Here is a 54,714-nt window from a genome sequence, read left to right on the forward strand (position 1 = left end):
AAGAGTTCACAAGAAGGTTATGAATATACCGAACGATGTGCGGGTGCCCACAGGATATCTGGAAACATGGACATTTACAAGGCAATTCACGACCCACTCATGACCGCGGAGCAAGCCGGTGATTACCTCCAACTCGCCGAACAGACAGTCAGAGACATGGCCCACCGAGGCGAAATCCCGAAGGTGAAGATCGGGCGCGCGCTGCGATTCCGCAGAAGTGATCTCAACGAGTGGATCCAGAAGCGCGTCCAGCACGCCACCGCCTCGTAGGCATCCACCGCCGGGCGCCTGACGAACGCCCGCGATTTTCCCGCAGTTCGAACCTGAACCCGAACGAAACCATGCCTCTGCGATACCTCACCCCACGCGAGCGAGCGGCGCTCTCCGAGCGCCCCGACGAGGCCGCCCGGCTGATCGCCACCGGACAGATCCGCTGTGATCGATGCAGCTCGGCGGCGCAGACCACCTGTCACGCCGAGGGCGTCACCGACGCCGTCTGTTTCAGCTGCTCCCCGGCCTTCGCGCGAGGGAAGGCGGCCGAGACCCGGATCGCCGTGCGCCGAATGCTGGCGGGAGCGCTGGCCATGCTCGCGCTCACGATCGCGTGTTCTCCCATGCCCCCAGGCATCGAGCCCAGGCCGGCAGGCGGCGATGTGATCACGGTCCTGATCCGCAACTCGACCCCGCATCGGATGACGATCTACGCCTCCAATTCCCGAGCTCGTCTGGGGAGCGTCGAGGCGCTTTCGCAGGCCTGCATCCGCGTTCCCGCGACGGGGTCCGGCGTGGAGCTCTGGGCTCGGCCGCAGGCCTCCTCGATGAAGATCAGCGCCGGCGTTCTGCACTTCTCTCGGATTGCTGCGGCGTCCTGGACCATTCAGACGGCGAGGACGTCCCCGCTGAACGTGCTCGTGCCGGCGAATCCGTGCGGCTCCGAGCTCCCGCAGGATCGGGCCAAGGATCACTTCGACCTGCTCCATGGTCGCTCCCGGATTCCAGACGCAGCCCACGTATGACCACCGCTATCACGATAGGCGCGCCTCTGCCAAATGTCGCGCAAAAGACCTGTGATTTTTTGCGGCGGAAAAGGGCGGGTGAGCTGAGCGCACGAGACGCGGCGAGGCTGGCTGACATCCTCCGCGACGAGGCGGCACTCGAGCTCATGGCGGCATTCGAAGGCGTGAGTCACAAGCGCATGAAGGCCGCTGCGTTCCCGGGCGTGAGCCCCACCGGGATTTCCCGCGCGATGAACGGCGATCCGTCGAACCCACTCTCCCGGCTCGCCGCGGCCTTCCTGCTCATGAGGAGGCTTGGCATTGACCGCAAGCGCGCCCTCAAGCTGTGGCTCTGGTTGCGGGAGGTGATCGATCAGATCTGGCCCCCAGAGGAAGCGGAGGATGAGGAGGGTCCGCACGATCCGCGTGCGGCGTTGGAGGCGGTGCGGATCATCCACGCGTTCGCGCCCCGCGTGATTGGGACGCTGCGGCGGCTCGTGGCCGCGGAGGCGATCAGGTGATTGCCCGGAACCGAATGACCACCTCCACAGGAGCGAACTCCAATGGAGCACGTGTGGGCTTTTCTCGATCCGATAGCGGTACCGCTGATCTTCGCTCTCCTGGCGGCCATCATCGGTTGGAGCTGGGGCTACCAGGTGGGACGTATCGACCAACGGGCGGCCGACAAGGAGCGGGAGAGATGGGAGCACCAGGAAGGGATCAGCGACATCGAGCGGGCGAGGATGGCCCGGGGAGGGGCTTCATGGCCGCGTGGCTGATCGGGGGCCTCGTCGTCGCCTTCGCCGCCGGAGCGGTGTGGGCCGCCCGCTCGCTCTTCCTGCCGCCGCTAAGGCGGTCGGTGCGGCCGGGTTGGAGGCCCGTCCCGAGAGACTGACGCACCAAAAAGAAAGCCGACCGCGCTGCGAACACGGTCGGCGAACCCGGGGTGACGAGTCCCGGGGTGAAACCCGAACGACGAAGAATGTAATGCCGAGCAGAGGACGAATCAACATGCGGAGCCGGATCAGGCTGACCGTTGCCGCCCGCATCGTCGATGCGCGCGCCGCTGTGACCAACGCGGCGATGGCGATGGCGGAGAGCGGACACCTTCGGCGGGCAATGCTGTTCGCACGCGTTGCTATGATCCTCGACCGCCTCCGCGGCTACCGCGGCGTGTGGACCGCGCGGGAGTGGAGGCAAGCGCTCGCCTCCTACGCGGAGGTGGGCCGGTGACGCGGACGCGCCGAGTGATCGCGATCGGCTGAGCCGAATTCCGAATTCATTCATGCAGCGGAACTGAAAATGGCGAATAGCAGCACAGCGCTCGCGCGCACCGACAACGAGGATGTGACGGAGGAAGGGCGACAACAGCTTCAGCTGATCCGGCAGCAGGGGGCGTTAGCGGTCGAGAAGGCGAAGCTCACCCGCGGAATCGCCAAGCAGCTGGAGAACATGAGCTGGGGGTCCGGCTACTCGCTGGTGAAGGGAGAGGAGCTCCCGTCTGGCACCCGGTACGCCATCGCGCAGCTCTGCGCGATCACCGGCGCCAACCCCGCGCTCCATCTCTACATCCTTGGAGACCGGCCGTACCTCAATGCGGACTACTGGGCGGAGAAGATCGCCGGTCAGGAGCGCTTCATCCGGTACGAGCAGTTCAACCTTTCGCTGTCGCACATCGAAGAGCTTCGCCGACTGGCGGACGAAGCGGCTGCGGATGGCGACCAGGATGACGCCATTCGGCTGCGGAGAGAAGCGCGCGACCTTGCGCAACGCCGCAGCCACTTCGCCCCGCCGGAATGGGCCACACACGTCTACGAGACCGTCATCTACCGGTACAGCGAGGCGGCCCCACTGGCGGCGATCCGCCGGGGCGAGGCGAACGCCTCGGACTGGATCGAGGTCGTCCGTGAGTGCAACTGGGCGGGCAACAAGCCAAAGGGGAAAACCGCTCAGGGGAAGGAATACGACGCGGATCCGGTCGGGAACGCCGAACCCGCCAAGACCGCGCGCAGCCGTTCGCTCCGCCGCGCCGCTGTCAAGGCATTCGCGGTCACCCTCGCGCCGGTCGAGGCCGAGCTCCGGAAGCTGGAGAACGCGATCGAGGCCGACTTCGAGGTCCTGCACGATGACCAGCAACAGGCCCGGGCGGCTCTGCCTGCCGCTGGAGAACCGCAGGCTGCCCGCACCGGCTCCGGCGAGCCGGCGGCCGCCAGAGCAGAGGGAGCGGAGCCGCTGCCGACTCAGGAGCTGCAGCCCCGTCGCAAGCCGCAGCTCTCCCCCGAGGCCAGGGCGGAGCGGGACAAATACGTCGAGGGCTGTCGCGTCCTCGACATCGACCCGGCCTCGCCTCGCCTGCTTGAGAAGATCGGTGGACGGACTCCCGAAACCGTCGAAGACTTCCAGGCACTGAACGCCGCGCTGGCCGCGATCGCGGATGGAGGCGACCAGTGAAAGGCGTCGCACTCTCCGACTTGCATCTTGGCTTTCGCGGCGCTGGCCGAGTCGTCGATGGTCGGAACCAGCGCGAGGTGGACGTCGAGACCGCCTGGGCGGCCGCGGTGGAGAAGATCATCCTCGAGCGGCCGGACATCGTCACGATCGCGGGCGACGTTTTTCATTCGGTCCGCCCCTCCATGCACGCCGTGAAGGCGTGGCAGGACGGTATCCAGCGCATCGCGGAGGAGAGCCCCGCCGCCATCATTGTGATCGGCGGGAATCACGAGTCGCCGCGCACGGTCGAGACGCTCACACCCAACCTGGTCGCCGAGCGGGATGCCCGGATCATTACGGAGCCCTGCCGCCTCGACCTCACCGTGGGGCGGACCGGTGAGCGGGTCTCCGTCGCATGCCTTCCGTTTGTCGCGATGCAGGAGGAGCGCTCCTTCCTGGTCGAGCCGAACCCGGCTGCCGACATCAACATCCTCCTCATCCACGCAGCGGTGCGGTCCTCGCTCGCCCCGCACGCGCTCCCGCCGATGTACGGGGGAGCGGCGGCGTATGACGTCGCCGCCGCGGAGGGCTTCGACATCGTCGCGTGCGGGGACTTCCACGAGTTCCGGGTGCTCTCCGCCCACGAGCCGCAGTGGATGTGGATCGGCGACCCGGAGAGCGAATCCCTCGAGCAAATCTACGATCTTCGCCGCGAAGGTGCGTTCGCGTTCTACAGCGGGTCGATCGAGCGCACGAGCTCGAACATCTGGGATGAGCACCTCCCGAAGGGGTTCGTGGTTTTCGACACGGACCTTCAGTTGGCTCGATTCGTCGAGATCCCGACCCGCCGCATGCTGCAGTGCGATCTCGGCGACTTCGATCTTCCGCCTGGCGTCGGCGCGGAGGAAGTGAACCGCTGTCTCGCACAGATGGTCCAGGCGGGTCACCCCACGCTGGATCGAGACGCGTTGTTCCGCTTCCGGGTTGATGCTTTCCCTCGGTCCGAGCGTGACCTCATCGACTGGGCGGCCGTGCGCGAGCTCCGTGAGCGGCACGTCCACTTCCACCTCGACATCCGCTGGGCTGACCGCGACACGCGCGAGTTCATAGATCGCCGCGAGCGGCCGAATCGCTCCCTGGCGGACGAGGCTGCGGCGTGGTTCGCCGATGACGAGCCGCCGGTGCGCAGCGCCGCGTTCCGCTACCTCGGTTTTGATCTTCCGCAGGAGGTGCCTGCGTGAAGATCAAGCGCATCCATCTCCGGAATTTCCGGCAGCACGCCGACTCCGAGATCCACTTCGGCGACGGGATCACCGGCATTCTCGGCCAGAACGGATCCGGGAAGAGCACGGTGATCGAGGCGATCGCGTTCGCCCTGTACGGTGCTGAGGCGATTCGCGGCACCAAGGACACGATCCGCTGGGATCGCGCGCCCGCGCGTCGCGTGGCGGAGGTCACCCTCACGTTCGACCTCGAGGGGAAGACGTACACGGTCACCCGGACCGAGACGAACGCCCGTCTGGAGGTCGGTGCAGGCGTCATCATCGCCGATGGCACCAGCGCGGTGAACGGCTACATCCCGAAGCTGCTCGGTATGGGATGGAAGGAGTTCGCCTCCAGCCACCTGACCGCGCAGAAGGACCTGATGCGGCTCGCCACGATGGGGGCGACCGAGCGGCAGGCATTCTTCCGCGAGGTGATGGGCGTGAGCCGCGTGGACCAGGCGCTTGCAGCCGCCCGCCGAGAGAAGGCGGATCTCGCGCGAGAGCGCGATGGCCTCGCTGCCGGCCTCGGCGAGCGAGCCCCCCTCGCCGCTGATGTTTCGGAGGCCGAGATCGCGATCACACATGCGCAAAAGGCCCGGCAGTCGGCCGCAGAGGCGCTGGAGGCCGCTCGGGACGCTCTGGCCACGGCTGAGGAAGCGCTGCAGGTGCACCGCGAGCTGGAGGCAGCTGCAGCGCAGCGCAGGCGCGAGATCGAGGAAGCGGAGAAGGAGCTTGCCAGAACATCCGCGGAGATCGGAACGCTGTCCGCCCGTATCCAGGCGGCTACAGAAGCAGGCAACCGAGCCGAGACCCGAGCGGCGGAGCTCGATCGACTCGCCGATCTGCGGAAAGAGCGTGACGAGCTGCTGTCGCTTCGTGCGACGTCGGGCGAGCGGGCCTCGGTGACCGAAGAGATCCAGCGCGCGAAAGCCGATCTCGGGCGGCTTCGCGAGAAGGCGGTCGAACTGGAGGGGAAGGGTGCGGCATACGACGCTGCCGCACACGCAGCCGCGAAGGCGCAGCGCGAGCAGTTGATGGCCGAAGGCTCTGCGCTCGCGAACAAGCGTCGCGAGATCCGGGCTGCAGCGGAGGCCAACGCCCGGAACCTGGAGGCAGCGCGCAGCCGGGAGGAACGCAAGCTCAAGGCGATCCAGGACGCCGGTGAGGCGGGGTGCTGCCCCACCTGCTCCCGGGCCCTTGGTGAGCAGTTCGGCGCCGTCGTCTCCGCCATCCAGCAAGAGATCGCCTCGCTCACGGCTGCGCATTCCGAGGCCACCCGCACCGCACAGGAGACTGCCCGCCCCTCTGAGGCAGAGGCCGTGATCGCTCGCCAGATCGAGCAGCTCGACGCGGAGCTCCGGGAGCACGAGAGGCTCCGCGAGCAGTCCGCTTCCGCCGCCAGTGCTCTGAATCTGGCCTGCGCCCGGATCCGGGCGACGGAGGAGTCTCTCAGCCGTCTGAAGGCGCGGCTTGAGGCTCTACCGGCTGCGGAATTCGACGCCGACTTGCTGGCTGAGATCGAGGTGGAGATCTCGCGGCTGGAGAAGGTGGCGCAGGAGGTCGCAGCTGATCGCGCACTCGCGGCGCAGCGGCAGGAGTTGGAGAGCGAGCGCCACCAGTGGCTGGAGAAGAACGGGCAGGCGGCGCACCGGTTTGCGGAGGCGAACGATGCGCTGTCGGCGCTCGGCTACGATCCCGAGGCGCACGAAGCCGCCCGTCGCGCGCACCAGGAGGCCGAGGCGCAGCGTCAGGCCGCTGCGATCGAGTTGGCACACGCTGAGGGAGCCGTAGCCGCCGCAGAGGACCGTCACGTCCGGGCGGTGCGTGCCCTGGAGGCCTACGACGCCCGTGCTCGTCAGCTGACGGAGCTTGAGGAGCATCTACGTGTGGCAAGCACGGCGGCGGACCGCCTCGCGGACTTCCGGGTGGCCGTGGCGAGCGCCATCCGGCCGGAGATGGAGGAGCTCGTAACCGGCTTCGTGTCACTCCTCACCGATGGCCGGTACGAGGCAGTCACCATCTCGGAGGACTTCTCCTGCACCCTGCACCGCGACGGCGTGCCGGTCGAGGTGATCAGCGGCGGCGAGGAAGATGTGGTCGCGGTCGCGATGCGGCTGGCCACGTCTCAGATGATCGCTGAGCGCGCTGGTCACCCGCTGTCCCTCCTCATCCTCGACGAGGTCTTCGGATCGCTCGACGACGTGCGGCGCGCGAATGCGCTCGCGCTGTTCCGCCGGCTGCGAGGGATTTTCGAGCAAATCCTCCTTATTTCGCACATCCCCGAGTCTCAGCACCAGGTCGATCACGTGGTCACGGTCGAGTTCGACCCGGCCCGGGGATGCAGTGTCGTACGCGGCGGATCCACGGAGGAGGCGGAAGTCGAGCCACAGCTCGCAGAGGTCGCCTGAGCACACAACACCCGAACGCATCGGTCCCATGATCTTCTTCGATCTCGAAGGTACCGGCCTCGACACCGCCAACGACCGCATCGTCGAGTTCGCCTTTGTCGCCCCGCTGCACCTAGCGGAGCCCTGGACGGAGCGCGTGAACCCCGGTGTGCCGATCCCGCCCGAGGTGTCCGAGATCCACGGAATCACCGACGCAGACGTGGCGGACCTGCCCGGCTTCAATCACTACGCCCCGCGCATCCAGCGACTGATCGACCTGGTCCAGCCCCTTGTGCTCTGCGGCTACAACATCCGGCGGTACGACACCCTCCTCCTGGACGCGGAGCTCCGGCGCGCTGGCGAGCCGGGCCTGCCCCGGAAGGAAGATGGCTCGCTCGATGTGCTCGAGATCGACCTCTACCAGATCTGGTGTCGGTACGAGGGGCGGAACCTCGCCGGCGCCGCCAAGCGCTTCGCGGATCGGGACCTGGAGGGCGCGCACGCCGCCGACGCGGACACGGACGTCCTCGCCGACATCCTGGAGGGGATGTGCCGCGCCTTCAGTCTGCCACTCGACGCGAAGGTGCTCGCTGAGCTGTCCGTTCCGGAAGGTGAGGTCGATCGGGACGGGAAGTTCAGGCGGCGGGAGGATGGGGTCATCCTGCTGAACTTCGGCAAGAACCGTGGCCGGCCGGCGAAGGATGACCCGGACTTTCTCGAGTGGATGCTCGGGAAGGATTTCAGCGCAGAGTCTAAGGCTGTCGCCCGCCAACTCTTGGAGGAGGTCTACCAGGAGGAAGAAGCCCGGTACGCCGCATCCAGTGCGGGCTGGGGCGACGAGGACGATCTGCCGTTCTGAGTTTTTATGGTCGCCTCGTCCCTCCACCCCGCCTTCGAGCGCGCTCCCGCGCATCACCGCTGGAGCGGTCCCCTGCCTGAGCTTCGAGCGAAGCTGGAGGCGGAAGCGGCCAAGATCGCTCCCCGGTTTGCCTGGCGAGTCCTCGCCCACGGAGCGTGCGTGGCAATGCAGCGGCTGGACGATGTGCTGATCTGCCGGATCTCGCGCGACGTCGTCCCACCGCGAGGATCCGAGCGGAAGTGGGATCAGGAGCTCGCCACCTTCCGCCGGGAGCTGCGTCTCGACCGATGGGAGGAAGAGGATGCCCCGGAGGCGGTCGGTGTGGCGAGGCTGTTCCGCTGCCCCGTTGCCCTGCTCTGCGACCAGGGGTGCGGCCGGAAGATCTCGGAGATGGGCCAGCTCTTCGGCGGGAGCACCTGCGATCACTGTGCGCTGGCGTTGAAGCTCGGGAGGACGGCGTGAGCCTCACCGTTGACCTGGCCGCCGAGCGAGCCCGCGCAGCAGAAAGGCGTAAGGCATGTCGACTCCGCACACGGGCTCGGATAATCCTCGCTGAGCGGTGGAACGCCACCGAAAACGAGCTGCGGAATGCAATCGCGGAGGAATACCCGCGCATGGAGGCGAGCGAGGCCGCCGAGCTCCTGCGTGTCGCCCTTGAAATCCAGGAGAGGGAGAAGCCCCGGCGGGTGCCGGTGAGCGGCGTGGTTGACCTCCGGCCCCCCGAGGTTCCGGCGAAGATGCCGCCGCGCAAGAAGTACCGGCAGGAGTGGGATCAGCTGCTCAGCGAGCGGCTGCGGGATCGGGAGCCGGACCCGAAGCCTGAGTCCAAGCCCAAACCACCCAAGGAAAAACCAATGCCCGCACCGAAGGTGAGCAGGAGGAGAGTCGGAGACGAAGTCGACATGCGCGCAATTAATGCCGACCTGCGCGCCAGGATAACGGCGGCGATCGACGCGGAGGTACAGCGCAACCCGGATGCGAAGTCTACCGACATTCGCCGGGCCGTGCGGGAGGCAACCGGAATCGCACTCACCGCGCGGCAATCCGACTACCTACGAGCGAAGGCACGGGGTCAGGTCAAAGGGCTCGCCCCGCGCCGAACGGACGAACCGAAACAAGCAGGGGACGTCATGCCCGCTGCGACGGCGGCGAAGAAAACGGATCTGCCGGAGGTCGGCTCTGGCGACTACATCCGGCTGGAAGAGGTAGACGGCGGATGGCTCGTGCAGGTGTCCATTCGGTTCAAGGACGCGGGGAGCGCCCGCAAGGCGATAGCAGGGTTGCTGGCGTGAGCAATGCCGATCGCCGGTGCAGGATCGCGGCGGGCGAGGCGCACGAGCCCACGATGAGGTAGACGGCGAGCAGGAATTCACGAGAACAGGAGCCCCACGAGAGCTGAATGGCCGAGTTAGCGATCGATCACCCGAAGCATGGCCCTCGGATCCGCTCTTCGCGGATCCTGCGACCGGAGGAGCGCGACGCGCGAGAGGCCGTCGCGAACATCCGCAAGCAGCTGATGAAGCTGGATGCGCTGGACAAGGAGATGGTGGCGCGCCTGGAGGCTGCACTCGATGACTCCGAGGAGCTCGAGCGCCTCGCTGGTACTTACCTGTCGGACTCGGACCGGCTCCGACTCGGCTACTGGCCGGAAGGCAGAGCCTACCTTGTGCTCGAAGAGGCTGAGCTGATCGCCCGCTTCATCCGGGAGCGGTATCGGCCCGACCTGAATGGGTTCGCAATCGCGGTGATCTTCGAGAAGAAGCTCTCGCCCGTCCTTCGGCGCGGGCGCCTCGGCACGGCTGCCAAGCTACCGGGCAAGACCCGCTTCCTGACCGAGTTCGCCGCTCAGGGGGAAGGCGTGGCATTCGACGCGGTCATCACTCTCGGCTTCCTGGACTGGGTATGCCTGACGGACGCGGACCGTCAGCGACTGGTGCACCACGAACTCGAGCACCTCGCCCCGGACGGCGAAGGCGGGATCATGCTCGTCCCCCACGACTTCGAGGACTTCCGATCGATCTGGGAACTGTACGGGCCTGCGTCCGAGACGGGCGTCTTCAGCAGCGATTCGATCGGCAGGAAGGTGACCCTGACCGGGTCCCAGATGGACCTTATGGAAGAGGCGGTCTGATCGATGGTTGCTTCGGACCTGCTGGATCGCTGGCGAGAACTCGCCGAGACACTGGAGCCGTTTGCGGCGGCGGCGGCGGAGGCGTACCGCCGAGCAGCGCAGGAGCTTGAGGACGCTCTACGTGCCGCGGCCACCGAGCCCATTACTCCGCGCCAGGCGGAAGCCTAGGGCATCTGTGACGCGGAGACAGTGCGGCGCGCAGTTCGGGAGGGGCGGGCGACCAACGTCGGAACGCCCGGCAGAATCCTGGTTCCCCGCAACCAACTGCCTCGCGGGCGTGGCCGAAGGCGATCATCCTTTGAGGAGATCGCCAGGACGGCGGTCAGACCCTCGAACAGGAGATGACCATGGGAAGGCTGGAGGTCCTGTACCGCAAGAAGGGGCGTGGATACACCGTCAGCCTCGTGAGGCGCTCGGACCGACCCGGGCTGTGGCTCCGCTGGTGGGACGGCTCGCTGCGGGATGGCCGGGGCGACTACGTGTGGCGCTGCCTGGATCACGAAGACGAGCTCCAGGCACGGAGGGAGTGCGACCAATTGGCGGGGCTGAAGCTGGCCGGGCAGCTGGCCGCCGAGAAGAGCGACGAGATCTCGATCACTGCCCTGTTCTCCGCCTACGAGTCGGCAAAGACCTCCAGGAAGAAGCCTGATCAGGCCTACCGGGATCGGTACCGGATGAAGCTGTGGCAGCGGTTCCTTCGGGATCCGTCGCGGCCGGCGCTCTCGATCGATCCCGACACGGTCGAAGCCTACGCCGACTGGCGCCGGGAGCAGGGTGTGGGTGACACGACCATCGGGCACGAGATCGTGTTCCTCCGCGGGGTGCTCGATTGGGCGCTGACGAAGCGGACGCCAAGCGGGGAGCCACTACTCCGGTTTAATCCGATCGCGAAGGTCAAGCGGCTCCGCAGCCGGGATCCCCATGTGCCCGTCGCGTCGCCGAGGGATTTCGCCGCGGTGCTCCGCTACTCCGACCGCGTTGATCGCCAGAAGCTACTGCGACCGCTGCTCATCCTGGTCCACGAGCACGGCTGGCGTCTTTCTGCGTGGTGCCAGCTGCGAGCCTCGGATCTAGACCTCAAGCCCTTCGAGCCCGCCCCCGGCGTTGTGTGGCCTTACGGGCGGATTCGGAAGCGGAGCGAGACCGACAAGAAAGGCAAGGGCGCATGGGTGCCCCTGACCCCGCGCTCCAGGAAGGCCGCGGCGCTGCTGCTGCGCCGCTCAGCAGCGATCGGCGAGACCTACCTGTTCCGGGCGCCGCGGGCCAAAGGGCACTGGCAGGTCCAGCACGCCCTCGACCTGCTGCACCGAGCGGAGCGGCTCGCCACTGACGAGCTCCGTCGCGGTCACCTGATCGGTGAGGACGAAGAAATCCGCCTCGGCGGCTTCCACGCCCTGCGGCGGAAGTGGGGATCCGATCGCAAGGGTGAGCCACTGGTCGATGTGGCGGAGGCCGGTCAGTGGCATCCGGCGACGCTGCTTCAGCACTACCAGAAAGCCGATCCGGAGACCACGCTCCGGGTCACGCTGAGGGCCCGAAAGTAGGGAGAAACCAGAACCGAAACCAGAACCACGCGGATTAGGCGAAGTGCCATAGATGAAGGAATGAGAAGGAGTTCCCCCCGGAGGATTCGAACCTCCACTATGGGTTCCAAAGACCCGTGTGCTGCCATTACACCAGGGGGGAGCAGACCTTAAAGCTAACCCGCATCAGACAACAGGGTCAACCCGACTACCGCGGCTGCAACGCGGGTTCGGGGAGCGCCGTCAGAGTAGCCGCTAGCCACACCGTGAAGCCCTTCGCGTGCAGCTCGGGGGCGGCCGAGAGGGGCGGACTCCGGTGGTCGAATACCGCGAAGATCGAGGCTCCGCTCCCCGCCAGCAGCGCGATGCGCGCGCCCGACCGACGCAGGATCTCCAGCCCCTCCCTCAGCCGCGGCAAGCGCTCGCACACCACATCCTCGAAATCGTTGTGCGCCCGCGCCGCAACTCCCTCCCATCCGCCCAGTTCGGCGAGCCGCACGAGGGAGGCGCGCGGCCGATACGCACCCCCACGGAGCTGCGCGATCCGCTGGAAGGCGCCCGCGGTCGACATGGGCTCTCGCGGGTGCGCTACCAGCACCGAAGCGGCGGGCAGCGGCGGTAGCGCGAACAGCCGCTCCCCGCGACTCCAACCCAGCGCGAGGGGCGACCCGCAGAGGAAAAACGGCACATCGCTCCCCAGCTCTATGGCGATCTGCAGGAGCACTTCCTCGGCCAGCGGCCCCCCGAAGAGCCGGTTGAGGGCGCGCAGCGTGGCCGCGGCGTCTGAGCTTCCACCACCCAGACCCGCCGCGGCCGGAATTCTCTTGTGCAGCTCGATGGAAAGCCCCTCGTCCGGGCGACCCACTTCGTCTAGAAAGCGGCGCGCCGCCCGCACCACCAGGTTGTCCGTCGGCGGACCCGTCTCGATGCCGCCCTCCACTTGCAGGGTGATCCCCCGGCCGCCGCGGGCGATGGTCAGCTCGTCCGCCAGGTCGATGGCGCAGAAGAGGGTCTCGAGCGAATGATAGCCGGAGTCTTCCCGCGCCAGGATGTGCAGCCAGAGATTCACCTTGGCCGGGGCGTTGATCCGCACGACGCTCACGCGGTCCCCTCCGCTCGCGACGCCGCCGACGAGCTGTCCGTGGCCTGTTCCACGGTCTCCTCGCTCCTGCGCACCGTGCGCCAGCCCAGTCCCAGGCGCCACACGTAGTAGATCCCGATCAGGGTCACCGGTATGAAGCCGGCTATGTGGTAGCCAACGGCAAAGGAGACCGCCTTCTGCGGCGCCACCTCCCACAGTGCCAGGCCCACCCGAGCCGCCGCCTCGAAAGGCCCGAAGAACCCCGGCGAGGAAGGAATGGACACCGCGAGGGAGATGAGAGACTGGAGGAACACCGCTCCGGAAAAGGACACTTCACCGATCCCGAACGAGCGGAACGCCAGCAGATAGGACAGCGCGGTAGCCAGCCACTGACCCAGAGCCAGGACCACGGAAATGACCAGCAGCCGCACCTCCCGCAGTACCGTGAGGCCCTGGAGGAAGGCCTCCAGGCCGCGAACCACGGCCAGGCCGAGCGGTCGCGGCAGGATGCGGAGCATGACCGCTTCGATCAGGCGAACGACGCGCGCCGGAGCAACGACCAGCAACAGCAGCGCCACCGCCGCCAGGCTCATCGCGACGCCGACCACCCGCGCCGCGGCGCGCGGGTCGACTCCGGCGATCGTACTCGCCACGGGAAAAGAGGGCGCCGCCATCGCCGCGAAGAGCAGGCCGACCAGGATGAGCCCGTCCAGGATCCGCTCGACCAGAAGGGTCGCGAGCGACCCGGCGACGCTCACCGGCGTGAGCCGCGACAATGTGAGTGCTCGCGCGAATTCGCCCACCCGTGCCGGCAGGAGATTGTTGGCCGCGAATCCGATCATCACCGCGGCGTAGCGAGGCCGGAAGGGCAACCGCTGCTGGAGTGGACGCAGCAGGACTCCCCAGCGAACCGCCCGTATGGCGAATCCGACCAGGGTGAGTGAGACGGCCAGTGTGAGCAGTGGAAGATTGGCTCGGGAGAGCTCGTGGCGCACTTCGGCGAGGGACACATCGCGCAGCACCCAGAGCAGCAGCAGGACGCTCAGGGTGACGCCGATCAGGGTTTTGAGGTGGGACCTCATTCCTCCGGGGCGCCCCCCGCTGCCGCGACCTCCAGCAGATCGAAGAGCTCACGGAGACTTCCCGCCAGCTCCACCTCGGCGCCGGGCACCTCGCGCACGGCCCGCTCGATCTCGTCGCGCATGGCGAGCGCCTCCCGCAGCGCCCCTTGCCGATCCATTAACAGGGTTTCGATCGGTACGGGTTCCTGCAATGCCGCTGCGGTGGGGTGACTCATCTCGGCCTCGTGATCGGGCGTCAGGACGTGGGGGCCCTCGTCGTCGTAGAAGAGAGCCTCGATCTCGACCGGCTCTACCGGGGCTGCTTCCACCAGAGACACTGCGCGGCTTCCTCCGACATCCACGGGCTCCGACGCGCTCGGCTCTTCGGAGTGTTCGACCCGATCCCAGCGGGCGATAGCGGCACGAATGCGCTCGTCGTCGATCTCGCCCCAGCGCTCCGAGGCGCGCACGAGGAGCTTCAGGTCACGCACCGTGCGCAAGGAGAGCTCGCGGATCTCCTCGCTCCACGAGACCTGCGCCGCCTCCACCGAGCGCAACGCCTCTTCCAGGCGCTCCGCCAGTGCGCCAACGCTCTCGGCGCCGGCCATCTGCGCGCTGCCGCGCACGCCGCCCGCCAGACGGAGCAGCAGGGAGAGATGCGGTGATCCGCCCGCCGAGAGCTGCGCCTCCAACTGGTCCAGGTAGTCGGCCGCCTCCAACGCGAAGTATCGGTCGAGCTGGTCCGACATCTTCAGATCCCGCCCCGCGCGCGGCGCATCACCTCCGCCATTTCGCGCACCGCACGCTCCAATCCCACGAAGATCGCATGGCTCACGATGGAGTGGCCGATGTTGAGCTCCTCGACCTCCTGGATCGCGGCGATCGGCCCGACGTTGAGATAGGTAAGCCCGTGACCGGCGTGCACCGCGAGGCCCAGCGATCGACCGAGCGCGGCCGCGCGTGCGAGCCTCCGGAGCTGCTCGGCTCTCTTCTCCCCACCGGTGTTGGCGTACTCGCCCGTATGAAGCTCGATGGCCTCGACGCCCAGGTCGGCGGAAGCACGAATCGCGTCCTCCTCCGGATCGATGAAGAGGGACGTGCGGATCCCCGCCCCGCGCAGGCGTTCCACAGCCCGGCCGATGTCCCGCCTCGCCTGCTCGGTGGCGAGCATCAGCCCCCCTTCGGTGGTGACCTCCTCCCGTCGCTCGGGGACCAGCGTGGCCTGGTAAGGCCTCCAACCCACCGCCAGCTCCACGACATCCGAGACGGCGGCCAGCTCCAGGTTCAGGGGTGTGCGGATGGTTCGGACAAGGAGGTCGACATCGCGATCCTGGATGTGGCGACGGTCCTCACGCAGATGAACCGTGATGCCATCCGCCCCGCCCAGCTCGGCGAGCACGGCCGCTCGCGCCGGATCGGGCTCGTCCGTGCGGCGAGCCTGCCGCACGGTGGCGACGTGATCGATGTTGACGTAGAGTCTCACGCTTTCGCTCGGAGCAGTTGCGCCACGACCTGCGCGGCCTCCTCGTCGAGGCCGCGCTGGCCGGCGATTTCCAGCGTCGCAAGGGCGAGCACCGAATATAAGTGCGCGTCGGAAGGCGACAACTGCGAGAGATGCGCCCGCACGGTGCTCGCGTCTCCCCGCACGACCGGACCCGTCAGCGCGTCGACGGGCCCCAGTCGGGCCACATTATCCACTGCGCCGCTCGCCAGCGCGCACAGGGCGAAGCGCGCCTCCTCGCGCGGAATTCCCGCCTCGCTCATCCAGCGCTCGGACACGCTCAGGAGTGTCACCACGAAGTTGGACGCAGCCACCGCGGCAGCATGGTATAGAGCCTTCGCTCCCTGCGGAACGGCGAGAACCTTCCCGTCGAGGTGCTCGGCCAGTCGCTGCGCGGCGGCGACCGCCTCCGTGTCGCCCTCGACCGCGTACCAGGCGCCATGCAGTCGGGCGGCTGCCCCGGCGTCGGGGAGGGCGACGAGGGGGTGTAGCGACCCGACGTGACACCCGTGCTCCGCCAGTGGCCTGAGAACCTCGGCCCCCATCGCGCCGCTGAGGTGCAGACAGACGGTTCCAGCAGGGAGTGGTAGAGAGGCGAGCGACGCGGCGACCTCCCCCAGCGCGGAGTCTGGAACCGCGAGGATCAGGGTTGATGGAGGATTTGCGGCGAGTGCTTCGTAACTTGCGCGGTACGCGACGGAGGAGGCGAAGGAGCCGGACGGCTCGAGGAGCGGGTGCTCGGGGGTGGAAGGTGATCGACCGATGACGGTCAGCCGGCGGGCGGCGCCGACGCCCGCCAGGGCGAGACCCAGCGCGAGCCCGGCCCGTCCCGCTCCGAGGATGGCGAGGTGATCGAGGGCCTCACGCACCGTCGTGGATCTTCACCCCCGGGTGCTGGCGGAGGCGCCCGAGGACCGCTTCCGGGAGGCGAGCGCGCAGGCTGATCCCGTTCCCCTCGACCTCCCGGCCGAGAACCTCACCCTCCCGATAGATCTCCGCGAGCATGCCTCCGCTGGTAACCGGCAGCAGGATCTCCACCTCGCGATTGCGGCCGCGAACCCGGTCGCGCAGCAGGTCCCGCAGCGGTTCGACGCCTCCCTCTTCCATGCTGGTCACGAACACGGACGGGCGAGTGAACAGCGCGGCGGCACGCTGTCGCCAGACCTCTTCCTCCGCGTGGGTCAAGCGGTCGACCTTGTTGAAGACCAGCACCTGCGGGCGGTGCGACAGCCCGAGGTCCTCGAGTACCTCGTCCACGACTTCCTTCTGCTCCTCCCATCCCGGGTGGGAGATGTCGATCACGTGCAGAAGCAGGTCGGCGTTGAGGGTCTCCTCCAGGGTGGCTCGGAAGGAGGCCACCAGGTGGTGCGGCAGCTTGCGGATGAAGCCAACCGTGTCGGTGACGAGCGCTTCGTACCCGTCACCCAGATCGACCAGGCGGGTAGCCGCGTCGAGGGTGGCGAAGAGACGGTCCTCGACGAAGGCGTCGGTCCCGGAGAGCGAGCGCAGGAGCGACGACTTGCCTGCGTTCGTGTATCCCACCAGCGCCGCCTTGAAGATCGCCTCCCGGCCCTTGCGCTGGGTCTCACGGCGACGCCCCACCCGCTCGAGCTCCTCCCTCAGGCGGCTGATCCGATGATTGATCATACGCCGGTCGGTCTCGAGCTGGGTCTCACCGGGGCCTCGCATGCCAATACCACCCCGTACGCGCGAGAGGTGCGCCCACATCCGGGTGAGGCGCGGCAGCATGTACTGTAGCTGGGCGAGCTCTACCTGGAGCTTCGCCTCCGCGGTACGCGCCCGGGTTGCGAAGATGTCGAGAATCACCTCGGCGCGGTCCATCACCCGGGTGCCCAGCAGATCCTCGAGGTTCTTTCCCTGAGCGGGGGTGAGCTCCTCGTCGAAGATCACCAGCGTGCCCCCGACCTCCTTCACCAGGTCGCGCAGCTCCTCCGCCTTTCCCTCACCGAGAAAGTACTTCGGATGCGGGGAGTCCAGCCGCTGCAGCAGCTTACCCACGACCTCGGCACCAGCGGTATCAACCAGGCGCTCCAGCTCCTGCAGGTGCTCTTCTGCCAGGCGCGGAGGCACCGTCTTCAAGGGAGCGCCGACAAGCACTGCCTTCTCTCGGGGCTCCTCGAGCTCTATCAGATCACGCCGACCTACCATATCACTCCTGTACTCCGGTGCCGGGGGCCGTTGCTTGGCAGCGGGATTATTGCGACCCCAGCAGGGACACCGTGCCGCTCTTGCGGAACGGCACCGCCCGTCCACCCAGGGGTGTGCGTACGTTCACGGTTCCGGTCGCACGATAGGTGAAGGTGCCGGCGCGCATGAGCGACTGGCTCGCCGCCCCCAGAGCAGAGTAGCTGAACTCGACCGGGATCTGGACCTCCGCCGTGTCCCGTGCCCCTACGGTAAAACCCTGGGCGTAGGTTCCGGTGGCGAAGTCGATCCACGTCGTGTCCCCAGGCGTCGCAGCCGGATCGCTGACCGAGAGCTGGTAATTGAGCTCGTCGGCGCCCAGGGAAAAGCGGTTCGGATTGATGACCTGCACGTTGACCAGCAGGGTCCCTCCCCGGATCCCCAGACCACCCACCTGCACTGACTGGAGTGTGACTTCCGGCTGGTGAAAGACCGATCCCGCGCATGCCCCCAGCAGCCCGGGGACGAGTGTCACCAGGAGAGGACGCAAGTAATTCCGCAAGCTCATAGATGCATCGGTTCAGTTCTCCCCCGCCACGCAGGGCCAATCAGGAGACCTCGAGAGCGGGTGAGGAGGTCCAGCGCTGCCACGCTTCCCCTTCGAGCGGCTTGGCAGCCCCTTCGGGGGCAAGGAGCAGGCCGCGCTGACAGTGCCGGGCCAGGAAGCCAAGATCGTGGCTCGACATCAGGAGCGCGGCTCCCGCGGAGCGTCGCGCGTCGAGCTCCTCCGTCAACCGCTCCGTCGAAGCCTGGTCGAGCCCGTTGAACGCCTCGTCCAGCACGATGAGCTGCGGCCTGTGCAGCAGCGCGATGGTCAGCGCCACCTTCCGCCCCATTCCCTGCGACAGCTCCCGACAGACCAGCGACTCCGCCTGCGCCATTCCCAGTAGGGAAAGGAGCCGCTCCCCCTCTCGGCGCGCCTCATTACGCGGGAGACCTCGAGCGTCAGCAACGAAATCCAGGATCTCCCCGACGGTCAGCTCCCCGTACAGAAACGGCTGCTCGGGAACGAATCCCATACACTCCGCCGCCCGCACCGGATCCGAGAACGGGTCGACGCCGCAGACGCGGACCTCCCCGGCGTCAGGGAGCCGATCGCCGGTGACACAACCCAGCAGGGTGGACTTCCCGGCACCATTGCGGCCTATGACGGCCACAGCCTCGCCCGCCGCGACGACCAGGTCGACCCTGCGCAGAACAATCCGCTTTCGATAGCCCTTCACCAGGCCCCGCACCTCGAGCCTCGGAGACCCCTGCGCCCGATCCACCCTCACCTCCGCCCCGCTGCCCCCACGGACGCGGCGGCGGCGAGCGCGGAAGTCCCTCCCGCCGCTACCACCCAGATCCACCCTCGCCCCATCCCCGACCACCAGGTCCACGCCAGGGCGAGCGGGATCGTCATCCACAGGGAAATCCCCCACCCCCACGCCCACCGGCCGACGAACCGCGCAGCAATCGAGAAACCCACCATGCGATCGATCCAGCGGGGTCCGCGGCGCTCCAGACGTCCGAGGCCAATCGCGGCCGCACCCTGGAGGACGAGCACCGCCACGGCGGCCGACACCACCCACCCACGGGGGCCCGGAGACTCCCCCCAGCGCGCCAGCGCCACCAAAGAGAAGGCCACCACCGGCCAGACGACCCGCGTCGCCCAGGCGTAGCGGCGGGATGCAACCACACCGTCACGCGCCCACACCGCCGCCGCGCGACGGGGAAGCACGCGCGCCAGGCCCCGACGGCGTCTGAGCTCGTTCCCCTCGCCTACCGGCGGTGGCGCGAAGCTCATCTCCAGTGCCTGCGGAGCGAAGCGGGGGAGCGCCCGCTCATACAGCCGGCGCGCGAGCACCGCGGCCGATACCGCGACCGCACCGATCGCCGAGATCACCCATGCGGCCCCCGCATCCACTCCCGCGACCACCCCACCCACGAGCGCGCCCGCCGCGAGGGCCGGCACCGGCGCATAGACCAGCGGCGCCGCGCCTGCCACCTCGCGGTCCCACATCCCGATAGTCAGGCATCCCCGCCCTGTACCCGTACTACCGGGGGGCCGGCCGGCCATGGAATGCGCGGCCGCGGAGGTGGCCAGCAATGCCGCGCCCCAGCTCGTGAGTACCACCGGTATCCCCAGCCGGAGAAGCTTGCGGTACTCCACACCGCCCGCCGCGTGAGCACATCCCGCGAGGAACCCGATCGCCAGCACCCAACCCAGCAGCCGGAGTGCACGCTCCCGGAACAGTGCGCCAGGGGCAACACCCAGCCGGCGCACAAAGGCGTCATCGCTGCCGCGGAAGAGAACGGGATAGGCGAGGAAGGCGACCGCCCCGGAGATGAGCACACCGAACGTCACACCCCCTTCGATCGACGAAAGCTCGAGGGAGCTCACCGAGCCGACTGCCACCACCCCGGCCACCAGGAGAGCGGCCGGGAGGCAGACGCCCACCCAGAACGCCGCCGTGGGGCGCAAAACCAGTGCAGCCAGCCGTCGCGCGTCGGCGCGCAACAAGGCACCGACTCCATCGGGTGCAGTCACCGGTCGAGTTGCCCTCGCTCGCGCATCCGCTCGGCGATCTCCTGCTCGTAGCCGAGCTCCCCGGGCTGGTAGAAGTCACCTTGCGTGACCTCTTCGGGAAGGCAGCGCATCTCCACGTAACCGCCCTCGTAGTCGTGCGCGTACTTGTAGCCCTCGTGGTAGCCCCACTCCTTCATCAGCCAGGTGGAGGCGTTGCGCAGGTGCAGAGGCACCGGGGCATTGGCGGTTGCCTCCGCGGCCTCCATCGCCGCGTTCATGGCAACGTAGGCACGGTTCGACTTGGGCGCGCTCGCCACGTACACGATGGCGTTGGAAAGCGGCAGAAGGCCTTCAGGCAGCCCGAGCCGCTCGAAGGCAATCATCGCCTGCGTGGCCACCATCCCCGCACGCGGATCGGCGAGGCCCACGTCCTCGTACGCCGCCGCGACCAGCCGGCGGAAGAGAACCAGGGGATCCTCACCCGACCGGATCATGCGCGCCGCCCAGTACAGTGCCGCCGAAGCCTGGCTAGCCCGCAGCGACTTGTGGAAGGCGGACAGCATCTGGAAGGCGGTGGTCGTATCGTACTTCGAAATCGGCACCTGCAGGGCCTCCCGCACCTGCTCCAGCGTGACCCTACCGCCCTCCCCCACCAGCTGTGCGGCGATCTCCAGAACATTCAGCGCCTGGCGGGCGTCGCCGCCCGCGGCGTCGATGATGGCACGCTCGGCGTCCGCCTCCAGTTCCAGATCGAGCTGGCCGAGGCCGCGCTCCGGGTCCTCGAGTGCCCGCCGTAGGAGGGTACGCAGGGACTCGTCGTCGAGCGGTTCGAGGACGATCACCCTCGCCCGGGAGAGAAGCGCGGCGTTGACCTCGAAGGCGGGGTGCTCGGTGGTCGCTCCGATCAGGGTGAGCAGCCCCGACTCCACGTAAGGCAGCAGGAAGTCCTGCTGCCCTTTGTTCAGGCGATGGATCTCGTCGACGAAGAGGATCGTGCGCCGCCCCGCTTTGCGGTGCTGCTCCGCGGCCTTCACGATCTCACGCAGCCGCGGCACCCCCTCGCTGACGGCGCTGAAGGGGACGAACACCGCGTCGGTCTCGCGCGCCAGGACGTAGGCGAGCGTCGTCTTGCCGCTGCCGGGCGGACCGTGGAGGATCAGGCTGGGAAGCGGGCCCGGGTGCAGCAGCCTGCGCAGGGTGCCGTCGGGGCCGACCAGATTCGGCTGACCGGCGATCTCGTCCAGGGTGCGGGGACGCATCCGCTGAGCGAGGGGAGCGTGCGCAACGTCCCCGGTCGCGGCTGGCGACGAACGGTCGCCGGGCACGGCAGGGGGCGCGGGTTCCGCGGCCGGGTCGCCGGGAAAGAGGGGGAGCGTGTCGTCGGACATCACCTTCTCGCTCAGCCGTGTCCCAGGATCAGGTGGGCCACGAAGTACAGCGCCACTCCGAGAAAGACCGACCCTGCGAACTGCAGGCCACGCTCCTTCTGTACCTCCGGAATCAGATTGGAGGCGGCTACATAGATGGTAACGCCCGCGCTGAGCGCCAGCCCGTGGGTCTCGAGCGGCTCGAGGTAGGCGGTAAGGAGGACGCCGACCACGGTGGAGAGGCCGAGCAGGATCACGCTGCCGAGGGCCCTCCCCGAGCTGTTTCCGGAGGCGATCATGATCGAGGCGATGGTCACGCCCTCGGGAATCTTGTGCAGCAGGATGGCAGTGAAGATGAGCAGGCCCAGCTCGGTGCTCACCCCGAACCCGCTGGCGATGGCGACACCGTCGAAGAAGGTGTGGAGCAGCAGACCAAGCAGGGCGGCGATCCCCACCCAGCGGCCGACCATCTCGTGGCCGTGGGTCTCCTCACCGAAGTGGAAGTGGCGGACGAAGACGTGCTGGGTCAGGTGGACCAGCAAGTAGCCCACGAGCATGCCGACGGCACCGCCCGATCCCTCGGCGAGGGCATGGGGCGCCATCGCCAGGAAGGCGACCGCCAGCATGAATCCCGCGCCGAACCCGATCAGCAGGCGCTGGCTGAGTCGACCCCGGGGGGAGGCGGTCGTGATGACCAGCCCGCCGGCCAGGTTGGCCCCCGCGGCGACGAGGGCGTAGACCAGCGCTGCGTTCAACGGCTAGACGCGTGAGAGGGAATTCGGAAAACGAGCGCACGGAAAGTGACGTTCGCGGGAAGGAGTGTCAACCGGACGCTAGCCCTCGACGACCACGAAAGCGGCGGCCACGTCGCCGCTGTGGGTCAGGGACACGTGGACGCGGCGCACTCCCAACGCATCCGCACGCCGGCGAGCGCCCCCGTGCAGCTCGAGGTGCGGCGCTCCGCTGGGAGCGGAGACTACCTCCACCTCCGTCCAGGTGACCCCCTGTCCCCAGCCACGCCGCACCGCTTTGAAGAAGGCTTCCTTCGCCGCGAAGCGGGCCGCGAAGGACTGCCCCGGGCGGGAAGTCGACGTGCAGTACGCGATCTCGCGCGGAGTGAACAGGCGCTCATGCGCGCGCCCGGGATGCCGCTCCAGAAGGCGCTCGAGACGGGGAATGTCGGTCAGATCCAGCCCGATTCCGAGAATCATGCGTTGCGGGTCGCGGGGGCACGAGCGAGCGCGTAGAATACGGGAAAACCCGACTGGACTACAAGGCTGCGGACGGCACACTCCTCGCAAGCTGTACATCCGGCAGGACAGGACGACCGAAGCGGAGGGCGGCGGTGGCTCGATCGAGATCGACGCGTGGGTTCACTGCAATTATGGTGGTATTGGCAGGGGCAATCGCCGGCATCCTCATCGGTCAGCTTCTGGTCTATCTCCTTATCGCCCGGTAAGCCGGTAAGAGGATCTTCCACCGACCTGCTCCGGTAGCAACCCTCGCCGGATCCTCCGCACGTCGCCTGTCCTGACCGAGCGGCTATCCGCTCTCGCTTCCGACAACCCGAACCGACGGTAGCACCACCGTGAGGCGTCTGCTTGCTCCCCTGTTCCTGCTGCTACTGCCCCTCGCGACGGCGTCGGGGCAGCTTGCGCGTCCAGCCGAAGCTCGCTCTGCCGCGGATCAGCAGCTTGCAAGCGCGCCCGCGCCAGAGGTGGAGAGTCTGCGGAGGGATCTCGCCAGGATCATCGACGCTCCGGGCTGGCGGGGGGACGACTACGGGGTGCTGGTAGTTTCGCTGGACCGCGGTGATACACTTTTCGCGCTCAACCCCGACCTCCCCCTGGCCCCGGCCAGCAATACCAAGCTTTTCAGCACTGCGGCTGCGCTCTACTACCTCGGGCCGGACTACCGCTACACCACCTATCTCCTCGCGGACGGACCGATCCTCGGCGGCGTGCTCGAGGGAGACCTGATCCTCTACGGCACCGGCGATCCTTCCATATCCCGCCGCGTGTACGACGACCCGCTGGCGCCCTTTCGAGCCCTGGTGGACTCATTGGTAGCGGCGGGCGTGCATAGGGTTCAGGGGGACGTGGTGGGTGACGGAAGCTACTTCGACGACCAGTGGGTGGGGCCAGGCTGGGAGGAGCGCGACCTCAACGCGTGGTACGGCGCTCCCGTGGGGGCACTCTCGTTCGGGGAGAACGTGGTGACCCTTCGCTTGCGGCCGAGCTCGCCCGGCCGGCCAGCGCGCGTGATCACCTCCCCTGCCACGGCGGGGCTCGCCCTGGAGAACCGGGTGATGACGGTGCGCAACGGCCAGAGTGGCGTCAGCTTCGAGCGCGTGGACGGTCGGCTGGTGGCGGTCGGGCAGGTGCGAAGCGGTACCGCCGGCATCGCCCGCACACTGCCGGTGGTCGATCCCGCGAACTACGCCGCCGCGGTCCTGCGCGCGCTGCTGGCAGAGCGAGGGATCAGCGTCGGGGGCCAGGTGCGATCGGTGCGAGATCCGGCCGCATCCCGGGTGCGCTTCGCCAGCCTCGGCGCGGAAAGCGGTGCATCCGTCCCGCGGGTGATCGGTAGCCACCAGTCGCCTCCCCTCGCCGAGATCGTCTCGGTCACCAACCACGTGAGTCACAACCTCTTTGCCGAGGCGCTTCTGAAGACGGTGGGGCGAGCAGCGTGGGGAGAAGGCAGCTACCGGGCCGGGGCGGCCGCTGTGCAGCACTTCCTCGAGGAGGAGCTGGGGCCCGAGCCCGTGTCCATCTCCCAGGTGGACGGCTCGGGTCTCTCGCGCAACAACCTGCTCACTGCGCGCACGGCGGTGCGGTTACTCGGCTACATGCCGGAGAGCGACGTGTGGGACAGCTACTTCGCTTCGCTACCGGCCGCCGCGGTGCCCCGAGGCCTGGAGCACCGCATGCGGGGCACCGCCGCCGCCGCCAACCTGCGGGCGAAGACCGGGACGATCCGCCGGGTGTCGGCGCTCTCGGGGTACGTGCGGACGGCGGACGGTGAGCTGCTGGCCTTCAGCATCCTTGCCAACGGGGTCCCCTCCACCGCGCGCGCGAAGCAGTCGGAAGACCAGATCGGTGCTCGCCTGGCGGCCTTCTCGCGCGGCGACGGGGCCGCCGGAGAATCCGTGGCCGCGACGCGCACGAGCTCCCCGGGCCTGGAGGAGTGATGGCACCCTGACCCCAGGATGCCTCGCCAACCTCAACCACCGTCCGCGGCCTCAATGAGCCTGCGTGCACAGACGAAGAGGCTCCGCATCTCCTCCTCGAAGCCCGAACCGCCGTTGAGGTCGTTGAGGGCGACGCCCCCGTTTCCGATGGCCGCATGGATGATCCGGCCGCCTCCCCGTGAGATGGCCACGTGCGAGATGCGCGGGCCCTCCTCCGCAAAAAAGAGTAGATCCCCCGCCCGCAGCGCGCTGAAGTCCGGACCAGGATCCACCGGGTCGCCCAGGAGCGCTTGCTGATCGGAATCGCGGGGCAGCTCGAGCCCGTGCGCGCGGAAGACGACCTGTACGAGGCCGGAGCAGTCGACGCCGGCGCGGGTGACGCCTCCCCAGACGTACGGGGTTCCCATCCACTCCCGAGCCGTCTCCACGATCCGGTTCCCGATCAATGGAAACCGACGTGCTCTCTCCGACTCCCGTACGAGCTCTCCCTCGGCCCGCACCTCGCGCCCGTCGGGCAGTCGCACACGCCCGTTCTCGAGGGCCAACACGCGGGCACCCCAGGGTAGAAGTGCCAGCCGCACCCCGTGGTCATCGATCGCTACGGCCTCGAGCGCCATACAGGGTTCCCCGCCGACACCCATCAGCCAGTCCCGCGCCTCGACCTCATCCACCAGGCGCAGGTAGCCGCGGTGAAGCCAGCCCAGGTAACCGTCCTCTGAGCGGCATTGCAGCCAACGACCGTGCTGGCGATAGACCAGCAGGCGCTGCCCGAGCACGACCTGCGATACCTGCGGATCCCCGATGAACGGTGCGCTCAGCATCGGGGCGAGAGCAGTCACGCAGAGCGCGTGGGTGAGCCGCTCCTCGTCCAGCGGCAGGCGCACCACCTCGACCCGGAGCGGCCGCTGGGCGTCGATTCGTCCGATCCGCTCGTTCAGCGCTTCAGCCGCCGCCGGCTCGGAGGTCACGCCCACGACGACGACCGCCTGCCCCTCCTCCATCACCTCGACCTCGAAGATCGCGGTGCGCGGATCGGCGGCGAGCTCCGACCTGACGGCGGCGACGATCCCCTCGAGCCTCTGGATCAGGTCCATCCCTCCCTGCTGCTCGCCGTCAGCACCTCAAGGGCGATGCCGACGTCGGCTTCGTCATTGTAGAAGTGGGGCGACAGCCGGATCGCCCCTTCCCGGCGCCCGCAGGTGATCCCGGCTGCCTGAAGGCGCGCCAGGACCCGCTCGATCCCCGGGGTTCGGAAGGCCAGGATGGCAGATCGGTGGCGCTCGTCGGGAGCGCTCACGAGCTCCACGTCGTCCCGCGATTCGATCCATTCGAGCACCGGGGCGAGGAGCCGGCGGGTATGCGCGGCGATCCGCCCGACGCCGACCTCCTGAAGCAGCTCCAGCGAAGCCGTGAAGCCCGCGAAATCATGAAACGGAAGGGTCGCCACCTCGAAGCGCCGTGCGTCCGAGCGCAGCCCCCAGCGGTAGTCCGTCAGCGCCGCCAGGTCGGAGCTGGCAGTCATCCCGGTCCACCCGATCAGCACGGGGTCGATCCGCTCCAGCAAGGCTCGGCGAACGTAGACGAAGCCGGTTCCGAACGGAGCGCAGAGCCATTTCTGCCCACCGGTGGCGAGGATGTCGATGCAGGCGACATTCACGTCGATCGGCAGCTGACCGAGCGACTGGATGGCGTCGACCACGAAGAAGATCTCACGCTCCCGGCAGAAGCGGCCGAACTTTTCCAGATCGGCCCGATAGCCGGTGGCGAACTGCACGGAAGAGAGGGCGAACACTCCGACGTCGCCCCGGTCGAGCCGCTCGAGGAGCCTCGCCTCGTCGGGACGCCCCTGGGAGTCGGTGGGTACGATCTCCAGCCGCGCTCCCGGCGCCGCCATCCAGGGGTAGACGTTGCTGGGGAACTCGCGGTCGCTCACCACGATCGTCGACCCCGAGCGGATCGGCAGCCCCAACGCCGCGAGGTTGATCCCGAAGCTGGTATTCCACCCCAGCGCGATCTCCTCGGCGCTCGCGCCAATGAGCCTGGCTGCCGCGGCGCGTGCCCTTGCGAGCACCTCTACGAGCTTCTCGTCAGGGAGCCCGCAAGGGTCGGCACGGAGCGCGTTCAGCTCCTCCATGGCGCGACGCGCCCGCAATGGGAGGGGCGTGAAGCTCGCCGCGTTCAGATAGCCCGGAGAGAGCTCCGGGAACTCGGCGGCGCGAAGGGCTTCGACGTCGAACGGCGGGCGCAGGGTCAGCTCGGTCATGAAACAGATGCGGGGTTCGGTAAGCGGCGGACAGCTTACGTCGGCGTCGTTGCGAGCTCAAGCCGAAGGCACGTAAATACTGTCCTGGTGTATGGCTGCGTGCGTTCAACGCATTCCTCACGCCGCGGGTCGGACGAGGCCGCAGCGTCCATGAAAATAGTCGCAATCGAGAAGGTCGCGGGCGCTCGCGAGCGGGTGCGACTGCGGCTTGACAGCGGCGAGGCGGTGGAGCTCGCGGCCGAGGTGGTCTACCGGGCGGGATTCCGTGACGGGGAGGAAGTCGCGTCGTGCGTGCTGGAGGAGGCTCTGCTGCAGGACCTGGCGTGGCGCGCGCGTGAGGCGGGGTTACGCCTGCTGGCGCACCGGCCTCGCACCGTGTCGGAATTGCGGCTGCGGCTTGCGCGCAAGGGCTTTCCGCCGGAGGTGGTGGAGCGCTGTCTGGAGGAGCTCGCCGGCAAGGGCTTACTGGACGACGGCGCTTTTGCAGAGATGTTCGCGCGGGACCGCGTGCGCTTGCAGCCGCGAGGGCGTAGGCGGGTGCTGGGCGAGCTGAGAGCGAAGGGGGTCCAGGCCGAGACCGCCGATGCCGCCCTCGACCAGGTTTTCGCCGAGGAGGAGGTGGACGAGCTCTCGCTCGCGCGGCAGGCTGCGCGGCGGTGGCGGCGGCGATCCGGCGAGGACCCGCGCCGCGCACGTCAGCGGTTCATGGCCTTTCTCGCGCGTAGAGGCTTCCCTTCCGAGGTGGCCCGTCGGGTCGCGGAGGAGGTGCTCGGTTCCGAGGAAGCCGCTGACTGGTAAGCAGGCAATCACTCGAACATGTCCCACGCGTGCTCGAGATCCTTCCGAGAGTAGACCCGGAAGGCAGTGAGGGTATTGGTCCGCTCGATCCCCGGGACGCGCGCGATCTCCTCGGTGACGACCTGCGCGACCTGCTCGAATTCCTGCACCCGGACAATCGCAACCAGGTCGTATTCGCCTGAAACCGAGTAGACCTCCGCCACTCCCTCGATGTTGGCGATCCGTCGCGCCAACGAGGGGATGTCACCGGGGACTGCACGGATAAGGACGACTGCTGCCAGCATTCTGGTACCTCCATCGAGGCGATGATGGGCGGACGGACCGCCGCGGTTGCGGCACGCGCACCGGGTGAGTGACGGCAGGCCACGCGCCGCGCGTCTGACATAGGGGAAAGCAAGAAAATGGCCGTTCAGAGCCCCTGGCCCCGGAAGGCCCGGCCGCGCATTCTACACTGCCACGCGGCCCCAGACTACAGTCCGATCAAGAAGGAGAGATGAGCGACATTCTGTTCGCGGACGACGATCCGGCAATGCGGGAGATGGTTTCCCAGGTCTTCGGGTCCGCCGGCTATCGCATCCGCCTTGCCGAAAACGGGAACGAAGCGCTCGCGGAGCTGCGACGGGCCGAGCCTGCCATCGCCGTGCTCGATTACCGGATGGGCTCGCCCGACGGCCTGGAGGTCTGTCGCCAGATCAAGTCCAACCCCCGTCTCCAGCACCTTCCGGTTCTGATCCTCACCGGTGAGAGTGAGATCGAGAGCCGCCTCGCCGGCTTCGAGGCCGGCGCCGATGATTATCTGGGCAAACCCTTCGATCCCCGCGAGCTTCTCGCTCGCGTGCGTGCGATGCTCCTCCTGGCCCAACGCGGATTGGACCGTAACCCGACCAGCGGCCTTCCCGGCGGTGAGGCCATGTACCGGGAGTTCGAGCGGCATCGCCAGCAAGGGAAACCCTTCTGTATCTGCTACCTGGACCTCGACCACTTCAAGCCCTTCAGCGACCGGTTCGGCTTCGCGGCCGCGGACCAGGTGATCCGTGCGGTGGGGTCGATCCTGATTCGCGTGACCCCGTCGGGGACCTTCGTCGGTCACGTGGGAGGGGACGATTTCGTCGTCTTCGCGAAGTGCTCCGATGCGCGGGCGCTGATGAAAGAAGCGCAACGCCTGCTTCGAGAAGCGCTGCGCGAGATCCTTCCCAACGGAGAAGGCAACAAGGAAACCTATCGCGGCGTCGATCGGGAGGGGGTCACGCGCGACTTCCGGTTGACCAGGCTCACTGCCGCCATCATTGAGGTGGACCCGCGGGGCATGGATTCCATGTTCGACCTCAGCCAGATGGTGGCCGAGGCGAAGCGGCGGGCGAAGCACCCGGCGGGAGACGGGATCGCGGAGCTGAAGTATTCGCGAGTCGCGTCAGATCCACGTCGCTCCTGAGCGGGGCTCAGGCCAGTTCCCCCGGCTTCTGCCCGCCAGTCAGGCGCCTTCCCGCGCGCATCAGCTCCGGAAACTCGTAAACGATCACCCCTTCGTCGGTCACCTCCGAAGTCACCCGCAAGCCATCATCCATCGACTGAAGCACCTTCTCGGCCCGCTTCATCGTCCATCCCAGCTCCGCCGCCACCTCTGACACGGTCAGCTGACCGCCCTTCCGGCCGGCCAGTTGGAGAACGGGGAGCTGCAGGGCGCTCAGCAGTGCCTCCCTGCGCCGCTCCCGATCGTGCGCGGCCGCTTGCTGCAGGGCGATGCCCGCCGTTGCCGCCAGGCCCGCACCGACGATCGGCCCGATCTCGGAGACCGCGATTCCGAGCACGACCAGGAAGGCGGCAAAGAGATAGGCGATGATCGACAGTGCCTGCTTGCCGCCACCCGAGCTCACCGGCACCGGCGGCGGCGCAGGCTGAGACGGTTGGGCGGCGTGGACCAGCGCCACCACTCCGTCCTTCCCCCAGCCTCGTCCGCAGCGAGGGCAGACCAGGTGGTCGCGGCGAATCAGGTAATAGATCAGCCCACCCACCCCCATGATACCGGAGGTGAGCAGGGTGATGCCGATCGCGGCCGCCACGTGGGTGCCGCGGGAGAAGTAGGGAATTCCCTCGCCACGGTAGCCGCAGCGGGGACAGATCGCTGCAGCCACTGGGGACCGCCCGAATCGCGGAGCTTCTGCAAGCCGCCGGTCCGTCAGGGCCCCGCAGGTGTCACAGCGCGTCCGTCCCTCTACCAGCCGTGCTCCGCAGGTTGAACAGTACATTCAGCTCCACTCCGATTCGCCCCGAGTCGCAGCGATACCTCCTCTTCACTACGCTGCAGGGGGCGGAAAGATTCGCTTGCCTGCGGGGCCGGAGCGAGCGGCGCAACACCCCCTACCAGCGGACGCGCGCCCCTCGCACGTCGATGTGCACGAACGGCCCATGGTAGGCGTTCGCCTCGTACAGTCCCGCACCGCCGGTCAACTCCGGGTAGCGCTGCTCGACCCGCTCGACCGCGCGCAACAGCACCGCCGCGTCGGCGATGTCGTGCCTTCCATCCCCGTTCAGGTCGTCGATGTAGCCGTCGTGATCTCCATCGACCCAGACGTCGGCCGCATCCCCGTACATGTGACGGGATAGCGCGGCGCGCCCGTCCCCGCCGGGACCGTTGTATTGCGGCGTGCGAAAGCCGCTCATCACATGCATATCCAACGCCCTCACGCCCATGCGATTCAGCTCCTGGAGCACCAGCTCGAGCTTGTCGATCAGGCGCATGTTCAGAACGAGGTACTTCGGCCAGACGTCGAACTGATCCTTGGTGAGGAACTGGCGCAGCCGGAAGTGCTCCGAGATCTGTAGATCCTGGTTCTCGGGAGTGACCTCGATGAAAGAGGACGGTGGCGCGTAGTTGTCGGAGCGAGAGGTGCCCTCGGTCGGGTAGTAACCGACGTGGTATCCGTTCAGGTAGGCTCCGCGCTTCGCCGAGAAGGGCACGGTGGTTATGAACGCAAGCCGCTCCGCCGCGTCATCCTCTTCAGCCCCGCCCCCCTCGGACCGCAGCAGCCAGACGCCGGGGTCATCCGGAGCGACCACCATGTTCCTGGCCACCGGCTCTCCCAGGACATGAGGACGATCCGTGCCGCCCACCGGCTCCCCCAGAACCCCAGGGCGCTCCGCGTCACCGGCCGGCTCTCCCCGCGCTCCCGGACGCTCCCCACCGTCTACCGGCTCGCCTAACAAAGCAGGGCCTTCGGTATCCCGAAGCGGCTCGCCCGGCAAAGCGGGGCCTTCGGTGTCGCCCACGGGCTCTCCCAGCACACGGGGCCGGTCCGGATCACCAGCCGGCCCCCTCTCTAAACCCCGACCCTCCGCGCGGCCTACCGGCGCCCCCAGCAGGGCAGGGTCTTCCGCGCCGCCGACCGGGCTGCCCAGCACACGAGGCTGGTCCGTGCCGCGAACTGGCTGCCCCAGCAGGGAGGGGCCTTCGGTGCGGTTCAACGGCTCGCCCAGCAATCCCCGATGCCCGGTGCCGTACACCGGCTCCCAACGCACCGCACCCGGCTCGGCTCCGAGCACCGTCACCAGCGGTTCAGCCAGTGGTCGGCCGTTCGTGATCACGGCCGCGCGCAGCGCGCCGCTGATCCCGAACACCTGCCTTTCCGCCACGGCCCTCGCTCGCGCCGCCTCCGGTGATTCGACCCCCTCACTCGTGGCGGGAGCGTTCCCCTCCGCCACACCGCTCGAGGGCGAGACCGAGAACACCGGCTCGCTCACGGGGGTCCCCAACGGGGTAGCGCCTTCAGAGCCGGGCAGGACGGCCGGATCTGGCGCCACGCTCTGCGCCGAAGCGTCGGCAAGCCAGAGCGAGCAGAATACGCAGGCGAGCGACAGGAACGAGGAGCGTCGGATCATCGGCATGCGGCTCAGGATCGTCTCGCTGGACGGAAAGTATCGACCTGTGCGGTGAGACCCGCTCGTACAATACCTCGCCGTGTGGGTTCCGTCGATCGGCACCAATCGGCGCCCCGGGGTAGGAGTCAGGTGGGCGGGGTGGCAGCGGTTCGTACCCCCGGATAGATTCGTCGCACCCCGCGGCGGGGGATTCGCCTTTCAGTACCGAGCCTACGCGACTCATGGAACACAGTGATACCAATGCATCCACCGGCCGCGATCGGCCGCGCGCCTGCCTCGTAATCCTCGACGGCTGGGGGCTGCGGGAGCCGGCGGACGACAACGCCGTGACTCTTGCGCACACGCCGACGTGGGATCGCCTCTGGGGTAGCGGCGACTATCCCCGCGGGAAGCTCACGACACATGGCCCGGCGGTGGGCCTGCCCGAGGGGCAGATGGGCAACTCGGAGGTCGGGCACCTGAACCTCGGCGCCGGCCGCGTGGTGATGCAGACGATCCAGCGCATCTCGCACGCCATCGAAACGGGGGAGTTCTTCCAGAACGAGCCGCTGGTGAAGCTGATGCGGCAAGCGAAGGAGAACGGTCGCACCGTGCACCTGATGGGACTGGTCGGACGCGGGGGCGTGCACGCCATCGACAGCCATCTGCTTGCGCTGGTGGAAATGGCCGACCGCCACCAGATCCCCCGGACGCGCATTCACGCCTTCCTCGACGGGCGGGATACCCCTCCCCAGTCTGCGCGCGACTTCGTCACCGAGCTGGTGGGCCGCTGTAACAACAATCGCGATTGCCTCGTTGCTTCGGTGATGGGCCGCTACTGGGCGATGGACCGCGATAAGCGCTGGGATCGGACGCAGCGCGCCTACGACGCACTCGTGTACGGACGCGGACGGCACGTGCACGACCCGGTGAAGGCGATCGCCGACGCGTACGACCAGGGAGAGACGGACGAGTTCGTACAGCCCTGTGTAGTGGTGGGAGAGGACGGAAAGCCCGTCGGGCTGATCGAAGACGGGGATGCCGTGGTCTTCTTCAACTTTCGTGCGGATCGCGCCCGTCAGCTCACCCATGCGCTGGCGTCGAAGGGCTTCGACAAGTTCGACCGCGGAGAGAACCCTCCGCGCATCGAGATCGTGACGATGACGCCGTACGACGAGGAGCTGCCATTGGAGGCGGCGTTCCCGCCGCAGTCGATGGAGAACATCCTCGCGGACGTCCTGGTGGCCAACGGCCGCACCAGCTTCCGTACGGCGGAGACGGAGAAGTACCCGCACGTGACCTACTTCTTCAACGGCGGGAAAGAGGAGGCTCCTCCTGGAGAGGAGCGTCGGATGGTGCCCTCCCCTCGCGTCGCCACCTACGACCTGCAGCCGGAGATGAGCGCCGAGGGCGTGGCGGACGGGCTGGTCGAGGCAATCCGGGAGCGCCGGCACGACCTCTACGTGTGCAATTTCGCCAATCCCGACATGGTCGGGCACACCGGCGTGCTCGAGGCGGCGATCAAAGCGGTCGAGACCGTCGATGCCCAGCTCGCGCGGGTGGTGCAGGCCTGTGAGGAAACAGGGACCGCGCTGTTGGTGACCGCGGATCACGGCAACTGTGAACAGATGTGGGATCCCGAGACCAACGGTCCGCACACCGCCCACACCACCAACCGGGTGGGAATCGTCCTGGTCGAGCCGGAGGGCCGCCGCACCGCGACCGAGCTGGCGGACGGGGCGCTGTGCGACGTGGCTCCCACCCTGCTCGGCCTGCTGCGGATTCAGCAGCCCAAGGAGATGACGGGGCGCGACTTGCGGCGCGGGGCGGCGGAGGTGGCGGCGTGAGAGTACGGAACCGCGCCGCCGCTCTCCTGCTGGCGGCGGCCGCACTTTCGACGGCCGAACCGTACGCCGCCGAAGCCCAGCACATTCCCTCACCCTATCGGCACATCGAGCCGGCGCAGTCGCTCTCGCTTTACAGCGGTTACCTCTCGACCAGCCGGGGCGACGTCGGGATCGGGCTGGCCTCGGGTCCGACGATCGGGCTTCGGTATGCGGGCCGTATCGCCGCTCCGGTCGCGGGAATCGCGCGCCTGTCGATGACCCCGAGCGAACGGACGATCTTCGGCCGCGAAAACGTCAACGACCCGGCGTCGCCCCTGACTGAGCTGGGGGAGGTCTCGGCGACGATCGTGGCGGCCGAGGCGGGGCTGCGGCTCCTCCTCACCGGCCCGCGTACCTGGCACGCGCTCGCGCCCTACATCGAGGCCACCGGTGCACTGGTCTCCGTCTCGGGATCCCGTACTGAGGAGGAGCGAGAGCTTCCCACGAACCAGGTCGTCGACTTCGGCCCCTCGTTTGCGGTGGGAGTGGGTACGGGGACCGATTGGTTCCTCACCGATCGCCTCTCCATCAACCTCGGATTGCAGGGACTGCTCTGGCGGCTGTCGATCCCGGAAGGGCTATCGTCCACGGGCCGCGAAGATTCGGAATGGACTCGCAACTACGGGGTGACGGTCGGGGCGGCGTACCACTTCTGAAGGCGGTTGAACCGATGGCCAGGCAGCACGGCGGCGAACTCTTCGACTTCGACAACATGAGCGACGACGAGATCCGGACCGTCGTCGTCGAACACCTGCGGGAGTACCCGAACCTCAACGAGGCAGGCATCGAGGTCGCCGTGCGGGATGGCCATGTGATCCTCAGCGGCCGGGTCGGCACGGACGCGGAGGTCCAGGAGGCCGAGGCGGTCCTCGACGACGTCCTGGGGATCGACAGCTACACCAACGACCTCGTCGTCGACGAGTCGATGCGCTACGAGCTTCCCGAGGCAGTGGACGATGCAGCCGCGGCGGAAGAGGAGCTGGACGACCAGTTTGGAGAATCGACCGAACAGCAGTCCGATACCGCGGAGCACCTGACCGAGGATCTAGAGGCGCAAACCTACGGGACGCACGACATGGACGAGGCGATCCGCGACGGGGCCACCTACATTCCGCCGGACCGCCCGGTTTCGGACGGGTACGACTCCCGGGAAAACCACTGAGGAGAGCGGGCGCCTTCCATCTTGCCTCTCGCTCTGAGCGAGGGCGAGATGGAGGTCTCATTCGGGATCGGTCTTGTCTCTGTCGGCGGCGCGCGGAGCTTCCGGCGAGGTTTCCGCTACCGTGTCGGTCGCGTCCCCGGTGACGGACCCCTCTCGCGGCGCGGGGTGGGCAACGGTGAGCTTGCTGATCACTCCGCGCACGCCGGGCGCGTCCCAGGCATCGTCCCAGGCGTAGCGCGCCTCCATGTAGTCCGCCACCTCACCCCGCAGCGTCACGACCCGATCCTTCACCTCGACCCGGATCTTCCCGGCATCGAGGAAGCCATCGCTGGCAAGGCTCTGCCGGACCGCTTCGTACACCTCCCCGTCGGTCGGCTCGTCCCATCCCGGATAGGGATCTTCGAAAGCGGGGAAATCGTCGGGATCTCCTTCGTCGATATCGTCGAAGTAGCCCTCGATGCCCTCGTCGGAGTAGACCTCTGGCCGCTCCCACCTCTCGCTTCGACGCCATCGGCGCCAGGCGCTCTCCGGCTGATCTGCCCACGCGTTCAGATCGTCAGGGTATCGGTCGAGCGAGGCCCGTCCATACGCCCGCCGCCAGGGAGAATCCTGCCACCGTCCCGGATCGTCGTACGCGCGCCTCCACCCTTCACCGTACCGCCCCCGAGACATGGGCTCGCGGATGTCGAGCTCGTCGTAGGCGCCGCGCCGGGAGGTGAAGGAATCCGGATACCTGAAGGGGCGAGCACCCTGCTGCTCCCACCGCCCGCGGCCGGGGTATCCGCCGTAGCGTTCGAAGCCCCTCGGACGGCCCCAACGTTGGTACAGCTCCTCATCGTAGGGTGCCCACCCGCGGCGATACGGGCGGCGGCTCGCCGGACCGCGGCGGTAGAGCCTGTCGTACGGCACTGACGCCGAGGGGTAGTGGTAGCCCTGATTCCAGCCCCGGTCGTACCGGTGCATCTGCTCCTCCTGTGGCCGTTATCGCTCGCCGAGAACCACTATGGCGAGCGGTTCCAAGGGAGCAAGAGCTGTTCCGAGCGTGCTTGCTGCGCTCCTGCGCGCCCGGTAGCTTCTGCCGACGCGAACGTGCCGCCTTCACGCCAGGGGACCTCCCATGCGCCAGGATCTCAGCGACGGTCCCAGACCGGGCTCTCTTCGGCTGGGTGCCATCCTGGCGGGAGGCCAGAGCCGGCGCTTCGGTTCGCCGAAGGCGCTAGCGATGATCGGCGGGGTGACGCTGGTGGAGCGTGTTGCCAGACCTCTCATGCAGGCAGGAGCTCGACCGGTGTTGATCACCGGTCCCCATCTTCCCGATCTCAGCCACCTGCTGCCGTGCCGGAGTGATCTGCGACCCGGGCTCGGGCCCCTGTCGGGATTGCACACGGCGCTCGTCTGGGCGCGCGAGCTGGGGCTGAGCGGGACACTGTGCGTTGCCTGCGACATGCCCTTCCTTTCCGCCGGTCTCCTGCGCCGGATCGCCGAACTGGGAGAGGCGTCGCACGACACGGTGATCGTTCCCGAGAGCGGCGGGCCCCGCGGGATCGAGCCACTCTGCGCCTGGTATCCGGCCTCCGCCGCTCGGGTCGTGCTGAGGCAACTCGAATCGGAGGTCCGTACGATGGCCGCCCTGCTGGCGCAGATCCGCTTTCAGGTGCTACCCCTGGCAGAAGTGGCCGCTTTCGGCGATCCCGCGAGGCTATTTTACAACGTCAACACCGTCGAGGACCGCGACCGGTTCGGTCCGGCTATGCTGGATGCGGAGGAGGGGAATGGACGAGGTTGATCGCCCGCCGATCATCTGCTTCGTGGGGAAGAAAAACAGCGGGAAGACCACGTTACTGGTTGCGGTCGCGGCGGAGCTGAAGCGGCGCGGACTGCGCATCGCTACAGCCAAGCACGGTCACCACGAGCTCGAGATCGACCAGCCGGGGCGCGATAGCTGGAGGCACTTCCATGAAGGCGGCGCGGAAGCGGTGCTGATCCTGTCGTCGAGAAAGCTCGCTCTGGTCATGGATACGCTCGGCGAGGAGCCGGACGTGCTGGAGGCCATCGATCGGCATTTCGGGGGGCGGGCCTACGACGCGGTGCTGGTGGAGGGCTACAAGCACGGCAACCTGCCGAAGATCGAGATCTACCGCTCCCGGGTGCACTCGCGGCCGGTGCACGATCCCATGAACCCGGATGCTGCGGCCACCTTCCTGGCGCTCGTCACCGATGATCCCAGTGTGGCCGCGAGCTGTCCGGTGATCCCGCTCGACGGGAGCGGACCCGATGGCGGGCACGTGCAGGCGGTGGCCGACCTGGTCGAGCAACGGATCAGGAGGAATCGGGTGAATGGCTGAGCGGCGCGCAGACTGGCTGTCCGTGACGGAGGCTCGCGAGCGGGTGCTCGCGGGGGTTGCCCCGCTGCCGCCGGAGCGGCGCCCGCTCGAGGACAGCCTCGGGTACGCGCTCGCGGAGACGATCACCTCGCCGATCGACCTTCCTCCCTGGCACAATAGCGCCATGGACGGCTACGCCGTGCGCGCCGACGACGTGCGCGGGGCGAGCGAGCAGAAGCCCGTCGTGCTGCGCCTGATCGATGACGTCCCGGCCGGCGGCTTCGCCAGACACTCCGTTTCTCCCGGAACCGCCATCCGGGTCATGACCGGGGCGCCGGTACCGGACGGCGCTGACACGGTCGTTCGCGTGGAGCACACCGACGGGGCGGCGCTGGCAGGAGACGAAGCGCGGGTGCGCATCTTCCGTGACGACGACGCGGGACGCAACGTGCGCCTGCGCGGCGAGGATCTTCGCCATGGCGCTACGGTGCTGGAAGCCGGCACGCGCCTCAATGCGGCCGCGCTGGGAGCCGCAGCGTCAGTGGGAAAGTCGCACCTCTTCGTGCACCGCCGGCCGGTGGTGGCGATCGCCTCCTCGGGCGACGAGCTGGTCGAGGTGGACCGCTTCGACGAAGTGCTGGCCGGGCGGAAGATCGTCGCTTCGAACGGGTATTCCCTGGCTGCCCAGCTTCGCGAATCGGGCATGGGAGTGCGCCACCTGGGAATCGGCCGCGACGACCCGCAGGCGCTACGAGAGCTCCTCCTCGGGGCGAGGGGCTGCGACGCCCTCATCACCACCGCGGGCATCAGCGTTGGGGCGCACGATCACACCCGCGCCGTGCTCGAGAGCCTCGGCGTGCGCGTTGAATTCTGGCGGGTGAAGATCAAGCCAGGCTCCCCCGTGGCTTTCGGCTGGGTAGACGGGCTGGGAGGAATCCCCTGGTTCGGCCTGCCGGGCAACCCGGTTTCCGCCATGGTGACCTTCGAGCTTTTCGTCCGGCCGGCGCTCCTGCGCATGGCCGGCCACGAGGCGCTCTTCCTTCCTACGAAAGTCGTCCGGGTCACCGAACCGTACCGCAAATCGCCCGGACTGACCCACTTCGTGAGGGTGCGACTCGGTCGCGTCGAGGACGGTTGCGTGGCGAGCCTCACCGGAAATCAGGGCTCCGGCATCCTCTCCTCCATGGCCGCCGCGCACGCATTGTTGGTGGTGCCGGAGGAGTCGGATGGGATAGCCGCCGGCAATCATCTGCGGGCGATCGTGCTGGGGGGAGCGCCCCTGCGGCGATCCCCGGGCTACTAGTCCTCCAGCTCGAACCAGAGGCGCACCGTCACCTGGAATTCCTGCACGTCGCCGCCCTTGATGTACGCCCGCTGGTCCATCACCTCCAGCCAGCGCAGGCCGCGCATCGTCGCGCTCGCCCGCTTCACCGCGAGTCGAACCGCCTCGTCGAAGCTGTCGGGGGAGACACCAACCAGCTCGATCGACTTGAACACCTGCGCCATGGCTACCTCCCGTTCGCGGTACGTTGCCCCCGGCGAGGACAGGGCCCGCAAGCCACATTCCAGCGACGGGCTCAGCTCGCCTTTCGCCGGGCCAGGATCTCCTCGGTCTGCACCACCGCGTCACCACGCTCTCGGGCTGACCAGCAGCCCATCGCCGCCTCGTGGACTCGTCCGTTGGTCGCCAGAGAAGTCGTCCACGCCCCCACCGCTTCCCCACCGAGGCTGGTGAACCTGCCGCCGGCCTCGTGGAGGATGGGAATCAGCGGCAGATAGTCCCACGGCGCTCCGGTAGCGGGGTCTACCATGATCTCTGCCCGTCCCGTCGCCACCAGCATGTAGCCGTAGCAGTCCCCCCAGGTCCGGGCGAAGCGAGCCTGGCCCACCAGCCGCGTCCACCCCTCCCTTCCCTCGGGCGTGGCCCAATCGCGCCAGTACTCCAACCCGGAGCTCACGACCCGCGCCTGGGACAGGTCATCCACCTCCGAGACGCGCACCCGGGTACCGTTCCACCACGCGCCGGCCCCTTCCGCGGCAACGACCGTGTCGCCGAGCGCCGGCAGGTGGCAGCAACCCAGGACCGGTCGCCCATCGACCTCGAGGGCAATCAACACCCCGTAGAGGGGCACCCCCGAGGAGAACGAGCGGGTGCCGTCGATCGGATCCACCACCCAGCGGCGGCCACTGCGCGATACGGCCGAGCCGCCCTCTTCCCCCAGCACCCCATCCTCGGGAAACTGCTCCGCCAGCCGTTCCAGGATGAAGGCCTCGGACTCGCGGTCGGCGGCGGTGACCTCACTGCCGTCGCTCTTTCGCTCGGTAGCCACGCGGCCGAAATGGCGCAGCGTGATCTCGCCCGCCTCCTGCGCCGTTCGCACCGCGAAATCGATCAGGTTGTCGAGATCCATCGGGTTCGTGTGTTTGAGGTCAACGCCGACTCGGGGTGCGATGTGCGGAAACAGAGGGAGAATCCAGCACCCAGAAGCGCAGCGGATGCTCCACCGCGCGGGTGATGCCGATCCTCGGTCCGCGGCCAACCCGATCGTCGGGGAGCGACGCCCCGAAAGTGATCCGTAGCGGCGGCTCGAGCAGGTCGTGCCCGTTCAACCGCCCGTCGATCCCCATCGCGCGGCAGAGGTTTCCCGGCCCGCGAAGGAGTTCCACGTCCCGACGCCCAGGGCGGTGTCCGCGCATGGTCGCGAGCCCCTCGCGAGGCGCCGCAGCACGGATCAGAACCGCGGCCGGGTACTCCTCCGCGTCGGTCACCGCGTTCAGGCACCAGTGCATGCCGTAGATCAGGTAAACGTATGCCAGACCCGGCCGGCCGAACATCATCTCGTTGCGGGCAGTGCGGCCGAAGCGCTCCGCGGCGTGGCTCGCCTCGTCGTGCGGACCCACGTACGCCTCGGTTTCCACGATCTCCGCCACACACCGATCGTGGTCGAGCTGGCGCACGAGGTATCGGCCTAGCAGGTCGCGCGCGACGATCTCCGCCGGGCGCGCATAGAACTCGAGCGGTAGCGTCGCGTACGGATCGCCGGCAAAGCGACGGCGCCGCATCCCGTCGGGTGCGGCGCCGTGTTCGTTCCGGTGAGCCATCAGCTCGATGGAGTCGTCTCCTTCTTCCGGCGCCCTCCGCCACGGCTGCCTCTCCCCCCGCGCTTGGGGCTTGCCGCTGTGGAGGAGGCAGAAGCCTTGGTCGCGGGAGCCGCCTTGGCGGCCGACTCTGCTTTTCCGGACGTCGCCCGGGAGCCCGACCGGCCGGAGGAGCGACGGTTTGCCGTCCTCGCCTTCGCGGAGGCCTTCGTGGGTTCCGCCGGCTTCACCGACCTGGCCGGAGCCGCGGGGGCAGCCTCCTGCTCGGCCTCGCCCGAGGCGCTACGACCGGCGACATCTGCCCTCCACTGCTCGAGCACGGCGCCCGCCCGGCGCGGGCCGATCAACTCGCGTACTTCGTCCGCCTGGCTCTGCAGCGCCCGGAAGGTGCCCTCGCCGAAGCGATCGTAGAGGGCCTCCGCCGTTTTGACCCCCACCCCGCGATAGGCGCTGAGGTGAGCGACGATGCCCTCCCGATCGACCGGGAGGCCGGAGAAGGCCGCCGCCTCCGCGGCAGCGGGCGTGGTCTGCTCTGCGGCCTTCCTCCCCCTGCCACGCCCGCGTGACCTGCGCGCGGGCTGCTGCTTTTCCTCTGCCGCCTGCTGGGCAGCGGCGGGAGCGGGTTTCGCCGCCTGGCCGGGCAGGATGGGCGGGACGCCTACCGCCTCGTCCGCGTCGCCCCGGATTGCACGGGCACGCCGAGCCCGAGCCGTGATCTTGTCGATCGGCCCCTCGGGCGGCAGAGCGCGCTTGGGAGTCTCCGCAGCAGGCTTTTCCTTTCCGGCCTCGGCGGCTGGCTCTTCCTTCGCAGCGGCCGCGGCGGCTTTCTGCTTCGCAGGCTTTGCGGCCCGGGTCTTCGCCTCCGGCTGCGGGGCCTCTTCCGTGGTCCGGGACACCGCGTTCGAAGCCTCCGCTTCCGCCCCACGTCCACGACCGCGGCCGCGACGACCCCGCCGAGACTTCTTGCGCGCCTCCTCCGCGGCGGGGGCAGCCTCGTCAACTGCCGCGGCTGCCGACCCGCCGGTTGCCTCGGGCGAGGGGTCATCGACTACGGGGACTGCCGCTGCGTCCTGCTCCGCGGCAAGGCGCGTTGCCGGTGCCACCACCTGCCCCGGCAGGATGGGCGGCGGCCCCGCCAGCGCACCGGGCCGCCCGGCGCGACGTCCACGGAGTGCACCCACCCCAACCGTGCGGATCGTTGCCGGCGTGCTCTCGGCCGCTGCAGCGGCGTCCGGCGCCGTTGCCCCCTCGGCCGCAGCTGGCGTCGCTTCCGGCAACTCCGCCTTTGGCTCTGCCTTCTCTGCTACCGCCTCCGCCGCCGTATTCTTCCCGGCGCGCGCCTCCGCTGCCGGCCGGGCCGGCGGGGCCGACACGCTCTTTGGCGGGGGCAGGCGCTTGCCGCTGGCGGGCAACGCGACCTCGTAGTTGCCGCCGTTCGACCGCTGCAGATCGATCACTTCGGCGTCGTGCGCCTGCCGCAGGAACCGCGTGAACTTGCTGAAGCCGAGGACGGCCTCATCGAAGCCGGGCGAGAGGTCCAGCATCTTGCGCTTCACGTCGCCGTCGCGCACGGCCTTCGCGCCACCCGAGGTGAGCTCGCGAAGAGCCGCCTGCAACAGTGCATAGGCCTGCTCGATTCCCGTGCCGTCTTCGGCAAGAGCGGTTTCCCTGTCCGCCCCGACGACGGGGGGAGCTTCGGCAACCGGCTGGAGCACCTCGGTCGCCTCGGCCTCCTTTTCGGTAGCCGTTTCCGCAGCGACTTCCTCCTGGCGGGGGCTCGGCGTGTGGCGCCCATCGCGACGAGGCTCGCGTTCCCGCTCGCGGCCGCGGCCGCGGCGGGGCTCGACGCCTTCAGCCGCCTCGGGCGCAGCCTCCACCTCGTCGCTCGGCACCAGCTCGTACTGTCCGTTCTCCCCCTTGCGCAGCCGGACGATCCCCTTGTTGGCGGCCTCCTGCACGAAGCGCGAGAACTTGCTGTAGCCGAGCTTCTTCTCGTCGAAGGCAGGGTCCAGATCGAGCATCACCTGCTTCAGCCGATCCGTTCGCATGACGTCGCCGTTCGCCTCCATCTGCTCGGCGGCGCGCCTCACCAGCACCCAGGGATCCTCCGTCGACTCCTGCACCTCGCCCGTCCGGGTCAGCCCCGAGAGCGAATGGTACGAGTAGTACTCGTCGCAGTTCTGGATGAGGAGGTCGCTGGAGGATTCACGCATCCCCACGCCGATGACGTACTTGCCGTACTCCTTGAGCTTCAGCACGCAGCTCGAGAAGTCGGAATCGCCCGTCATGAGGATGAAGGTCCCGATCTCCGGGCGGGTGAAGACGAGCTCGATCGCGTCGATCGCCATGCGGAGGTCGGTCGCGTTCTTCTTGGACGACCCGTAGGCGGGCGCGAAGATGAGATCGATCGAGGATTCGGCGAGGGGAACGATGTACTGCGGATAGCGGCGCCAGTCGGCGTAGGCTCTCTGCACCGCGACCTTGCCGCGGATCACGTCCGAGTTGAGCAGCGCCTTGAGCTCTTTGCCCAGGTCGCTGCGAATGCCCATCGTGACGTTGTCGAAATCGATCAGAAGCGCCGCGTTCGGCGCATGGGAGTAGCCGGCGGTCCCCGGAAAGGGGGAGCGCTGGCCGGATGGAGAAATCATCTGATGCACTCTGTCTCGTCTGTTGGATTCGACGAGACCCCTCCGTCTCTCCCCGCGCCCCGCGCGGGGGACGACGGGAGGAGCCTCGTCCTGTTACTGTCCTGCTTCATGCCCGCCGGCTCGACTCCTCCGCGCTGATGATGCGCGCGAGCTCGACCCGACGGACCTTACCGCTCCCCGTCATGGGGAAGCCGTCGAGAAATCGCACGAGGTCCGGGACCTTGTAGTCGGCCATCACTTCCCGGCAGAACTCCTTGATCTCCTCGCCGGTTACGATGGCACCCTCCACCGGCACCACACACGCGCACGCCACCTCGCCGAGGACCTCGTGCGGGAGCCCCACCACCGCCACATCCAGTACGGCCGGATGAGCGTGCAGGCGGTCCTCCACCTCCCGCGGGTACACGTTGAACCCGCCGCGGATGATCACTTCCTTGCGTCGACCGAGGATGTGGAGGTAGCCCTCCTCATCGATCATCCCCAGGTCACCCGTAAGGAAGTAGCCATCCTCGGTGAACGCGTGGGCAGTCTCCCCGGGCTGCCGATAGTAGCCCTGCATCACCCCCGGCCCTCGCACCACCACCTCACCCACCGACTCGACGGGAAGGGGAGTGCCGTCCAGGTCGAGGACCTTCAACTCCACCCCGTCGAGCGGGCGCCCCACCGTGACCAGCGCTTTCGCCTCCGGATCGTCAGCGCGGGTGATGGTGACGGTGGAGCCCGTCTCCGTCAGCCCGTAAGCGATCCGGGCATCCGGAACGAGCTCGCGCCGGATGCGGGCGATCAGATCTTCCGCTACCGGCGCGCCCGCCACGATCCCCGTGCGGATCGACGACAGGTCCCTGGTGGGAAGAGTCGGCTCATGGAGGTCGAGAATGAAGCTGGTCGGCACTCCATGATACACCGTAACCCTCTCTCGTTCCACCACCTCCAGGGCTTCGGCGGGGTTCTGATCTTCCTGCAGCACCAGCGTGGCACCCGCGGCAGTCGTCCCCAGTACCCCGGTGGCCAGTCCGAAGACGTTGAAGAGGATGGTGATGCCGAACACCACGTCCTCAGGGACCAGCGAGATCGCGTCGGCGGTGGCGGTGGCGGTCCAGAGGAGGTTCGTGTGGGTGAGGGAAACCCCCTTCGGCTTCCCCATCGTCCCGGAGGTATAGACGATGGCGAAGACGTCTTCATCGGGATTGATGTCGGGGCGGGGGTATTGGCGTCCTTCTCCGCTCGAGACGAGGTCCTCGAACTGGTAGATCCGATCGTCGTACCAGAGGTCCTCTTCTCCCACGGAGACGACGTACTGCAGATCCGGAAGTGAGGTGAGGAAGTTCTCGAACCGGGCGAGGTAATCGACTCCGTCCCAGGTCTCCGCTGTCACCACCACCACCGACTCGGAATGCCGCAGCATGTACTGCAGCTCGGGGGTGGTGTACTTGGGATTCAGCGGAACGATGGTCGCGCCGAGCTTGGCCGCGGCGAACATCGCGACGATGTACTCGGGCCAGTTGGGGAGGTTGAGGGCGATGCGGTCACCGGCTTCGATTCCAAGCTCATACAGTGCAGCCGCGAGGGCTTCGGCCTTCGATTCGACTTGGCCATATGTCAGTCGACGGTCTCCTAGGACCACCAGTGGGTGGTTGGGAGCCTCCGACGAACGTACGCTCAGAACCTCGGCAACCGACCGCCCTCGAAAGCGCTCGGCAAGCGCCATGACACCTCCAGCCCGGGGATGTAAACCGCTGGTGCAACGCGGGGAAGATAACTTCCACCGCAGGGCTCGTCAAACTTTGACTCCACCTGATTTCAGGCCTATCTTCCGGCCTCCTTCGCCGGAAAATTTTCCTGGAAAGACGTCCTTTGCAGCTCCCGCATTACCTGCGCGGCCTCAACCCACAACAGCAGCAAGCCGCGCTCGCCACCGAAGGCCCGGTGCTGATTCTGGCCGGGGCCGGATCGGGCAAGACACGCACGCTGGTCTATCGGATCGTTCACCTGCTGAAGCGCGGGGTCGAGCCCCGCCGCATCCTCGCGGTGACCTTCACCAACCGCGCCGCCAACGAGATGCGCGAGCGCATCGCGGCGGTGGTGGGGAGGTCGATGCGAGCGCTGACCGTCTCCACCTTCCATTCACTCGGCGCGCGAATTCTCCGTCAATTCCCTGACAGGGTGGGGCTGCCGGAACGCTTTGCGATCTATGCCACCAGCGACCAGCTTGCCCTGATCCGTCGCATCATCGGCGAGGAGGTGCACGTGGTCGCCACCGCGGGCGACGACGCATACGACGCCCGCCGGGTGCTGCACCGCATCTCCGGATGGAAGAACCGGATGATGGGGCCGGAGGAGGCAAGCCAGGAAGTTGCCGCCGGACGCCTCCGCGGCAACCGCACCGACGACTATGAGGTGCTCGCCTCTACCGTTTACCCCCGATACGAGGAAGCGCTCCGCGCCGCCGGCGCGTGCGACTTCGACGACCTCCTCCTTCTCCCGGTGCGTCTGCTCAGCGAGGACCTGGATGCCCGGGAGAAGCTCTGGAAGCGGTGGCAGTACCTGATGGTGGACGAGTACCAGGATACCAACGGCGCCCAGCTGGAGATGGCCCGGCTCCTCGCGGGACCTCACCGCAACCTGTGCGTGGTCGGCGACGACGACCAGTCGATCTACGCGTGGCGCGGAGCAGACCTGCGGAACATCCTCGAGTTCGAGCGGCACTTCCCCGGTGCCCGGGTGGTGGTGCTGGAGGAGAACTATCGCTCCACACAGCGCATCCTCGACGCGGCCAACGCCGTCATCCGCCACAACGTGGCGCGCAAGAGCAAGACGATGCGGACCGGCAACGGCCCCGGCCCCAGGATCGACTACTGGGAGATGGCAGCCGAGGGGGGAAAGAGCGCGGAGGAGCAGGAGGCGGAAATGGTCGCCCGCGAGATCGGCATCCGCCGCTTCCGTGAGCAGCTCGACTGGGGCGACTTCGCCGTTCTCTACCGGACCAATCAGCAATCGCGCGTGCTGGAGGAAGCTCTCCGCGAAGCCAACATCCCCTACCGGGTAATCGGGGGGACGTCCTACTACGACCGAAAAGAGATCGCCGACGCGGCGGCGTACCTGCGCGTGGTGGTGCAGCCGAAGGACGAGATCGCGTTGCGCCGGATCATCAACTATCCCTCGCGTGGGATCGGCCGCACGACCCTGCTCCGCCTGGTGGACACGGCCCGCGCCTGGGGAGTCCCCCTGTGTGAAGTGCTGGAGCGGAGCGAGGAGGTGGAGGGGCTCGGTCGAGTCGCGGCGGAGGCCGTGGCCTCCTTTGCCCGGTCCCTCGCGCGCTGGCGGGCGCAGCTGGCGGAGGTCGAGACCGCGATCGCCGCGGGCAAGGGCGAAGGCGTGAGCCTCGAGGGATGGGTGCACGAGCTCCTCCGGGAGCTGCGCCTGGAGGAGGCGGTGCGCGCGGAGAATCGCTCCGAGCGAGCAGCCGAGGCGCGCATCGACAACCTGCGCGATTTCGTCTCCGCGGTGGGAGCCTACGAGCGGCGGACCTGGGCCGAGATGCCTCTGCCCGACGAGGAGGCGGAATGGGCGCCGCCCACCCTCGCCGGCTTCCTGGAGCGGGTGTCGCTGATCAACGAGGAGGATCCCGACGAGGACGAGGTCGGCAAGGGGGCGGTGACCCTTCTGACCCTGCACAGCGCGAAGGGCCTGGAGTTCGCGCACGTCTTTCTGGTCGGCCTCGAGGAGGAGATCCTGCCGCACGCTCGTAGCGTGCACGAGATCGCGGAGGGGGCGACCACCGATCCGATTGCCGAAGAGCGGCGCCTGTTCTACGTCGGAATCACCCGGGCACGACACCGGCTCACGTTGTCGTCGTGTCGCACGCGGCGCCGCGGCAGCGAGGAGGTCGAGCGGCAACCCTCCCGTTTCCTATCGGAGATCCCGTCAGAGCTCCTCGAGGTGCGCTCGTCCGCCGCCCCGAGCTCCCTGGACGAGAGCGACCGCGAGCAGCTACGGCAGAATTTCTTCGCGCAGATGAAGGAGATGCTGGGGTAGGGCGGTTGCCAGTCTGAGAAATTCCAGTGGGGGCTCTCGTTCGCGTGCAATCCGTGCGCGGCGAGCTATCGGTCAGGATTGCGCGAAGTCCCCCAGCACCCCCATCACCTCCACATCCTCCACCGCCACACTCCACCGCCCACCCGCCGGGTACGCCGCGCCGATCCGCTCGATCAGGGAATACTCCACCCGACCCGATCGAGCCTTCTTGTCGGTGCGGGTAGCCGCAACGACGGCCGCGGGATCCATCCCCTGCGGAAGAGAGACCGGCATCTCCATGCGGGCCAGCAGCGTGCGCAACGCCTCGGCGGTCCCTGCCACGGTGATTCCCAGCGCCTCCCCCAGGCGCGCCTCCGCCACCAGACCGATGGCGATCGCCTCCCCGTGCAGGAGCGAAAAGCCGGACAGAGCCTCCACGGCGTGACCGATCGTGTGGCCGAAGTTCAGGGTCTTCCTCAGGCCGCCCTCGCGCTCGTCGCGGGTCACCACGTCGGCCTTGATCTTCACGGAACGGGAAACGAGGTGGGCCACCGCATCGGGACGCAGCGCGAGCACGGCCGGGAGCTGCGCCTCCATCCACGCGAAGTACTCGGTATCGGCGATCGCCCCGTGCTTCACCGCCTCGACCAGGCCCGCTAGCAGCTCGCGCGCCGGCAGGGTCTTCAGCACGGCCGTGTCCGCGAGCACGAAGCGCGGCTGGAGGAACGCACCGATCAGATTCTTACCGGCGGGTGTGTCGACTCCGGTCTTGCCCCCCACGGAGGAGTCGATCATTGCCAGCAGCGTCGTGGGGATCTGCACCAGCGGCAGGCCACGCATGTAGGTGGCGGCAACGAACCCGGCCAGGTCTCCGGTCACGCCGCCACCCAGCGCCAGCACCGCAGCGTCACGACCCAACCCCGCGTCGAACAGCGCGTCCGAGAGTCGCTCCCAGCTCGCGCGGGTCTTGTGCACCTCTCCAGCGGGAAAGGTGAAGAGGTCAGCCGTGATCCCCGCGGCGGCCAGGCTCTGCCTTACTTTGTCCCCGTAGAGCCCCGCCACCCGGTCGTCGGAGATCACGGCATACCGGTGCGCCGGGCAGTGTGCGCGGAGCAATTCAGGGAGAAGCGAGAGCACGCCTTCCCCGATGATGATGTCGTATCCTCGTTCTGGAACTTCCGGTAGGTCGACCCGTACGCGCGTTTCGCTGCCCGACCGCTCCATGCTCTTGCCCCTTCCCGGTAAATGCCTCGAGCGAGATCCGACGGTAACCCGCGGTCACCGCCCCTCGCAAGCGCAGAATCAGTCGACGTGCGGAAGGGGTCCCATCCACTCGACACGTCCCGCCGAGGGAAGCAGGGCGAGCAGCTCCGAAGCCGTGAGGTCGAGCACCGGATGGCGCCACAGGGGGGCGATCTCGGCGAGGGGAACCAGCACGAAGGGGCGCTCGTGCATGCGGGGATGGGGGAGGGTCAGCGTGGCGGATTGATAGCTTCCCCCCGCTCGATCGAGCAGGTCCACGTCGATCGTGCGGGGTGCATTCCTGAAGGTGCGTACTCGACCGATCTCCGCCTCCACCCGGGTGATCTCCGCGAGCAGCTCCTCCGGCTCCAGCGCGGAACGCCCCTGCAGCACGACGTTGTAGAAATCCGGCTGGGCACGAAATCCCACCGGTTCTGTCCGGTAAACGGAGGAGATCCGGTCCACCTCCACCGTCCTGCTCAGCGAGCGGATGGCCGCGGCGAGTTGCTCGCGGGGACGTCCGAGATTCGCGCCGAGCCCGAAGAGGACCTGATGCATGAAGCCCTTCGACCCCGCGGCTAACGACCGACGGGCACCCGCTGGGTGGCGCTCCGCAATCCGTCGGAGTAGGAGAGCTCCAGCTCCGCAGCCCGCGAGCTGACACGGGCCCGGCCGCCGCGCGCGAAGGCCAGCACCTCACCCGTCGCCGGGTCGCGCACCATCACCATCGGATTCCGATCCGCATCCCAGGACAGCTCCACCGTTTCCGCATCGACCCGGCGCAGCGGTGGGCGGGCGTCGGGAACCCGCAGGCGGGACTCGGACGGCTCCACGGGGTTGGCCGAGACCGACGCGGACCGACCCTCACCCGTGACCCGCAGCGTCGCCAGCCGATCCGCGACGTCGCCGTCGACCGGCAGGCGCAGCGCGAAGTTCCTCGCGCCCGGGCGTCCGTCGCTGACCGTTGTCGGGGCAAACGCATACGAGAAGAGCGAATTTCCGGCCGCATCGAGACCCTCCACCCGATAGTCCCCACGCGGCGCCGGCATCGACCCCGGTCCGTCGACCTGGAAAGCGGGTTCGAGCACGATCCCATCGTCCTCGATGCGCCCCCACACCAGCAACGAAGACCGGGAGGTCGAGGATGGCGGCCCGTCATTCTGTAGACGGTAGTTCAGGACGGCCTGAAAGGTGTAGTCACTGATCCACCAGCTCGCCTCGCAGTACCCCATGATATCGGTGAAGCTGAACGGAGCCTTGATCTCCGCAGTCTCCACATCCATGCCGTAAACGCCCACAAACCCCTGCAGGTACGGGTACTGGGGGTCGGCACCGCCTGCGTCACCGCAGGGTGCGTGACGTCGTCCGAAGTTGTGCCCCAGCTCGTGCGCCATCGTCTCCGGAGCATCGGGGAAGCGATCCCAGCCCAGCGCCGTACGACTGGGGATATCGTTGGCGATCCCCACAACCCCTCCCCCATTGTAGGGCGGGTTTACCACGCCGTAGTAGTAGACCGGGTCACCGGCTTCTACCTGCCGTACTGCCTCCAACTCAGCGACTATCCGCTCCCAGATCGTTCCCTCGGTATTCAACGGCGGGGTATTGGTCGTATACGGCGCCCGGAGCGTCACCTCCAGCTCACTGATCGGATAGAGCTTGCGTAACAGGGTGAGGAACCGTTCGAGATTGGTGCTCGTGACCCTCCCCCTGAGCCCGGTGGACGTCTGATGTACGGGGACGATCGTCAACCGCAGCGGCGGCATCTCGTGCACGGTGATGTCCAGAGGCGTGCACCCCGCCGGATAGCAGTTGTCGCTGTCCGAGACCTCAGCGATCTCATCGTCCGGGTCTACCTCCACGAGCAACCGCAATCCGGGCTGGATGAGCTCACCCGGCACCTTCGTGTTCCACGATGTGACCGCGTTTTCCTGATCGACTCTCTGCGGAACGAATGGACTCCTTGCGGGCAGGTCGTAGACCGCCACTTCCTCCGTGCCGTGGTAGAGTCGAACTCTGACCTGCGGCGCAGCGTCTTTGAGGGAATCGTTCGAGAGCGCAAACACGCGCACGTAGGCGTCGCGATCGGCCACCAGCGGCACGGTCCCGCCGCGTGTCTGGGCCGTCTGTACGAGGTAGGCGGTTTCGATCCGCAGGTTGAAACCCTCGGGGTCGTCGCCCGTCGGGCCGCCGTCGTCTCCACACGCCCCAAGAAGAAGCGCGGCAAGGGCGAGCAGCGAGCGGCTGGTAGGTTTGAACTTCATCACGGGAAACAGGTCTTGGCGGGCCGGCCGCGCAGCCGGAAGAATCGCTGCAAGTAACCCCTTCGCACGATTGTTGTTCCGCCCCCTTCCCCGCGCTCGGACGGGGGAGAACCTCCTGCCGGCTCTCTCCCGTCCGTTGCCCGTGCCTCACTCCTCGTCCAGGCAGGCTCCTGAATAGTTCGGGTTGTTTCGTTCGTCGAAGGGTACGGGCAAGCTGGTGTCCTCGCCGTAGGTCTCGCCCTGGATCGCATTGCCGATCGGGAAGACCTCATTGGGCGCAAACCCGTACTCCCTTACCATCCGCCTCAGATCCCCCAGGCGGTGCGCCGTGATCCAGAGCCAACGCGCCCGCTCTTCGTAGAACTGGAGCACCCGTTCCGTGGGCGATCCGGGGTCCGCCAGCGGCGCCAATCCGACCGACGAACGGAGGTCGTTGAGCGATCCGAGGTATGCCCCGCTGGATCCTCCCGCGAGCTGGGCCTCCGCCTCGATGAGGCGGGCTTCGATGCCAGTGGCCAGCGGAAGCGGGCTGTCCGGACCTGTGTACAGCCCCTGTGAGTAGAGGGGGGTCTCCGTTCCCAGGCCGTCGCCGCTGGAATCGGCCGGAACTCGCGGGTCGATCGTGTTGTCGGAGTCTCCCCGCGCGAAGAAGCGCAGGCCGTTCTGGCCCTCCTCAGTCGCCGCGGAGATGCGGCTCGCTGAGTTGGTGAAGTACCAGACCGCATTGTTGGGTTGCGGCGGAAGGCCGAACGGCAGGGAGTAGACGAAGTCGTTCGGCACGTCGGCGACCGCCGCCGGGGCTTCGTCGAACCGCCCGAGGTTCAGGAGCACGCGCCCCCGTCCCACCCGCGCGAGATTCGTCATGTCGGCGTCCTGGTGAGAACCTGCCGTGGCGAGCGCCGCGTCGAAGTGGGCCAGGGCTCTCTCGAGGGTCTGCGTGGTGGTGAGTTGCTCGCCGAACTCGATGTCGCCGCTGAACTCTGTCACGCTGAAGGGAACACCGGAGCAGAAATTCTCCGCGAACAGCACGTAGGCGAACCCCGCCAGGCTCAGCATCTCAGCGTGTTGGGCACTGTTCGCGCGTGGCGACTCGGCGAACAGAGCGGCGGTTCGCTCGGCGAGGTTGCGAGCTCGCTGCATGTAGCGGTAGGCGATGAGCAGCTCGCCGTTCGTATCGAGGATGCGTCGTGCATCGATCTCGTCGAGCGTGCTGAAGGTACTGGCGTGCCAGAACTCGTCGGCCAGCAGACCGCCGAGGTGGATCAGGCCGGGTCCGGCCGTGCTCGCGTTCGATGCCTCGCCGCCGTACGCCCGGGCAAACTCGAAGACGACGCCGTTCGCAACGATTGGCAGGTTCGCCGTGTCGGCCACTACCTCGGGCGTGATCAGATCCGGATTGGTCAGCTCGACGATGCTGTCGACATCGCAACCCGACAGGGCCGTCGCGGCAAACCCCGCGAGCATCGCCTGCCCCGCTCGAACCCGCCAGCTCCAGAGCGCATTCAGTTTCGGATTCATGAGGGGCCCCTTTCAGAAGTTCGCGTCGACACGGATCGTGAACACCTTATTCGGGGGCAGCGTACCGGCATCCCCAGAATTGAAGTTGGCCTGTCCGGCGAAGCTCACCTCCGGGTCGAAGCCGCTGTAGTCGGTCCAGGTCGCCAGGTTGCGACCCGCGAGCGTGACGTTCAGTCCGGAAACCGCACCGACTCGCTGCACCAGGGACTGCGGGAGGCTGAAGGTGATCGCCACCTCCCGCAGCTTCACGAAATCAGCAGCCTCCACGTAGCCGGCCATCGAACCGTAGACGTTCCAGGCGATGTTGGCGGCCTGGACGTCAAGCGGCGTGGACAGGTCGTACATGTCGCTGCAGACGGCATTCGGCAGCTCGCACCGGCTCATGTGCGTGAAGTTCATGATCTCGTGCCCACCCTTGTAATCGAGCAGGGCGGATACCCGGAACCAATCCCGGAAGGAGAGGGTCGAGGAGATCGACAGCTCTCGGTCGGGGAAGGGATTGCCGAGGAACACCACCGTGTCCGGATCGACCGCGACTTCTGCGGGGCTCAGGAGCCCGTCGCCGTTTTCGTCCGAAAAGCCGGTGATCGGCAGATGGAACCAGGCGCCGAGCGGGAACCCTTCGCGATGCCGCTGCGTGTCGCCGAGCAACCCGAAGACGATGTCCGGTAGGTCCTCGCCCTCAGCGTCCTGCCCCAGCTCGATCAGCTCGTTCTTGATGGTCGACCCCGAAAGGGTAAAGTCCAGCGCGAGATCAGACGTACGCAGCGCCTGCGCGTTGAGCAGCACCTCGACGCCCGAGTTCTTCACTTTGCCGAGATTCTCGAACCGACTGGTGCTGGCACCCAGGGACGGCGCGAGCGGTCGACTCACCAGGGCGTCCCTGGAGGTCTTGTTGAAGTAGGTGAACTCGAGCCCCAGGCGATCATTCAGGAAACCGCTCTCGAAGCCGAGCTCCCACTCCGTCACCACCTCCGGTCGGAGGTCTGGATTGCCGATCTCGTCGAAGACGATTCCGGGCGAAGCTTCCCCCGTCGCGGCGACGGGCTGGATCACCGGGCCGAACGACTGCAGGGCGTCGGTGGGTCCAGGGCGCAGACCGGACTGCCCCCAGGCTGCGCGCAAGCGGAGGTTGGAGAGAGCGCTCGACTGCGGAAAGAAGGGCTCCTCGGCGATAACCCACGAGGCGCTGAATGAAGGATACCACACCCAGCCCAGGTTCCGACCGAAGGCGCTGTTCTGATCACCCCGCAGCGCTCCGCTCAGGAACACACGATCGCGCCATCCCAGGCGCTGTTGCGCATATGCCGAGACGGTGGCGTTGAGGGTGTTGTCCTCGAAGGCATCGTGGAACGCGGTGGCGCCCGCCAGCGACTCCTCGACCCCGGGCGTCAATACCGAACCGAAGGCATATACCCGGTGCAGCGTCTCACGCAGGTACTGCGATCCCACCGAAGTGGTGGAGACCAGCTCCTCCGTGAGATCGAAGATCGCGGTGGCGCTGCCGTTCGCGGTGAGGTTGTAGATGTCGTAATCGAAATTCTGGATGAAGCCGTCCTGGAACGGCGGACCGAAAGCCCCGTAGACCGTGTTGCGTGGCAGGCGGTTGACCTCCTCGCGGGCATATCGATCCAGGCCGACGGTTCCGTTCAGCGCCAGCCAGGAGATCGGCCGGTACTCGGACTGTACGCTCCCGGTGAAGCGGCTCAGGTCCTGGAAGGTCATCCAGTCGAAGGCGAACTGCGGGTCGGCGAGGAAGCCGTCGTTCGTCTCGACGTTGTCGGGCGTGGGAAGCCCGTAGAGCCCCATGGGGAAGATCCCGAAGAGGGCATTGTCGCTCTGAGGAATCTGGATGTCGCTCTCCAGGAAAGAGATGTTGACCCCGACGTCGAGGTTGTCGCCGACCGTCCCCGAAGCGTTCGCCTGCATGCGCAGGCGGCGCAGATCGTTCTGCGGCAGCAGGCCGGTCTCGCCCTCGTATTCACCCGAGACATAGAAGGTCGCGTCTTGCCCACCACCCGACACCGATGCGCCCAGCACCTTGCGGTCGGCGTCGCGCAGCGGACTGGTCGGGGCTTCGAGCGGATTGTAGCGGAATTCTTCCGTCACGCCCGTGCAGACGGTGCCCGCCGCGCCCTCGTTCCCCAGCGCACGACGGATCAGGTCGCAGCGGCCGGTCGGCGCGGAGCCTCCCTCCAGAGTTCCGATCGTCAGAACGTTCTCCGGAAATTCCACCGCCCGCTCGAGGATCCCGTATTCGGACCAGGCGCGCACGTCCGTCATGCCCGCGCGGCCGCGGCGGGTGGTGATCTGGATGACCCCGTTCGCGGCGGCGGTGCCGTACAACGCGGAGGCGGCGGGTCCCTTGAGGATCTCGATGCTCTCGATGTCCTCGGGGTTGAGATCGTTGAGGCTGGAGGGCGACTGCCCGCCCACCTCGAAGCCCAACCGCTCCTCGGCGTCGTAGACGCGCACCCCGTCCACTAGGATCAACGGGTTGTTCGCGAGGGACATGCTGTTCGCGCCGCGGATGCGAATGCGCGATCCGCCGCCCGTGGTGCCGCTGCTCTGCAGCACGACCGTCCCCGCACTCCGGCCCTGGATCAGCTCGGACATGGACGTCACCGGCGCCAGCGCGACGTCGTCCACGATGATCTCGGATACGGTGTTGCCGAGCTCCCGGGTACGCTGCTCCTGCCCTGTCGCCGTCACCACCACTCCGCCGATCTCGAGGGCAGTCTGTTGCAGCTCGAAGTTCGCCGTCGCTGTACCGCCGGGGGCAACCGTCACCGCCTGCCGCCGCTGGCCGTAGCCGAACAGCGAGGCGGTGACCTCTCGGGGCCCCGGCGGCACGTTGGTGATGCGGAACTCACCCTGCTGATCGGTGAGACTGCCGAGAGCCGTCCCCGAAACTGTCACGGACGCACCTACCAGCGGACTGCCGGTGCCGGCGTCGGTGACCCGGCCGGTCACCACGCCGCGCTGCTGTGCTGACGCCGCCGGCGCCAGCGCAAACATGACAGCCGCGATCAGAAGCAGACGTGTCATCTCGCGCATACAGGGACCTCCTGAATGAGTGCCTGCGGAGCTTCCTGCCCTCGTGGGGGGCGCTTACGCCAACCGTCTCGATCGCCAGCCCG

At 67.8% G+C, this 54,714-nt stretch carries 52 protein-coding genes and 1 tRNA gene; 24 read left to right on the forward strand and 29 right to left on the reverse strand.

Annotated features, from left to right (window positions below):
* The 14 genes from VF167_03575 to VF167_03640 all read left to right on the forward strand — a co-directional run.
* Nucleotides 1-270 (forward strand): helix-turn-helix domain-containing protein (locus tag VF167_03575; protein ID HEX6924477.1); only part of this gene is annotated, 270 nt, incomplete at its 5' end.
* A gap of 71 nt (nt 271-341) precedes the next feature.
* The gene (locus tag VF167_03580; GenBank protein ID HEX6924478.1) at nt 342-1,016 is read left to right on the forward strand and encodes a hypothetical protein; all 675 of its coding nucleotides are present in this window, start codon (nt 342-344) and stop codon (nt 1,014-1,016) included.
* Nucleotides 1,017-1,075: 59 nt separating this feature from the next.
* The gene (locus VF167_03585; protein HEX6924479.1) at nt 1,076-1,516 is read left to right on the forward strand and encodes a hypothetical protein; all 441 of its coding nucleotides are present in this window, start codon (nt 1,076-1,078) and stop codon (nt 1,514-1,516) included.
* A 42-nt stretch (nt 1,517-1,558) separates the two neighbouring features.
* Nucleotides 1,559-1,774 (forward strand): hypothetical protein, encoded by a 216-nt coding sequence (locus VF167_03590; protein ID HEX6924480.1) that lies wholly within the window; start codon nt 1,559-1,561, stop codon nt 1,772-1,774.
* A gap of 232 nt (nt 1,775-2,006) precedes the next feature.
* Entirely contained in the window at nt 2,007-2,228 is a 222-nt protein-coding gene (locus VF167_03595) for a hypothetical protein (GenBank protein HEX6924481.1), read from the forward strand.
* A gap of 69 nt (nt 2,229-2,297) precedes the next feature.
* A complete protein-coding gene (locus VF167_03600; GenBank protein HEX6924482.1) occupies nt 2,298-3,446 on the forward strand; it encodes a hypothetical protein in 1,149 nt (382 codons plus the stop codon).
* Nucleotides 3,443-4,666 carry a metallophosphoesterase gene (locus tag VF167_03605; protein ID HEX6924483.1) on the forward strand — a complete coding sequence of 408 codons (1,224 nt, stop codon included), beginning with the start codon at nt 3,443-3,445 and terminating at the stop codon, nt 4,664-4,666. The genes VF167_03600 and VF167_03605 overlap by 4 nt, the downstream gene beginning before the upstream one ends.
* Nucleotides 4,663-7,098 (forward strand): SMC family ATPase, encoded by a 2,436-nt coding sequence (locus VF167_03610; GenBank protein ID HEX6924484.1) that lies wholly within the window; start codon nt 4,663-4,665, stop codon nt 7,096-7,098. Before VF167_03605 ends, VF167_03610 begins: the two co-directional genes overlap by 4 nt.
* Nucleotides 7,099-7,126: 28 nt before the next feature.
* Complete coding sequence (locus VF167_03615) at nt 7,127-7,936, forward strand: 3'-5' exonuclease (protein HEX6924485.1); 810 nt, start codon at nt 7,127-7,129, stop codon at nt 7,934-7,936.
* A 6-nt stretch (nt 7,937-7,942) separates the two neighbouring features.
* Nucleotides 7,943-8,398 (forward strand): hypothetical protein, encoded by a 456-nt coding sequence (locus VF167_03620; protein ID HEX6924486.1) that lies wholly within the window; start codon nt 7,943-7,945, stop codon nt 8,396-8,398.
* A complete protein-coding gene (locus VF167_03625; GenBank protein ID HEX6924487.1) occupies nt 8,395-9,228 on the forward strand; it encodes a hypothetical protein in 834 nt (277 codons plus the stop codon). The genes VF167_03620 and VF167_03625 overlap by 4 nt, the downstream gene beginning before the upstream one ends.
* Nucleotides 9,229-9,335: 107 nt before the next feature.
* The gene (locus VF167_03630; GenBank protein ID HEX6924488.1) at nt 9,336-10,067 is read left to right on the forward strand and encodes a putative metallopeptidase; all 732 of its coding nucleotides are present in this window, start codon (nt 9,336-9,338) and stop codon (nt 10,065-10,067) included.
* 3 nt (nt 10,068-10,070) lie between these two features.
* Nucleotides 10,071-10,235 (forward strand): hypothetical protein, encoded by a 165-nt coding sequence (locus tag VF167_03635; protein HEX6924489.1) that lies wholly within the window; start codon nt 10,071-10,073, stop codon nt 10,233-10,235.
* Nucleotides 10,236-10,414: 179 nt separating this feature from the next.
* A complete protein-coding gene (locus VF167_03640) occupies nt 10,415-11,611 on the forward strand; it encodes a hypothetical protein (GenBank protein HEX6924490.1) in 1,197 nt (398 codons plus the stop codon).
* Nucleotides 11,612-11,682: 71 nt separating this feature from the next.
* Here the strand turns inward: VF167_03640 and VF167_03645 are convergent.
* The 13 genes from VF167_03645 to VF167_03705 all read right to left on the reverse strand — a co-directional run bounded on the left by VF167_03645 (nt 11,683) and on the right by VF167_03705 (nt 22,525).
* Nucleotides 11,683-11,753 (reverse strand) — tRNA-Gln (locus tag VF167_03645).
* Between the two features lie 45 nt (nt 11,754-11,798).
* Nucleotides 11,799-12,692: a 4-(cytidine 5'-diphospho)-2-C-methyl-D-erythritol kinase gene (ispE, locus tag VF167_03650; GenBank protein ID HEX6924491.1), complete on the reverse strand. Its 894-nt coding sequence runs from the start codon at nt 12,690-12,692 to the stop codon at nt 11,799-11,801.
* Entirely contained in the window at nt 12,689-13,753 is a 1,065-nt protein-coding gene (locus VF167_03655) for a lysylphosphatidylglycerol synthase transmembrane domain-containing protein (GenBank protein HEX6924492.1), read from the reverse strand. Before VF167_03655 ends, ispE begins: the two co-directional genes overlap by 4 nt.
* Nucleotides 13,750-14,481, reverse strand: coding sequence for an Hpt domain-containing protein (locus VF167_03660; protein ID HEX6924493.1), 732 nt, complete (start codon nt 14,479-14,481; stop codon nt 13,750-13,752). The genes VF167_03655 and VF167_03660 overlap by 4 nt, the downstream gene beginning before the upstream one ends.
* A 2-nt stretch (nt 14,482-14,483) precedes the next feature.
* The gene (locus VF167_03665) at nt 14,484-15,215 is read right to left on the reverse strand and encodes a pyridoxine 5'-phosphate synthase (protein HEX6924494.1); all 732 of its coding nucleotides are present in this window, start codon (nt 15,213-15,215) and stop codon (nt 14,484-14,486) included.
* Nucleotides 15,212-16,102: a Rossmann-like and DUF2520 domain-containing protein gene (locus VF167_03670; GenBank protein HEX6924495.1), complete on the reverse strand. Its 891-nt coding sequence runs from the start codon at nt 16,100-16,102 to the stop codon at nt 15,212-15,214. Before VF167_03670 ends, VF167_03665 begins: the two co-directional genes overlap by 4 nt.
* Entirely contained in the window at nt 16,095-17,402 is a 1,308-nt protein-coding gene (hflX, locus tag VF167_03675) for a GTPase HflX (protein HEX6924496.1), read from the reverse strand. Before hflX ends, VF167_03670 begins: the two co-directional genes overlap by 8 nt.
* A 46-nt stretch (nt 17,403-17,448) precedes the next feature.
* Nucleotides 17,449-17,946 carry an LEA type 2 family protein gene (locus VF167_03680; GenBank protein HEX6924497.1) on the reverse strand — a complete coding sequence of 166 codons (498 nt, stop codon included), beginning with the start codon at nt 17,944-17,946 and terminating at the stop codon, nt 17,449-17,451.
* A gap of 40 nt (nt 17,947-17,986) precedes the next feature.
* The gene (locus VF167_03685; protein ID HEX6924498.1) at nt 17,987-18,706 is read right to left on the reverse strand and encodes an ABC transporter ATP-binding protein; all 720 of its coding nucleotides are present in this window, start codon (nt 18,704-18,706) and stop codon (nt 17,987-17,989) included.
* 2 nt (nt 18,707-18,708) lie between these two features.
* Nucleotides 18,709-19,968 carry a hypothetical protein gene (locus VF167_03690; GenBank protein HEX6924499.1) on the reverse strand — a complete coding sequence of 420 codons (1,260 nt, stop codon included), beginning with the start codon at nt 19,966-19,968 and terminating at the stop codon, nt 18,709-18,711.
* A complete protein-coding gene (locus VF167_03695; protein ID HEX6924500.1) occupies nt 19,965-21,335 on the reverse strand; it encodes a replication-associated recombination protein A in 1,371 nt (456 codons plus the stop codon). The genes VF167_03690 and VF167_03695 overlap by 4 nt, the downstream gene beginning before the upstream one ends.
* Nucleotides 21,336-21,346: 11 nt before the next feature.
* Nucleotides 21,347-22,069 carry a ZIP family metal transporter gene (locus VF167_03700; protein HEX6924501.1) on the reverse strand — a complete coding sequence of 241 codons (723 nt, stop codon included), beginning with the start codon at nt 22,067-22,069 and terminating at the stop codon, nt 21,347-21,349.
* Between the two features lie 78 nt (nt 22,070-22,147).
* Nucleotides 22,148-22,525 carry a holo-ACP synthase gene (locus VF167_03705; GenBank protein ID HEX6924502.1) on the reverse strand — a complete coding sequence of 126 codons (378 nt, stop codon included), beginning with the start codon at nt 22,523-22,525 and terminating at the stop codon, nt 22,148-22,150.
* A gap of 377 nt (nt 22,526-22,902) precedes the next feature.
* On the opposite strand from VF167_03705, the gene dacB reads away from it, so the two are divergent.
* Entirely contained in the window at nt 22,903-24,504 is a 1,602-nt protein-coding gene (dacB, locus tag VF167_03710; protein HEX6924503.1) for a D-alanyl-D-alanine carboxypeptidase/D-alanyl-D-alanine-endopeptidase, read from the forward strand.
* A 32-nt stretch (nt 24,505-24,536) separates the two neighbouring features.
* Here dacB and VF167_03715 read toward each other — a convergent pair whose 3' ends face one another.
* Together VF167_03715 and VF167_03720 are read right to left on the reverse strand one after the other, a co-directional pair.
* Complete coding sequence (locus VF167_03715) at nt 24,537-25,598, reverse strand: C40 family peptidase (GenBank protein HEX6924504.1); 1,062 nt, start codon at nt 25,596-25,598, stop codon at nt 24,537-24,539.
* Nucleotides 25,589-26,767, reverse strand: coding sequence for an aminotransferase class V-fold PLP-dependent enzyme (locus tag VF167_03720; protein ID HEX6924505.1), 1,179 nt, complete (start codon nt 26,765-26,767; stop codon nt 25,589-25,591). Before VF167_03720 ends, VF167_03715 begins: the two co-directional genes overlap by 10 nt.
* A 150-nt stretch (nt 26,768-26,917) precedes the next feature.
* Between VF167_03720 and VF167_03725 the strand changes: the two genes are divergently transcribed.
* Nucleotides 26,918-27,565 (forward strand): regulatory protein RecX, encoded by a 648-nt coding sequence (locus VF167_03725; GenBank protein HEX6924506.1) that lies wholly within the window; start codon nt 26,918-26,920, stop codon nt 27,563-27,565.
* Nucleotides 27,566-27,573: 8 nt separating this feature from the next.
* Here the strand turns inward: VF167_03725 and VF167_03730 are convergent, their stop codons facing one another.
* On the reverse strand, nt 27,574-27,849 hold the full coding sequence (locus VF167_03730; GenBank protein ID HEX6924507.1) for an Lrp/AsnC ligand binding domain-containing protein: 276 nt from the start codon (nt 27,847-27,849) through the stop codon (nt 27,574-27,576).
* Nucleotides 27,850-28,058: 209 nt separating this feature from the next.
* On the opposite strand from VF167_03730, the gene VF167_03735 reads away from it, so the two are divergent.
* Nucleotides 28,059-28,997 carry a response regulator gene (locus tag VF167_03735; GenBank protein HEX6924508.1) on the forward strand — a complete coding sequence of 313 codons (939 nt, stop codon included), beginning with the start codon at nt 28,059-28,061 and terminating at the stop codon, nt 28,995-28,997.
* Nucleotides 28,998-29,004: 7 nt separating this feature from the next.
* On the opposite strand, the gene VF167_03740 is transcribed toward VF167_03735, so the two are convergent.
* Together VF167_03740 and VF167_03745 are read right to left on the reverse strand one after the other, a co-directional pair.
* Nucleotides 29,005-29,697, reverse strand: a complete 693-nt coding sequence (locus tag VF167_03740; GenBank protein ID HEX6924509.1) for a hypothetical protein — start codon at nt 29,695-29,697, stop codon at nt 29,005-29,007.
* A 226-nt stretch (nt 29,698-29,923) separates the two neighbouring features.
* Nucleotides 29,924-31,441, reverse strand: coding sequence for a hypothetical protein (locus VF167_03745; GenBank protein HEX6924510.1), 1,518 nt, complete (start codon nt 31,439-31,441; stop codon nt 29,924-29,926).
* A gap of 221 nt (nt 31,442-31,662) precedes the next feature.
* Between VF167_03745 and gpmI the strand changes: the two genes are divergently transcribed.
* From gpmI to VF167_03760, 3 genes are read left to right on the forward strand one after another with little or no spacing between them, the layout of a single operon-like run.
* Nucleotides 31,663-33,267: a 2,3-bisphosphoglycerate-independent phosphoglycerate mutase gene (gene gpmI, locus VF167_03750; protein ID HEX6924511.1), complete on the forward strand. Its 1,605-nt coding sequence runs from the start codon at nt 31,663-31,665 to the stop codon at nt 33,265-33,267.
* Entirely contained in the window at nt 33,264-33,962 is a 699-nt protein-coding gene (locus VF167_03755) for a hypothetical protein (protein ID HEX6924512.1), read from the forward strand. Before gpmI ends, VF167_03755 begins: the two co-directional genes overlap by 4 nt.
* A 14-nt stretch (nt 33,963-33,976) precedes the next feature.
* Nucleotides 33,977-34,468, forward strand: coding sequence for a BON domain-containing protein (locus tag VF167_03760; protein HEX6924513.1), 492 nt, complete (start codon nt 33,977-33,979; stop codon nt 34,466-34,468).
* Between the two features lie 57 nt (nt 34,469-34,525).
* On the opposite strand, the gene VF167_03765 is transcribed toward VF167_03760, so the two are convergent.
* Nucleotides 34,526-35,431, reverse strand: a complete 906-nt coding sequence (locus VF167_03765) for a BON domain-containing protein (protein HEX6924514.1) — start codon at nt 35,429-35,431, stop codon at nt 34,526-34,528.
* A 154-nt stretch (nt 35,432-35,585) separates the two neighbouring features.
* On the opposite strand from VF167_03765, the gene VF167_03770 reads away from it, so the two are divergent.
* From VF167_03770 to glp, 3 genes are read left to right on the forward strand one after another with little or no spacing between them, the layout of a single operon-like run.
* Nucleotides 35,586-36,254, forward strand: a complete 669-nt coding sequence (locus VF167_03770; protein HEX6924515.1) for a molybdenum cofactor guanylyltransferase — start codon at nt 35,586-35,588, stop codon at nt 36,252-36,254.
* The gene (gene mobB / locus VF167_03775; protein ID HEX6924516.1) at nt 36,241-36,813 is read left to right on the forward strand and encodes a molybdopterin-guanine dinucleotide biosynthesis protein B; all 573 of its coding nucleotides are present in this window, start codon (nt 36,241-36,243) and stop codon (nt 36,811-36,813) included. The genes VF167_03770 and mobB overlap by 14 nt, the downstream gene beginning before the upstream one ends.
* Nucleotides 36,806-38,095, forward strand: coding sequence for a gephyrin-like molybdotransferase Glp (gene glp / locus VF167_03780; protein HEX6924517.1), 1,290 nt, complete (start codon nt 36,806-36,808; stop codon nt 38,093-38,095). Before mobB ends, glp begins: the two co-directional genes overlap by 8 nt.
* Here the strand turns inward: glp and VF167_03785 are convergent.
* The 5 genes from VF167_03785 to VF167_03805 all read right to left on the reverse strand — a co-directional run bounded on the left by VF167_03785 (nt 38,092) and on the right by VF167_03805 (nt 44,247).
* Nucleotides 38,092-38,298 (reverse strand): dodecin, encoded by a 207-nt coding sequence (locus VF167_03785; protein HEX6924518.1) that lies wholly within the window; start codon nt 38,296-38,298, stop codon nt 38,092-38,094. The genes glp and VF167_03785 overlap by 4 nt on opposite strands.
* 71 nt (nt 38,299-38,369) lie before the next feature.
* A complete protein-coding gene (locus tag VF167_03790) occupies nt 38,370-39,203 on the reverse strand; it encodes an inositol monophosphatase family protein (GenBank protein HEX6924519.1) in 834 nt (277 codons plus the stop codon).
* 19 nt (nt 39,204-39,222) lie between these two features.
* A complete protein-coding gene (locus tag VF167_03795) occupies nt 39,223-39,894 on the reverse strand; it encodes a DNA-3-methyladenine glycosylase (protein HEX6924520.1) in 672 nt (223 codons plus the stop codon).
* Nucleotides 39,894-42,539 carry an NYN domain-containing protein gene (locus tag VF167_03800; GenBank protein HEX6924521.1) on the reverse strand — a complete coding sequence of 882 codons (2,646 nt, stop codon included), beginning with the start codon at nt 42,537-42,539 and terminating at the stop codon, nt 39,894-39,896. Before VF167_03800 ends, VF167_03795 begins: the two co-directional genes overlap by 1 nt.
* Before the next feature lie 106 nt (nt 42,540-42,645).
* A complete protein-coding gene (locus VF167_03805; GenBank protein HEX6924522.1) occupies nt 42,646-44,247 on the reverse strand; it encodes an AMP-binding protein in 1,602 nt (533 codons plus the stop codon).
* 146 nt (nt 44,248-44,393) lie between these two features.
* On the opposite strand from VF167_03805, the gene VF167_03810 reads away from it, so the two are divergent.
* Nucleotides 44,394-46,574, forward strand: a complete 2,181-nt coding sequence (locus VF167_03810; GenBank protein ID HEX6924523.1) for a UvrD-helicase domain-containing protein — start codon at nt 44,394-44,396, stop codon at nt 46,572-46,574.
* Nucleotides 46,575-46,646: 72 nt separating this feature from the next.
* Here the strand turns inward: VF167_03810 and aroB are convergent, their stop codons facing one another.
* The 5 genes from aroB to VF167_03835 form a co-directional block, all read right to left on the reverse strand.
* On the reverse strand, nt 46,647-47,777 hold the full coding sequence (gene aroB, locus VF167_03815; protein ID HEX6924524.1) for a 3-dehydroquinate synthase: 1,131 nt from the start codon (nt 47,775-47,777) through the stop codon (nt 46,647-46,649).
* 78 nt (nt 47,778-47,855) lie between these two features.
* The gene (gene folK, locus VF167_03820; protein ID HEX6924525.1) at nt 47,856-48,353 is read right to left on the reverse strand and encodes a 2-amino-4-hydroxy-6-hydroxymethyldihydropteridine diphosphokinase; all 498 of its coding nucleotides are present in this window, start codon (nt 48,351-48,353) and stop codon (nt 47,856-47,858) included.
* A 20-nt stretch (nt 48,354-48,373) separates the two neighbouring features.
* Nucleotides 48,374-50,056 carry a hypothetical protein gene (locus VF167_03825; GenBank protein HEX6924526.1) on the reverse strand — a complete coding sequence of 561 codons (1,683 nt, stop codon included), beginning with the start codon at nt 50,054-50,056 and terminating at the stop codon, nt 48,374-48,376.
* Between the two features lie 147 nt (nt 50,057-50,203).
* The gene (locus VF167_03830) at nt 50,204-51,574 is read right to left on the reverse strand and encodes a hypothetical protein (protein ID HEX6924527.1); all 1,371 of its coding nucleotides are present in this window, start codon (nt 51,572-51,574) and stop codon (nt 50,204-50,206) included.
* A 12-nt stretch (nt 51,575-51,586) separates the two neighbouring features.
* Nucleotides 51,587-54,631, reverse strand: coding sequence for a SusC/RagA family TonB-linked outer membrane protein (locus VF167_03835; protein ID HEX6924528.1), 3,045 nt, complete (start codon nt 54,629-54,631; stop codon nt 51,587-51,589).
* Nucleotides 54,632-54,714 lie beyond the last annotated feature (83 nt).

It is taken from the genome of Longimicrobiaceae bacterium (assembly GCA_036375715.1).
Classification (GTDB): domain Bacteria; phylum Gemmatimonadota; class Gemmatimonadetes; order Longimicrobiales; family Longimicrobiaceae; genus DASVBS01.

Excerpts from the sequence above, each read along its gene's own strand:
- VF167_03765 (HEX6924514.1), bottom strand. The coding sequence starts at position 35,431 with ATGCACCGGTACGACCGGGGCTGGAATCAGGGCTACCACTACCCCTCG.
- VF167_03795 (HEX6924520.1), bottom strand. The coding sequence starts at position 39,894 with ATGGCTCACCGGAACGAACACGGCGCCGCACCCGACGGGATGCGGCGC.
- VF167_03600 (HEX6924482.1), top strand. The coding sequence starts at position 2,298 with ATGGCGAATAGCAGCACAGCGCTCGCGCGCACCGACAACGAGGATGTG.
- aroB (HEX6924524.1), bottom strand. The coding sequence starts at position 47,777 with ATGGAGCGGTCGGGCAGCGAAACGCGCGTACGGGTCGACCTACCGGAA.
- VF167_03620 (HEX6924486.1), top strand. The coding sequence starts at position 7,943 with ATGGTCGCCTCGTCCCTCCACCCCGCCTTCGAGCGCGCTCCCGCGCAT.
- VF167_03630 (HEX6924488.1), top strand. The coding sequence starts at position 9,336 with ATGGCCGAGTTAGCGATCGATCACCCGAAGCATGGCCCTCGGATCCGC.
- VF167_03800 (HEX6924521.1), bottom strand. The coding sequence starts at position 42,539 with ATGATTTCTCCATCCGGCCAGCGCTCCCCCTTTCCGGGGACCGCCGGC.
- VF167_03725 (HEX6924506.1), top strand. The coding sequence starts at position 26,918 with ATGAAAATAGTCGCAATCGAGAAGGTCGCGGGCGCTCGCGAGCGGGTG.
- VF167_03655 (HEX6924492.1), bottom strand. The coding sequence starts at position 13,753 with ATGAGGTCCCACCTCAAAACCCTGATCGGCGTCACCCTGAGCGTCCTG.
- VF167_03730 (HEX6924507.1), bottom strand. The coding sequence starts at position 27,849 with ATGCTGGCAGCAGTCGTCCTTATCCGTGCAGTCCCCGGTGACATCCCC.
- hflX (HEX6924496.1), bottom strand. The coding sequence starts at position 17,402 with ATGGTAGGTCGGCGTGATCTGATAGAGCTCGAGGAGCCCCGAGAGAAG.
- VF167_03590 (HEX6924480.1), top strand. The coding sequence starts at position 1,559 with ATGGAGCACGTGTGGGCTTTTCTCGATCCGATAGCGGTACCGCTGATC.
- VF167_03825 (HEX6924526.1), bottom strand. The coding sequence starts at position 50,056 with ATGAAGTTCAAACCTACCAGCCGCTCGCTGCTCGCCCTTGCCGCGCTT.
- VF167_03640 (HEX6924490.1), top strand. The coding sequence starts at position 10,415 with ATGGGAAGGCTGGAGGTCCTGTACCGCAAGAAGGGGCGTGGATACACC.
- VF167_03760 (HEX6924513.1), top strand. The coding sequence starts at position 33,977 with ATGGCCAGGCAGCACGGCGGCGAACTCTTCGACTTCGACAACATGAGC.
- VF167_03830 (HEX6924527.1), bottom strand. The coding sequence starts at position 51,574 with ATGAATCCGAAACTGAATGCGCTCTGGAGCTGGCGGGTTCGAGCGGGG.
- mobB (HEX6924516.1), top strand. The coding sequence starts at position 36,241 with ATGGACGAGGTTGATCGCCCGCCGATCATCTGCTTCGTGGGGAAGAAA.
- VF167_03805 (HEX6924522.1), bottom strand. The coding sequence starts at position 44,247 with ATGGCGCTTGCCGAGCGCTTTCGAGGGCGGTCGGTTGCCGAGGTTCTG.
- VF167_03790 (HEX6924519.1), bottom strand. The coding sequence starts at position 39,203 with ATGGATCTCGACAACCTGATCGATTTCGCGGTGCGAACGGCGCAGGAG.
- glp (HEX6924517.1), top strand. The coding sequence starts at position 36,806 with ATGGCTGAGCGGCGCGCAGACTGGCTGTCCGTGACGGAGGCTCGCGAG.
- VF167_03705 (HEX6924502.1), bottom strand. The coding sequence starts at position 22,525 with ATGATTCTCGGAATCGGGCTGGATCTGACCGACATTCCCCGTCTCGAG.
- VF167_03635 (HEX6924489.1), top strand. The coding sequence starts at position 10,071 with ATGGTTGCTTCGGACCTGCTGGATCGCTGGCGAGAACTCGCCGAGACA.
- VF167_03770 (HEX6924515.1), top strand. The coding sequence starts at position 35,586 with ATGCGCCAGGATCTCAGCGACGGTCCCAGACCGGGCTCTCTTCGGCTG.
- VF167_03615 (HEX6924485.1), top strand. The coding sequence starts at position 7,127 with ATGATCTTCTTCGATCTCGAAGGTACCGGCCTCGACACCGCCAACGAC.
- folK (HEX6924525.1), bottom strand. The coding sequence starts at position 48,353 with ATGCATCAGGTCCTCTTCGGGCTCGGCGCGAATCTCGGACGTCCCCGC.
- VF167_03595 (HEX6924481.1), top strand. The coding sequence starts at position 2,007 with ATGCGGAGCCGGATCAGGCTGACCGTTGCCGCCCGCATCGTCGATGCG.
- gpmI (HEX6924511.1), top strand. The coding sequence starts at position 31,663 with ATGGAACACAGTGATACCAATGCATCCACCGGCCGCGATCGGCCGCGC.
- VF167_03745 (HEX6924510.1), bottom strand. The coding sequence starts at position 31,441 with ATGATCCGACGCTCCTCGTTCCTGTCGCTCGCCTGCGTATTCTGCTCG.
- VF167_03785 (HEX6924518.1), bottom strand. The coding sequence starts at position 38,298 with ATGGCGCAGGTGTTCAAGTCGATCGAGCTGGTTGGTGTCTCCCCCGAC.
- VF167_03715 (HEX6924504.1), bottom strand. The coding sequence starts at position 25,598 with ATGGACCTGATCCAGAGGCTCGAGGGGATCGTCGCCGCCGTCAGGTCG.
- VF167_03735 (HEX6924508.1), top strand. The coding sequence starts at position 28,059 with ATGAGCGACATTCTGTTCGCGGACGACGATCCGGCAATGCGGGAGATG.
- VF167_03680 (HEX6924497.1), bottom strand. The coding sequence starts at position 17,946 with ATGAGCTTGCGGAATTACTTGCGTCCTCTCCTGGTGACACTCGTCCCC.
- VF167_03835 (HEX6924528.1), bottom strand. The coding sequence starts at position 54,631 with ATGCGCGAGATGACACGTCTGCTTCTGATCGCGGCTGTCATGTTTGCG.
- VF167_03580 (HEX6924478.1), top strand. The coding sequence starts at position 342 with ATGCCTCTGCGATACCTCACCCCACGCGAGCGAGCGGCGCTCTCCGAG.
- VF167_03720 (HEX6924505.1), bottom strand. The coding sequence starts at position 26,767 with ATGACCGAGCTGACCCTGCGCCCGCCGTTCGACGTCGAAGCCCTTCGC.
- VF167_03660 (HEX6924493.1), bottom strand. The coding sequence starts at position 14,481 with ATGTCGGACCAGCTCGACCGATACTTCGCGTTGGAGGCGGCCGACTAC.
- VF167_03695 (HEX6924500.1), bottom strand. The coding sequence starts at position 21,335 with ATGTCCGACGACACGCTCCCCCTCTTTCCCGGCGACCCGGCCGCGGAA.